Genomic DNA, 55,638 nt, shown 5'->3' on the forward strand with positions numbered 1-55,638 from the left:
CGGCGCGCGAGCTGCTCGCCCACTTCGGCGGTGGTGACCTCGACCCCGGCAGGCATCCCTTCCAGGATGGCGGCGAGGGCGGGTCCGTGCGATTCCCCTGCGGTTATCCAGCGCAACACCTGACAGATCCTGTCACAACCTCCTCTCTGTCCCGGTACAGGCCGGGCTATCCCGGACCGGGTCCGGCGAAGACGGCGAGCACCCACGCCGCGACCAGGAGACCCGGCCCGTGCGGCACCGTGGGAAGCCGGGGCCCGCCCACCGCGAGCGCCACGCTCAGCAACGCGGCGGCGACGGCGCCCAGCACGATCGACGGCCAGCCCGTCGCGGCGAGGACCGCTCCCAGGCTGCCCGCGAGCTTCACGTCCCCGGCGCCGAGGGAGCGCGGCGACCACGCGTGAACGAGCGCGTGCGCCCCGCCGAAGACCAGCGCGCCGAGCACGGCCCGCCACGCGATGGCCGCCCCTCCCCCGTGCGCGGCGATCGCGAGGGCGGCGGCCAGTGCCGGGTACGCGGGCAGGGTCAGGACGTCGGGCAGGCGGCGGTACTTCAGGTCGGCGAGCGCCAGCGGGACGGCGAAGACGGTCAGCACGGCCGGGACCGCGAGCCACCACGACGGCCAGGCTCCGGCGTCGTGCCGCAGCCAGACCGCCACGAGCGCCGCCGCGGCGATGGCGGCCGCCCATGCCGTGACCGGCGCTCCCGCCCGGCGCAGGCAGGAGCGCGTGGCGAGCGCCGATCCGGCGCCCGCCATCGCGAAGGCGATCGGCGTGAACACAAGATGAAGAGTGCGCCCGTCGCGCTCGGTGCGGCAAGAATTTCTTTTCGTGACAGGGACTTTCACGTGCTTTCGGCAGGTCGGGCGGGGGTGCGGAAGTCGTGAATGGACCGTTCACGGGCGGGCGGGCGGGCGGGTGAGGGTGGAGGGACCGGGCGCGCGGTGGTGGGAGCCGACGGGAGCCGGGCGCGCGACGGTGGGCGCCGACGGGACCCGGGCGCGCAGCGGTGGGCTGAAGGGGCCTTTCACCGCGTCTCATCCCGCGAAGGGAGCTTTCACCGCGCGTCTCACGCGGCGAAGGGAGCTTTCGTCACATGAGACGCGGGGAAAGCTCCCTGCAACCCCCGCGGGAGGCGGCGCCTTAAGGATCGAGGTCTCCCTTGAGGGGCAAGGCAAAGAGGCACGTTGCGAAAGCCACTTTCGCAACGTTGAAGGTTGCGAAAGTGGCTTTCGCAACGTCCGCGCAGGCGGGAAAGCCGCGAAGAAGGCCTTCGCTACGCCACCGATATGGCTTCGGCGAGTCCTAAGGCCCAGGCACGTCGCGCCTGAAACTCACCCCAATCCGCATGGCTTCCGGCGCCGAAGGCCTGGCATGACACCGGAATCAGGGGTTCATCCGCAGCAGCGGGAGACCCGAGGGCGTGCGGATCTCCAGCGCCTTGATGTCCCCGGTGCGCATCGCGGTACCGACCACGATGTGCGCGGTGTCCTTGGGCATCGCGCGCCAGGACGCCAGCTCGCTGGTGCCGCCGTCGGCGCCGACGGCGACCAGGATGTAGTCCCCGGTGCGGTTGCCGCCGTAGCTGCAGGTCATGTCGACCTTCGTGCCGGTCTCCGTGGCGGACATGGCGACTTCGGCGGTCACCGGGTAGTCGCCGAGCGGGGTCATCGGATCGCCCGCCGCCGCGACCGGCCCGGTCAGGACCACCACGAGCGCGATACCGGCGGCGACGGCCGCCCCGGCCGCGGTCGTGGTGACGGCCCGTTGGATCCGCCTTCCCCGGCGGACCCGTTTGAGCACGGTCGGCAGCAGGTCCGGCGAGGGCGCCGGTTCGTCCTCCAGCAGCGCCGGGGCGCCGGCCTGGGCGAGCAGGCCGGGGATCCCGGCCAGGTCGCGCACGGATTCCGCGCACCGGTCGCAGACGCGAAGGTGCTTTTCGTAGGCGGACCGGTCTTCCGGGGACAACGCCCCGAGCACGTAGGCCGCGTCGTAGGTGGCGAAGGGGTCGGTCATTGAGTCACCCCTCTTTCCTCCAATATCAGCCGCAGCGCCCGCAACGCGTAGTGCGTCCGCGACTTGATCGTCCCTTCGGCCACACCCAGCCGTTTCGCAGCGTCGGCGACGGAGTAACCCTGGAAATAACACAGGACGAGGACGTCCCGATGTCGTGGCGAGAGCTCGCCGAGGGCTTCGGCGACCAGCCAGCCCTGGACGGCGCGTTCGGTGCCGTCGGTGACCGCCGTTTCGGGCGGCCGGCCGGTCACCACCTCGGGATGGGCCTCGGAAGCGCGCCAGTCGTCGATGGCGATCCGCCTCGCCACGGTGAACAGCCAGCCTCGCGCCGACCCTTCGGACTGGTCGAGGACCTTGGCGTTGCGCCAGGCCCGCAGCAGCGTCTCCTGGACGACGTCTTCCGCGCGGACCCGGTCACCGCTGGTGAGGTGCAATGCGTAGGACCAGAGTGCCGCCGCGTGCTCGTCGTGCAAAACCCGCATCAGCCGGTCCTCCGCGAATTCCTTCACCGATCCGTGCTTTCGCGGTTGAAGAGCAGAGGAAGGGCGAAGACCACACAAGCCACTTCGGTGATCAGGCCCCACAGCTCGGCCTGGGTGGTGAAGCGCTCCGAGACGCCGAAGAACCCTGTGGTCAGCGAGAGCACGTACGCGCCCAGCGTGGCCAGGCCGAAGCCGATCGCAGCGAGCGCGGGAAGCCAGTGGTGCCAGGCCAGGACGGCGATCGCGATGACCACGCCCGCCACGACGTTCACCAGGAAGAGCGGGCCGACCACATCCGTTTCCGACGCCCAGTCCTGCCATACGACGTAATGCACCCATGCCGAGCCGAGCAGGCCCGCCGCCACGACCGCCCGCAACAACCACCGGATCATGTCCGTATCTCTTTCCGCGTGTTCGGTTCCCCTATGCCCTTGAACACGGAAAAACGGGCCTCTCGGTTCAATCCGGCACCCGATGGTCGCCGAAATTGAACCGGATGGCGGTCTGGACCGTGTGTACGGGCATGACTGCCGAACTCCACTCCCGCCGCACCGTCCTGACCACCGGGGCCGCCGTCGCCGGCGCGGCCGTCGGTGCCGTGGCCCTCACGGCCTGCGGAAGCGACAACAACCCGCCGTCCGGTTCGACCGCCGCACCGCCCGCCGCCGCGCCGGGCGAGACCCTGACCGCGCTCTCCGACATCGAGGTCGGCAAGGCGAAGGCCGCCAAGACCGCGGACGGCAAGGACGTCATCGTCACCAGGACCGCCGAAGGCACGGCGGCCGCGTTCAGCGCGATCTGCACGCATCAGGGGTGCGCGGTCGTGCCCGAGGGCGCGGAGCTCAAATGTCCCTGCCACAACTCGATCTTCGACGCCGCGACCGGCGCGGTCAAAAAGGGGCCCGCGGACCAGCCGCTGCCCTCGATCGCGGTCAAGGTCACGAACGGCCAGGTCGTCACCGCCTGAGAAACACACGAAAGGGTCCCTTCAGGACGGGAATTCCGTCCTAAAGGGACCCTTTCGGCAAGCTTTCAGCTGTCCCAGGTGAAAATCGCGTCGCCCGCCTCGACGTCGCCGCCGGTGAGCAGTCCGGAGAGGACATCCGCCTTCGCGTCGAGCGCCACCACGGGCACGATCGGCGAGTAGCCCGCGGCCTTGACCGCGTCGGGGTCCCAGCCGACCACCGGCTGCCCGGCGCGGACGGCCTCACCCTTGACGACGTGGAGGGTGAACCCCTCGCCCTTCTGCTTCACCGTGTCGATCCCCAGGTGGACCAGCACGCCGCGGCCGTCTTCGGTGGCCACCACGAACGCGTGCGGGTGCAGGGTCACGACCGTCCCGTCCACCGGGGCGACCGCGTCCTGGCGTCCGCCCGAGGGCAGGACCGCGATGCCGGGGCCGACCATCGCCTGCGCGAAGACCGGATCCGGCACTTCGGTCATGGTGGTCGTCTTACCGCTCACCGGGCTGAGGATCTCGAGACTCACAGCAGATCCTCGATGTCGCTGGCGATGTTGTCGGCCTCGGGGCCCACGATGACCTGGACACCGGCCCCCATGCGCACGACGCCCATCGCGCCGGCGGCCTTCAGCGCCGCTTCATCGAGCAGGCTCATGTCTTCGAGCTCACAGCGGAGCCGGGTGATGCACCCCTCGACCTCGATGACGTTCTCGGCACCGCCGAGCCCCGCCAGGATCTTTTCCGCCCTGTCATCCGCCATCGCGGTCTCCCTGTTCCCTGTCGGTTTCCCACATGCGAACCAGCTGTACTACGCCGTTCGCCGACTCGCACGTGATCCCTGGCCACGAACGCGTAACGGTGGTTGACACCCGCTCGTGCGACGGAGCATCCTGCCCCATCGGATCATTGGTCTAGACCGGAACGTACCAATCTTCCGGACCAGATGCGAGTACGGGTTCCCCAACCGACCGGCCCGAAAGGACGGTGACCGTCATGAGCGCTTCGGCGCAGCTGCCGCCGTCCGACCGTGTGATCAACGGACCGACGCCCAAGCACGCCCAGCTGCGGGAGATTCTGCGCCGCACGGTGGAGCGTGAGCTACCCCCCGGCTCACCCATCCCTTCGGAACGTGACCTCGCCGAGACCTACCAGGTGTCGAGGCTCACGGTCCGCTCGGCGATCGGCAAGCTGGTCGAAGAAGGACTCTTGTCGCGGGTGCGCGGCAAGGGGACCTTCACCGCCGCGAGGCGGATGGAACTGCAGCTCTACCTGATGTCCTTCACCGAGGACATGCGCCGCCGCGGGATGACCCCGACCACGGAGGTCGTCAAGACCTCCACCGAGGTCCCGCCCGCCCCCTCGGCGCACGCGCTCGGCCTGGCCGCCGGAACTCCGGCACACCGCATCGTCCGGCTTCGCCGCGCCGACGGGGTGCCGCTGGCGGTCGAACGCGGCTGGTATCACGCGGGCCGGATGCCCGGTCTGCTCGACCTCGATCTCACCCGATCGTTGTACGTCCAACTCGCCCAGTCGTACGACCTGCGCCCGGACCACGCGTGGCAGACGGTCTGGGCCGAATCCGCGGACCGCGAAACGGCACGCCTGCTCGGCATGCGCGCGGGCAGTCCGCTTCTTGTCTTCCGCCGGGTCTCCAGCGTCAACGGGGAACCGATCGAAGACATGACTTCCTGGTACCGGGGCGATCACTACCAGGTCACCATGCAGCTGGACCGGAACACCCCGGATTCCGGTCATCATCCTCACTACGGAGGTACCCGATGAGCTCCACCACCGCGGAGGGGGCGAAGGGCAAGGGCAAGGGACTGGCCGGGCTTCAGCGCTTCGGCCGCAGCCTCATGCTCCCCATCGCCGCCCTGCCCGCCGCCGCGCTCCTCAACAGGTTCGGCCAACCCGACCTGCTCGGCGAGAAAGGGCTCGGCTGGAACAAAGTGGCCGAGGTGCTCGGCGCGGCGGGCAACTCGCTGTTCAGCTGGCTGCCGCTCCTGTTCGCGGTGGGTATCGCCGTCGGATTCGCCCGGAAGAGCGATGGCGCGACCGGGCTGGCCGCCGTGGTCGGCTTCTTCGTGTTCACCAGCGTCCTCCAGGTCTTCGCACCGTTCTCCGAGCTGCCGGGCTGGAATCCCGAGAAGCCCGCGGGCCTGATGCTCAACCCGATGAAGTGGCCCTACAGTGTGCTGGCCGGCGTGATCGTCGGCCTGGTCACCGCGCTGCTGTGGCAGAAGTTCTACCGCATCAAGCTGCCGCCGTACCTGGCCTTCTTCGGCGGCCGCCGGTTCGTGCCGATCATCACCGCGCTGACGATGATGGTCCTCGCGGTGCCGCTGGGCCTGGTCTTCCACTGGGTCAACGAAGGCATCCAGGCCGCGGGCGAAGCGGTCACCGGCGCCCCGGTCGTCGGTGGCGGTATCTACGGTGTGCTCAACCGCCTGCTGATCCCGGTCGGTCTGCACCAGCTGCTGAACGTGCCGGTGTGGTTCATCTTCGACGGTGGCGACCTGACCGAGTTCTTCAACGGTGACCCGACCCGCGGCGCCTTCATGACCGGGTTCTTCCCGATCTTCATGTTCGCCATCCCCGCCGCGGCGCTGGCGATCTGGCAGAGCGCGAAGCCCAGCCAGAAGAAGATCGTCGGCGGCGTGATGATCGCCGGCGCGCTGACCTCGTTCCTGACCGGTATCACCGAGCCGATCGAGTTCTCGTTCATGTTCGTCGCATGGCCGCTGTACCTGATCCACGCGGTCCTGACCGGTACTTCGATGGCACTGGTGAACGCGCTCGACATCCACCTCGGCTTCGGCTTCTCCGCCGGCGCGATCGACTTCGCACTCAACAGCGGCCTCCCGGCGGCGAGCGGCAACGTCTGGCTGCTCATCCCGATCGGTCTCGCGTACGCGGTCATCTACTACGTGATCTTCCGTTTCGTGATCAAGAAGTGGAACCTGCGGACCCCCGGCCGCGAGGACGACGCGATCGAGGCCGATCTCGAGGCCACCGCGGCAAAGCCCGTCAAGTAGTTTCAGCTCAGTAGAACCGAAGGCACGAAAGGGAAAGAACATGCCGGAGAAACGCGTCACCGTGGCCAGCAAGGTGGGCCTGCACGCCAGGCCCGCGGCGACGGTCGCCAAGGCGGCCGCGGCGCAGCCCGTCGCGGTGCACATCGCCAAGGCGGGCGGTGACCCGGTCGCGGCCGGCAGCGTGCTGAACCTGATGACGCTCGCCGCCGGTTTCGGCGACGAGGTCATCATCAGTGCCGAGGGTGAGGGCGCCGAGGCGGCCGTCGACGCCATCGCCGAGCTGGTGGCGACCGACCTCGACGCCTGATCCCTGCCTCTGCGAAGCCCGGGCCGCCCCGACCGGCCCGGGCTTCGTAGGGTGTGGGGTATGGAAAGCCTGCGTGGGATCGAACAGTGGCCGGTGGACAACGCCGCCACGGCCGTGGTGACCGCCGCCGGTGACGTGCTGGGCACGCACGGCGAGACGACGAAGGTGTACCGGCTCGCGTCGGTGACCAAGCCGCTCACCGCCTACGCCGCGTTGATCGCCATCGAAGAGGGCGTCGTCGAACTCGACACCCCCGCCGGGCCGGAGGGCTCCACGATCCGGCATCTGCTCGCGCACACCTCGGGCCTGGCCTTCAACGAGCACAAGCCGATGGCCGCGCCGGGCAACCGGCGCCTGTACTCCAACGCCGGGTTCGAGCAGCTCGCCGACGCGCTCACCGAGCATTCCGGCATCCCCTTCGCCGACTATCAGGCGGAGGCGCTTTTCCAGCCGCTGGGCATGAAGGCGACCAAGCTGACCGGCTCCCCCGCTTCGGGTGCCGAGTCCACTGTGGACGACCTGGCCGCGTTCGCCGCCGAACTGCAGGCGCCGAAGCTCATCGCCGCCGAAACGGTGCGCGAGGCGACTTCCGTGGTCTTCCCCGGCCTTTCCGGCGTCCTGCCCGGCTTCGGCCACCAGAAGCCGAACGACTGGGGCCTCGGCTTCGAGATCCGCGGCCACAAGAGTCCACATTGGACCGGTTCGTCGAGCTCGCCGCGGACCTTCGGCCACTTCGGGCAGTCCGGCACGTTCCTCTGGGTCGATCCCGACGCCGGCGCCGCCTGTGTCGCGCTCACCGACCGCGCCTTCGGCCCGTGGGCGGCCGAGGTGTGGCCGCCCTACACCGACGCCGTACTGGCCGAGCTCACTCCATGACCCGGATCGGTGAGCCCGCCTGGAAGGCAGCGATGTCCTCGACCGCGTCGCGGTAGAAGATCTCGTAGGTCTCACGGGTGACGTAGCCGATGTGCGGGGTGAGCACGACGTTGTCCAGCGTCCGCAGCGGATGCTCCGCGGGCAGCGGCTCGACGTCGTACACGTCCAGCGCGGCGACCGCGATCTCCTTGCGGCGCAAGGCGTCCACCAGCGCGGCTTCGTCCACGATCGGGCCGCGCGAGGTGTTGACCAGCATGGCCGTCGGCTTCATCGCGGCGAGTTCGGGCTCGCCGACCAGCCCGCGGCTGCGATCGCTGAGCACCAGGTGGACCGAAAGGACGTCCGCGCGGGCGAACAATTCGTCCTTCGACACCGCCGTCACCCCATGGGGGTCGGCCTTCTCCTGGGTCAGGTTCTGGCTCCAGGCGATGGTCTCCATGCCGAACGCCTGCCCGATCTTGGCCGCGCCGGCACCCAGCCTGCCGAGCCCGAGCAGTCCGAGGGTCTTGCCGGACAGGATCGTGCCGACGGTGGTCTGCCAGCCGCCCTCGCGCATGTTCCGCGACTCGACCGGCACGTTCCGCGCGGCGGCGAGGATCAGCGCCCAGGTGTGCTCGGCCGCCGGGGCCGCGATGTACCCGGTGGAACAGACGACCACGCCGTTGCGCCGGGCGGCGGCCACGTCGATCGCGGCGTTGCGGTGGCCGGTGCTCACCAGCAGCTTGAGCGCGGGCAGCCGGTCGAGCACTTCGGCGGGGAAGCGGGTGCGCTCGCGCATCGCGACCACGACCTCGAAGTCGCGGAGGCGGGCGACCACGTCGGCGGGGTCCGCGAACGGTTTCGTGAACACCTCGATGTCGGCGCCGAGGGAACCCCAGTCCCCGAATCCGAGCGCCACTTCCTGGTAGTCGTCGAGAATCGCGATCTTCATGCTTCCCAGGCTAGAGTCGGCGCCGAAGCCATGCCTGGGGAGGCCACCGTGATCCTGGAGTTCCGCACCTACCGGTTGAAGCCGGGGACCAGCGAAGAATTCCTCCGGGTGATGACCGAAGAGTCCATCCCCCTGCTGGAGCGGGCGGGGTTGCGGGTCATCGACTTCGGACGCTCGCTGGTCGCCGAGGACGGATACGAAGAGGCTTACCTCATCCGCGCGTTCGGCTCGCTCGAAGAACACGAACGGCAGGAACGCGAGTTCTATGGCAGTGAGGCCTGGCTGACGGGCCCGCGCGAGGCGATCGTCTCGCGCATCGAGAGCTACCACACGATCGCCATCGAGACCTCCGAAGAGGCGGTCAAGGCGCTCGAACGACGGTGAGCCGAAGACGAGGAGCGGGATGGACGACGGCGAAGTCTTGGCGTGGACCGAGGCCGAACGGCTGAGCTTCGCGGATTTGCTGGAGGGCCTCGCCGAGCAGGACTGGCCGGCGAAAACGCTGTGTACGGAGTGGACGGTCCACGCGATGGCGGGCCATCTCGCGCAGACCACCAGGAACCGGCTCAAGGACACCCTGGTCGGCCTCGTGAAGGCCAAGGGGAACTGGGACCGGATGAACGTCGACCAGGCCGTCGCCTATGCCGCGCGGTTCACCCCGGCCGAACTCGTCGCCCAGATCCGCGAGGACGCCGGATCGGCGCGCCGCCCGCCCGGCGCCAAACCGGTCGACGAACTCGCCGACGTCCTTATCCACGGCCAGGACGTCGCCCGCCCGCTCGGCATTGCCCGGCCCATGCCGGAGAAGCCGGCGATCGCGGCGCTGGAGCACCTGCTGGTCAGCCCGTTCTGGGGTGCCAAGAAGCGCTGCAAGAACCTCAAACTGATCGCCACCGACGCCGACTGGTCCGGCGGAGCGGGCACCGAAGAGGTCCGGGGCCCGCTCGTCGACCTGCTTCTGTCGGTGAGCGGGCGAAGCGTCGGCCTCGCCACGCTCACCGGCCCGGGCACCGCCCGGCTCGGCGCCGGCTGAACGTCACCAGCGCGGGACGAACACGTCCACCCGCACCAGGTGGTGGTCCGAAGCGTCGTTGAGCCGGGCCAGCGGTGAATCGGGCAGCGGCCAGAAGACCTCGGCGCGCCACGGGAACAGGCCCTTCGACGGCAGGACGTAGTCGATCCGCAGGTTTCCCGGCGCGTTGTCGTTGAAGTCGCCGGTGTCGAAGTACGGGTCGCCCTTCTGGCCGATGTTGGCGCCGGCCTGGTCTTGCGCGGCCCGCACACCGCCTTCGCTGCCCGGCCGGGTCTCGATGACGCGCGGGGCGTTCAGCAGGCGCGAAATGGCACCGGGAACGCTGTCGCCGTCGAGCGGGTCGGAGTTCTGGTCACCGGCGATGACGAACTTCTCATGCGCGCCCAGCCCGCCGCGACGGCCGTCGTCGTCGCGGATGTACCGGCCCTTGCCCGGGGTCACGTAGTCCGCCCAGAAGCGGATTTCGTCGTGGTTGCGGGTGCCGTTGCGGTCTTCGGGGCCGTCGAAGGTGGGCGGCGTCGGGTGCGAGGCCAGGAAGTGCACGGTCGAGCGGCCGACCCGGATCGGCACGTCCCAATGGGACTTCGACGACAGGCGCAGCACGTCGAGCGCCTGCGGCGAGTACCAGTCGTTCGGCGTCGCGGTGGCCGGATCGTCCGGGAGCAGCGCGCCCGGCATGTCCTTCCAGAGGAACTTCTGGAACGTCCGCGCGTTCTTGGTGTCGATCGGGTACTTGGACAGCACGAGCATGCCGTACTGGCCCTCGAAGAGGCCGAAGCCGTGCGCGTCGTTGCCGCCGCCGACCTGGCCGTTGCGGTCGAGGTCGAAACCGGTCGCGACACCGGTGTTCGACGGCGCGGTGAACGCGTACGGGTAGTCGATCGGCGCCGCGCCGTTCTGGCCGCGCGCGAGGTAGTTCTCGCGGAACAGGTCGGCGGCACGGTTGCCGGGCACGTAGTCGAACTCGTTGATCAGCAGCACGTCCGGCCGGTTCCGCTGGACCACCTCGGCGACCTCGTTCGCCTGCGCGTTGCCCGGCTGCGACAGATCGGTCACGAGCTGACCGGCGGCTCCGCGGTTGAGCGAAGCGTTGAACGTCGCGAAGCGGACGTTCTGTCCGACGGCGGCTTCCGCCGGTGCGGCGGCCAGCAGCGTCCCGGCCAGCACGGCGCCCGATGTGAACACGGCGGCGATGCGTTTCACGGTTCTTACCTCCCAGAGTCGTAGCGACCTTACGCACTCCGTGCGGCCGCACGGGTGAGCTTCAGGTGAACACCAACTCTTGAACGCGTTCAAAATCTGGGCTACGGTTCTTCTTGAACACGTTCAAAAGGAGGTCCCCATGCAACCCGTAGTCGTGGCCTACGCGCTCTACCTGGCCATCACCGTCCCTCTGACCGTGCTGGTCGCCCGCACGCTGAGCAGACACGGCAAGACGTTCCTGGAAGACGTCTTCCAGGACGAACAAGCGCTGGCGCATTCGGTCAACCAACTGCTCGTCGTCGGGTTCTACCTGGTCAGCCTGGGTTTCGTGACCCTGTTCCTGACCAGCGACGACACCGTTCTCGACGCGCGCGACGTCTTCGAAATGCTGTCGGTCAAGGTCGGCACCGTGGCACTCGTGCTCGGCGTGATGCACGTCGGGAACGTGCTGGTGTTCAACGGGATCCGGCGCAAGCACCTCAACCACGCGGCCGAGCGGCCCGCGCCGGTCCCGCCGCCCTACCCCGGTTACCCGGCGCCCGCTCCACACCCCGCGCCCTGACCGGATACCGTGCAGTGGTGGCGAAGAGTGAGGAAACCAAGTCACTGATCGTGGCGACGGCGTTGCGGTTGTTCGCCGAGAACGGCTACGACCGCACGACCATGCGGGCCATCGCCGCCGAAGCGGGCGTGTCGGTCGGAAACGCCTACTACTACTTCGCCTCGAAAGACCAGCTGATCCAAGGTTTCTACGACGAGATCGCCCACGCGCACCTGACGACCGCGCGCGAGTCGATCGCGGGTGAGCGGGACTTCAGCGCCCGGCTCAGGACCGTCCTGCTCACCTGGCTCGACGTCGCCGAGCCGTACCACCGCTTCGGCACCCAGTTCTTCGTCAACGCCGCCGACCCGGACTCGCCGCTGAGCCCGTTCAGCGAGGAGTCTTCACCCGCGCGGGACGCCTCCGTCGGCCTGATGCGCGACGTCATCGCCGACTCCGACGCCAAACTCGACCCGGACCTGCGCGACGACCTGCCCGATCTGCTGTGGCTGTACCAGATGGGGGTCGTGCTGTTCTGGGTGCACGACCGCTCGCACGGCCAGAAACGCAGCCGGCTCCTGGTGGAGCGGACGGTCCCGCTGATCGCGCGGCTGGTGGGCCTCTCGCGGCTGCGGGTACTGCGGCCGGTGAGCCGGGAGATCGTTTCGCTGATCCGGGACCTCTCGAAGCGGGACGACCCCGCTCCTCCGCGCGATTAGCCACCTACTTGCGGGGGTCAGGACTCTCGGACGGTCCGGAAGTACAGGAACCGCGGTTCGGTCCGCAGCTTCGCGTACCACCGCGGGTCCGCTTCGGCGGCCGCCTCCTGCGGCATCGGCTCGACCAGCCGGTCGACCGCGAAGCCGGCGTCCCGCACCGCGTCGAACGTCCAGCTCAGCGGCCGCCGGTAGAACCGGACCTTCTGCCCCGGCGGGAACTCGTCTTCCAGCAGCTCGAGCTGGAAGTAGTTCCGCTTGTCGAACCAGCGCCAATCCTCGCCGGGATGATGCACCGAGAACACGAGGAGCCCGCCCGGTTTGAGCACCCGCCGGAACTCCGCCAGCGCCGGCGCCCAGTCCTTCAGGTAGTGCAGGACCAGCGACGCCGTGACGACGTCGATCGAGGCATCCTCCAAAAAGGACATCGGCCGCGAAACGTCCGCCGTCTCGAAACGAGCGACGCCCCCGAACTTCTCCCTGGCGACGGCCACCATGCCCTCGCTGGCGTCGACGCCGAGGACGTCCGCGCCCTTCGCGGCGAGCAAGGCGCTGAGGTGACCCGCCGCACTGCCGACGTCCAGCACCCGTTTGCCCGCCACGTCCCCGGCCAGCTCCACGATGGCGGGCCGGTCGTAGAGGGCGTTGGTGCTGCTGCTCTCGGCGTGCGCCGCGTACAGCCGCGCGAACCCGTCGTACTGGGCGGCGCGCGCCCGTTCGATGATCTCGTCGATCACCTCGGTCTTGGCGTCGGCGTACTGCTGGATGTACTTCCAGGTGCGCGAGGCCAGTTCGCGTTTCCTGTCCTCGTACAGCTTGAGCTCGTCCTCGTGCGCGATCAGGCGGTCGCGGAAGAGCCGGTAGCGCTCGGCCTGGCCGTTGTCCGGCGAGTAGACGTGGAGGTTGATGTCGGTGTCCGGGCCTTTGAAGCAGCGGTGCTTCTCCCACTCCGGCTCGCGGATGACGAGCTTGTAGCCTTCGGCCTCCAACTGCGGCACATAGGCGTCTTCGTCATCCGAATCGGCGACGATCAGCATGATGTCGATGATCGGTTTCGCGCAGAGACCCGGCACCGACGTGGAGCCGACGTGCTCCAGGACCAGCGCGCGCTCCCCCAGGATCCTCCTGATGCGCTTCGCTTCCCGGTCGAACAGCTCAGGCCACGCCGGGTCGTATTCGGCCAGCGTGACGGTGGAATTCAGCACCGGAGCCTGATCGACCCACGAGTCGTTGATGTCTTCTTCGGTGTAGTCGTCTCGATCGGGTTTGGGCATTGACCCCTTGTTCCTTCCTCAAGGCAGTCGACCAGATTATCGAACCCGGGCGATCTTGTCAGCCGATCGGCAGAGAAAGGATCCCGCCGGTCGCCTCGCGGAGCGCGTCCCGCATCTCGGCCCGCGGCGCCGGCTGTCCGGTGAAGTACTCGGACTGCCCGAAAGCCTGATGCAGCAACATGTCCAGTCCGGTCGCGAGCCGCCCGCCCCGCTCGGAGACGGCTTCGGCGAGCGCGGTCGGCCAAGGGTGGTAGATGACGTCGAGGACGCAGCCGATCCGGGCCAGCTCCGTCAGATGTGGCCGGACGGCGTCCGGGGGCACGGTGTTCACCAGCACCGCCGAATCGGCCGCGAGTTTCTTGAAGTCGGCTTCGGCCCAGCGGAGGACCTCGACATCGAGCCCGGCCCGCTGAGCCGCCTCGACCGTTTCCCTCGCCCGTGCGGGATCCCGCACGACGAGCCGCACCGTCCGCACGCCGAGCGACGCCAGCCCGACGACGGCCGCGGCGGCCGTGCCACCCGCTCCGAGGACGACGGCGGCGTCGTCGGTGTCAGGCGAGTACTCCCCCGCGATCCGCAGCGCCTCGGTGACGCCGTCGACGTCGGTGCAGTCGGCGAGCCAGCCGGTTCCCCGGCGCACCAGCGTGTTCGCCGCGCCGACGGCGGCCGCGCGCGGCGTGACTTCGCCGGCGTGCTCCAGCGCGGCCCGTTTGCCGGGCATGGTCACCGAAAGCCCGGTCCACTCCGGACCGAGACCGTCGACGAACGCGGGCAGCCCGGGACCGTCCATCTCGACCCGCTCATAGGACCAGCCGTCCAGGCCGAGCGCGCGGAAGGCGGCGCCGTGCAGGACGGGCGAGAGCGAGTGTTCGACCGGTTTCCCGAGGACCGCGGCCTTGCGCTTAGTAGACACCGCGCCTCTGTGCGTCCAGCTTGGCCTTGTTGTGCTCGTCGTTCGTCACCGAGAAGCAGGAGAGTCCGTTCTTCTCGCACTTGACGAAGAACAGCCACTCCCCCGCCATCGGCTTCAACGCGGCCTGGATCGCCTCCGCGCTCACGACCGCGATCGGCGTCGGAGTCAGGCCGACCGACTTGTAGGTGTTGTAGGCGCCCGCTTTTTCCCGTTCTTCGGGTTTGGTGAGCAGGGTCGGCCGGTCGAGGACGTAGTTGACCGTCGAGTCCATCTCGAGCCGCATCTTCTTGTCGAGCCGGTTGTAGATGACCCGCGAGATCTTCCCGAAGTCGGCCTTCACCGCCTCGCGTTCGATGATCGACGCGATGACGAGCGTCTCGTAGGGGGTCTTGCCCTCCCCCTTCGACTGATCGCTCAGCCCGGCGTTCAGGATGCGCTCCGCCGAGGTCTTGACGACGAAGGTGAGCAGCTCTTCGGCCGTCCAGCCGGGCTTGATGTTGTAGATGCCCGGGGCGATCAGCCCTTCGAGCCGCCGGTCCTTGTGCTCGGCGTTCGTGGCGGACTCGACGGCCCAGGACGGGACGCCCAGCTTCGCCAGATCCGCGGTCTCGATCGTCTTGCGCAGTTCCTCGACCGGGATACAGGTGCTCGTACCGTTCAGGTCGGCGCAGGAAGCCTTGGACAGCAACGAATACACCCCCGGCGTCACCTTGCCGTCGGGCTGGGTGATGTCGTGGAACTGGGTGTACGGCCGGATCTCGACCTGGCCGACCTTCGACGCGGGCGCGATCATCTTCTCGACCGCGCTGGCACCGGACATCTTCGTCTTCATGACGTAGTAGCCCTGCTGGAGCCGCGAGACGGCGGTGTTGTCCTCGCCCGCCTTCACGAACGCCTTGCCGCTGGCGACCACCCCGGCCGCCTGGAGCCGGTTGCCGATCGCCGACGTGGAGTCGCCCTTCTCCACCTGGACGAGGACGTCGCTCTCGCCCGCGCCTTCGTAGTCGTCGTACCCGAAGATCTCGGTGAAGCCGTAGTAGGCGCCACCGGCCAGCAGGACGAGCACGGTCAGCGCGGCGATCCAGCCCAGCGCGCGCTTCTTCGTGCGCTTCTTGGGCGGCGGTCCCTGACGTTCCGGGCGCTCGTCCTCGATGCGTTCGGGCTCGGCCCGGTCTTCGTCTTCGAAGTCCTCGTAATCTTCGTAGTCGTCGTACTCGTCATAGTCGTCGTACGGGTCGTCGCCGAAGATCTCGTTGTATTCCTCTTCGCTGCCCTCGGGCGGCGAAGCGGGGTTCGCGCCGGGACGCCGGGCGATCGGCGCTTCCTGGATCGCGGGGAGGATGTCGGTCGGCCGCTCGTCCGGGAGCGGGCCGTCGTCCTCGCGGCGCCTGCGGCGGCCGGGGCGGGGTGCCTCGTCCTGGGCGTAGGCGGGCATGCCAAGACCGCGGTCACCCGGCTGGGGGGACCGTCGCTGCGGAGCGGGGGGCGGTGGCGGGACCGCGGGTTCCGGCACCCGCCTCGGCCGAACCGGACGCGCCGGCTCGTCGGCGGCGCGCCGGGCACGCGGCGGCGGCTCCTCCGGCGACCGGCGGGCACGCGGCGGTTCTTCCGCCGGACGCCGTACGGGCGGCGGCTCGGGCGGTTCCTGCCGGACGTGCCGTCGTCCCGTCGGCTGGGGTTCCGGCCGTCGACGCGGCGGGGCCGGCGGCGGGCTGGCCTCCTCAGGCTCCCGCAACCGTCGTCTACCGCCCTGACGGCGCTCGGGCCGGCCGTGGGGCTCGGTCATGTATCGCCCTTCCGTGCGCGATGTGCCGCTACCGCGTCGATCCACGCCTGCAGGATCTCGACCGCGGCCGCCTGATCGACGACGGCACGTTGCTTACGTCCCTTCACCCCACGCTGCGACAGCATCCTGGATGCCGTCACCGTGGTCAACCGCTCGTCGGCCAGTCGCACCGGCACCGGCGCGATCCTGGCGGCGACCTTTTCGGCATAGTCCAGCGCCGCTTCGGCCGCCGGGCCATGACGGTCCTTGAGCGTCCTCGGCAAGCCGACGACGACCTCGACCACGTCGTGTTCCGTGACGAGTCCGACGAGCAGGTCGACGTCCTTGTCGCCCGCCGCGTCGCGAGTGAGGGTAACGAGAGGGCTCGCGAGGATGGGGTCGGGATCGCTCAACGCGACCCCGACCCGGACGGATCCGACATCCACGCCAAGCCGCCTGCCACGCCCCGGATCGGACTCTCCTGGTCGATCCGGGCGCCGCTGGGGGGCGTCGTCAGCCAACTTGGGCGACCGCCGCGCGCAGGGAGGCGATGGCCTGCTCGGCCCCGGCGGGGTTGGTGCCGCCGCCCTGGGCCATGTCCGGCTTGCCGCCGCCACGGCCGCCGATCGCCTCGGCGAACGACGGGACGAGCTTGCCCGCCGCGATCCCCTTCTCCTGCGCCGCCTTGGTGGTGGCGACGACGAAGGCGACCTTCTCGCCTTGCGGGGCGAACAGCGCGACGATGCCGGGACGGGCGCCGAGCCTGCCGCGGATGTCCGAAGCCAGGGCGCGCAGGCCGTTCGAGTCGACGCCCTCGCCGAGCTTCTCCGCAACGACCGCGACGCCGCCGATGTCTTCGGCCTTGTCCGCGAGCGAGCCGGCCGAACCGAGCACCTGCTGGGTGCGCAGCTGCTCGATCTCCTTCTCGGCGTTCTTGAGCCGGGTGAGCACGTCGTCGATGCGCGACGGCAGCTGCTCCGAGGGCACCTTGAAGGTGTTCGCGAGCTGCGAGACGAGCAGCTGCTCCTTGCGGACGTACTTGAGCGCGTCCGTGCCGACGAGCGCCTCGACGCGGTGCACGCCGGAACCGATGGACGAGTCGCCCACCAGCTTCACCAGGCCGAGCTGGCCGATGCGGTCGACGTGGGTGCCACCGCAGAGTTCGCGGGAGTACTCGCCCATGTCGACGACGCGGACGTCGTTGCCGTACTTCTCGCCGAACAGCGCGACCGCGCCCAGCTCGAGGGCCTTGTCCTTCGTGGTGACGAAGGTGTTCACCTCGACGTTGGTCTGGAGGTAGTCGTTGACCTCCTCCTCGACCTCGGTCAGCACGTCGGCCGACACGCCGCCGGAGGTGGTGAAGTCGAAGCGCATCCGGCCCGGCGAGTTCAGCGAACCGGCCTGAGCCGCGCGCTTGCCGTACGCGCCGCGCACGGCGGCGTGCACCAGGTGCGTCGCGGAGTGCGACCGCTCGATCGACAGGCGGCGGTGCTGGTCGACCGAACCGGTCAGCGTGCTGCCGATGCCGACCTCGCCTTCGGTCACCTCGACGCGGTGCACGAACAGGCCCGGCACGATCTTCTGCACGTCGTGGACCTTGAGCTCGACACCGTCGCCGAGCAGGACGCCGGTGTCGGCGACCTGGCCACCGCTCTCGGCGTAGAACGGCGTGCGGTCCAGGACCAGCTCCGCCTTCTTGCCCGCGCCGACGCTGGAGACCGGCACGCCGTCCTCCAGCAGCGCGACGACCTTCGCCTCGGCCTGCAGGTCGGTGTAGCCGAGGAACTCGGTCTCGCCGTTGCGCTCCAGCACCTTGCGGTACTCGGACAGGTCGCCGTGGCCGGTCTTGCGCGACGCCGCGTCGGCCTTCGCGCGCTGCCGCTGCTCGTTCATGAGCGTGCGGAAGCCCTCTTCGTCGACGGACAGGCCCTGCTCGGACGCCATCTCCAGGGTCAGGTCGATCGGGAAGCCGTAGGTGTCGTGCAGCTGGAACGCCTTGTCGCCGGCCAGCAGCGAACCGCCGGCGCGCTTGGTCTCCTCGGCCGCCATGTCGAAGATGCGCGAGCCGCTGGTGAGCGTGGAGAGGAAGGCCTCCTCCTCGACGCGCACGACGTCCTCGATGCGGTCGAAACCGGAGACCAGCTCGGGGTACGTCGGGCCCATGGTGTCGCGGACGACCGCGGCGAAGGCGGGCAGCACCGGCTCGTGCACGCCGAGCAGGCGCGCGGACCGGATGATGCGGCGAAGCAGACGGCGCAGCACGTAGCCGCGGCCGTCGTTGCCCGGGGTGACGCCGTCGCCGATGAGCAGGACACCGGTGCGGGCGTGGTCGGCGATGACGCGGAAGCGGACGTCGTCCGTGTGGTCGGAGCCGTAGCGGCGGCCGGAGAACTCCTCGGCGCGGCCGATCACCGGGCGGACGAGGTCGGTCTCGTAGACGTTCTCGACGCCCTGCAGGATCGTCGCGACGCGCTCGACACCCATGCCGGTGTCGATGTTCTTCTTCGGCAGCTCACCGATCGGCTTGTGGCCGTGCTTCGGGCTCTTGTCGCCCCGCACGTCCTGCATGAAGACGAGGTTCCAGATCTCGATGTAGCGGTCCTCGTCGGCGACCGGGCCGCCCTCGCGGCCGTAGTCCGGGCCGCGGTCGTAGTAGATCTCCGAGCAGGGACCGCCGGGACCGGGCACGCCCATGTCCCAGTAGTTGTCCTTGCCGTCACGGGACTGGATGCGCTCGCCGGGCAGGCCGGTGAGCTTCTTCCACAGGCCCGCGGCCTCGGAGTCGTCCTCGTAGACGGTCGCCCAGATCCGGTTCGGGTCGAGGCCGTAGCCGCCTTCGCTTTGGGGCTTGGTGATCAGCTCCCAGGCCGCCTCGATCGCGCCTTCCTTGAAGTAGTCGCCGAAGGAGAAGTTCCCGGCCATCTGGAAGAACGTGTTGTGCCGCGTGGTCTTGCCGACCTCGTCGATGTCCGGAGTGCGGACGCATTTCTGGACGCTGGTCGCGCGCGGGTACGGCGGCGGGGCCTCGCCGAGGAAGTAGGGCTTGAACTGGACCATGCCCGCGTTGACGAACAGCAGGTTCGGGTCGTCCAGGATCAGGGGAGCGCTGGGGACACGCGTGTGTCCCTTGTTCTCGAAATGGCTCAGAAAACGCTGGGTGATTTCGTGTGTTTCCACGGGATCGTCCTTGTATACGGGCTCGCGCGAAGGCGCTGGGAATGCGGACAGGCGGGAACGGCGAAGGGCTGGGCTTCCGGACGCGGCCGGATCAGCCCTCCGCCCGGCGAGCTCGCCGGACCGGGCGCCGCGACGACGCCGCGTGCCTGCCCTCGGTCACGGGGGCCGTGCTCAAGCCGGTCCGTTCGGACACCATGTCGTGCAACTCCTGTTCCCGCTCGCTCATCCCGGCGCGGACCTCCGCGCCGAACGAACCGACGGCGCCCGCGAGTTCCCGCACGGCGTCGCCCAGGTTCGAGGCTAACCCCGCCGGGGTGGCCTGGCGAGCGGTTTCCGTCGCTTTGCGTGACAGGGCGACTCCGGCGACCACGCCGACGCCGAGCCAGAACAGGCGCTTCATTTGCGGCCCCGCTTCTTCGCCGGACGAGAGGCTTTCGCTTCCGCCTTCTTCCGGCGGGCCTTGATCGCCTTGCTGAGGCCGTAGGACAGCGCGGCCGTCTTCACCAGCGGTCCGCCGAGCGTCGCGGTGAACACCGACGACAGCGCGGACACGTTGCCGGACACGGCCTGCGCGCTGGCGGTGATGCCGTCGACCCGCTCCAGCTGCGCGTTGACGTGCGTGATCGTCTCGTTCGCGCCGATCAGCAGCGGGTCGGTGTTCTCGTGCGCCTTGCGGATGGCGATCGTGGCCTCGTCCAGGGTCCGGCCGAGCTTGAACAGCACGATCGCCAGCAGCACGACGAGTACGACGAATGCTCCTGCGGCGATCAGCGCGGCGATCTGCCCTGCCGACACGGGCCCTCCTCAAGGGTCTGCGGTCTTTGGTGCCCGTGAGGTTACCGCGCAGGCGGCCGTTCGGCGGGGTCACCCCACCGGACGGTCACTCAGCGCAGTGACCTCACGACGAACCGGGGAGAACCGGACGTCAGTGCCCGCTCTTGGGCGGCGCGGTCTTCGCCTTGCCGGGCGGGTCGCCGGGCGCGCGGCCGTTGCGGCGGTCGCCGCCCGACGGCGGGGAGCCGGCGGGCTCTCGCGGGCCGGGCGGGGTGGGCGGATCCGCGGTCCGGACCGGAACCGGCCTGGCGCTCGTGCGCGGAGTTTCGCCGACCGGCTCGGGCGCCTCCTGCGATTCCGACGGTGAAGGCGTTCGAGACTCGTCCGTCGTGGTCGCGGGCGGTGGGATTGCGGGCGGTGGGGTCACCGGCGGCGGGGCCACCGGCGGCGGTGACGTCGCCTGTGGCGTGGGCAGCGGCCTGGGTTCCAGCGCGGCGGGCAGGTCCGGCACGCCGGAGAACGCGACGAGGAGAAGCACCCCGTAACCGGCGGTGGCACCGGCACTGATCGCGATCCGGCGGGCCAAGACGCGACGACGGCCACTGGGGTCTGCGAACACCGGTCTCACGAGGCCTCCCCGCCTTCGTTTCGTCGTGATGTCCGGGAACCACGGCCCTCCGGCTACCGACGCCGAGTCGACCTGTTCGGTTCTTGTGACGTTCATGTTACTGGGTCAAGGTTCCGGCATGCCTGAACTGTCACGCCGTACGTTGCTGGGTGCCACCGGCGCCGCGGCCGCCACCACCCTTCTCCCGCCGTCCGTGCACGCCGCCATGGCCGAACCCATGCGGCGGGGCGGACTCGACGCCATCGAGCACGTGATCGTGCTGATGCAGGAGAACCGGTCGTTCGATCACTACTACGGCAGCCTGCGCGGTGTCCGTGGCTTCTCCGACACGCATCCGCTCGAACTGCCGTCGGGCACCTCGGTGTTCGAGCAGCCGAATCCGGCCGGCGGCACGGTGTTGCCGTTCTCGGTGCGCAAAGCGGCCGAACTCGCCGGGCGGAAACCGGACGACATCCAGTACCTCGGCGACCTCGACCACAGCTGGAACGGCAGCGGCAAGGCGTGGGCGCGCGGCTGGAACAACGGCTGGATCGCGGCGAAGACGCCGGCCACCATGACCTACTACGAGCGCCGGGACATCGCGCTCCAGTACGAACTCGCGGACACCTTCACCCTCTGCGACGCCTACCACTGCTCGGTCTTCGGCTCCACCAACCCGAACCGGAACTTCCTGTGGACCGGGACCACCGGATTCGAACCGGGCAGCACGACGAACCGCGCGGTCACCAACGCCGCATACTCCTACGACCACAAGGGCTACGACTGGACGACGTACCCGGAGCGTCTCGAGGCCGCCGGGGTGCCGTGGCAGATCTACCAGGAGTGGGACAACTTCACCGACAACGCCGTCGAGTACTTCGTGCCGTTCAAGAAGGTCGGCACGAAGATCCTCGCTTCGGTCGAGGGAAAGTTCCGTACCACCGAAGAGTTCTACGACACCCTGCTCAAGAAGACCCCCGAAGAGCGCACCAAGCTGCTGGCGCAGTTCGACGCCGGGGTCGCGAAACTGACGCCCGCCGAGCGGAACCTGTTCAAGAAGGCCATGTACCGCAGCGAGCCGGAGACGCTGGTGACCCGGCTGAAGGCGGACATCCAGGCGCGGCGACTGCCCGCGGTCAGCTGGCTGGTGCCGTCCGCGAAGGACTCCGAGCACCCCGGCGCGTCCACCCCGGTCGGCAGTGCGAACCTGATCTACCGCGTGCTCGACGCGCTGGCGTCCGACCGCGAAACGTGGTCCAAGACGGTGCTGTTGATCAACTTCGACGAGAACGACGGCTACTTCGACCACGTCCCGCCGCCGATGCCGCCCGGGAACGCGGCCAACGACGCGGACCACTTCAACGGCCAGCCGCTCGGTTTCGGCCCGCGTGTGCCGATGACGGTCGTCTCGCCGTGGTCGATCGGCGGCAACGTCGACTCCACCGTGTACGACCACACCTCGGTGCTGCGGTTCCTCGAACGCTGGACCGGGATCGCCGAGCCCAACATCAGCAAGTGGCGGCGCACCGTCGCGGGCGACCTCACCGGTGCCTTCGACTTCTCGCGCGCCGGACGTCAGCCGCGGGTGAACCGGCCCGGCCCGGTGCCCGCGCCGATCAGCCGCTGGCGGCCGTCCGCCCCGGCGGAGCAGAGCCTGCCCGTGGCCGAGCCCGGAAACCGGCCGTCGCGTCCGTTGCCGTACCAGGTTTCGGTCTCCGGCGCGGTGGACAAGGCGGGGAATCTGGCGCTGTCGCTGGCCAACAGCGGCTCGTCTTCGGCGCATTTCGCGCTGTACCCGTACAAGGGCGAATTCGCCGAGCCCGCCCACCGCGACGTCCGCGGTGAGGCGCCGGAGCTCGTCCGGCCGGCCGGCGACGAATACCGCGTCGTCGTCCAGGGGCCGAACCGGTCGTGGTGGGAGTTTCGCGGAAACCGTCGCGGAGCCGCCGCGGGTGTCGATGTCCGGACGCGCTTCCTGACCTGGCGCTCCGGTGTCGAGTTCAAACTGTCCAACTCGGGCACTTCGGCGCTGACGCTGCGGCTGTCGTCTTCGCGGTTCACGCGTGTCGTGCGGGTCGGGGCCGGGCGTTCGGTCACGGTGGACTGGCCGGTTTCGGGCGGCTGGTACGACGTGAAGGTCACCGCGGACGGCGATCCGTCGTTCCTGCGGACGCTGACCGCGCGGGTGGAGAACGGGCGGACCGGCGTCTCCTGCTGATCGTTCCGTGAAGGCCTCCTTCCCTATCCCGAGAGTAGGGAAGGAGGCCTTCACGTACTACGGCCGGCGCCTCCGCCAGTACGCGAAGCAGACTGCCGCCAGCAGCGGGCCCCAAAGCAGGAGCGGGGCGTAGGTGAGTTCGAAGAAGGCGAGTTTCCAGCCGTGCAGTGACTTCGTGGGGTAATCGGCAGGGAGGGGGTCGCCTTGGAGGGTGATCCCGGACAGCTCGGTGACGACGGCGGCGGTCCACAGAACGGTCAGGACCGCGGCGCCGAGAGCGGCGGGCACGACCGCGGCGAGTGGCGGCACTCGGCGGCCGCCAAGTAGCGGAATCCAGCGCGGGAAGACCTCTCCCCACCCGGCGATCAGCCCGATGGCGGTGAAGGCGATCAGCTCGGAGACGACGGACAACGCGATGACGTACACCGGCCCCGGCAACCACGCCGGGAGCTGGCCCGCACCGTGCGGGCCGTCACCGCCGATGTCGAAGACGACGGTCATGATCCGCCACAGGCCGGACGGGAGCACGGTGAAGGGGATGGCGTAGGCCGCGACCTTGGCCCAGCGGGGGACGCCGGGCACCGGGGCGTGCGCTCTGATCCACGCGGCGCGCAGCCGCCCGGTCGCGGCGGCTTGGTGGACGGTCATACGGGCTCCTCGGGTTCCACTCGCTTGATCGATCTCAACGATCACCGCCGCCCTGGTCCCCCGCGTCCCCCGCCGGATGGAAACGGGTCCACTCCATGGGGGAACGCGCCTTATTCGGTTGCGTGGAGGTCGCCTTCGTTTCTAGCGTCGCTCATGACCGTCACCCTGCACGCGCTCAGTTTCGCCGCACACGACCCGCGTCGTCTCGCCCGTTTCTGGACGGGCCTCCTCGGCCCGGAAATGGACGCCGACACCGGTTTTCGGCTCAGCTTCGTGCCATCGGACGAACCGAAGACCCGCCAGAACCAGATGCATTTCGACCTCACGAGCGAGTCCCTTGAAGACCAGGAGCGGACGGTCGCCAGGGCGCTCGAACTCGGCGGACGGCATATCGACGTCGGCCAGCGCCCCGAGGAGAAGCACGTGGTGCTCGCCGACCCCGAGGGCAACGAGTTCTGCGTCATCGGGCCGGGCAACGACTTCCTCGCCGACTGTGGTTTCGTCGGCGCCGTCTCGTGCGACGGTTCGCAAGAGGTCGGCTACTTCTGGAGCGAGGCGCTCGGCTGGCCGCTGGTGTGGGACCAGGACCAGGAGACCGCGATCCGGTCGCCGCACGGCGGCCCGAAGATCACCTGGGGCGGCCCGCCGTTCACCCCGAAAACCGGACCGAACCGGCTGCGCTTCATTCTGAACGGCACGGCCGCGGAGGCCGAGCGACTGGTCGCGCTCGGCGCGACCCGGCTCGGCGCCCGGGACGGGCTGGTGGAGATGGCGGATCCCGATGGGAACGAGTTTTCCTTCGTGATACGGGAAACGGCGGCATAACACGCACGGGATGTGGCCGGAATTATGGCCACCGCCGACGAAGCCGGACCTGACGAACCACAGGTACGCTCCGCCGTACGGCACCGGATGGAAATTGGTCTACACCTATTGACGCGCGGCAGGTCAGCGGCTCAAGCTGCTGAGACCGAGGGCCATCTTCCACTGTCGGAGGTTCGGCGTGCCAAGGAGAACCAGGAAACTACTCCCCCTGCTGGCGTCGCTCATCACGCTGGCCGGACTCATGATCGTCGTCGTCACCCCGTCCACGTCGAGCGCGGCGGGCCATGAGGACTGCCGTCCCGACGGGCTGTACCGGACACCCGGCGTCGAGACCCCCTACTGCACCGTCTACGACACCGCGGGCCGCGAATCCCTGGGAGAAGGGCATTCCCGCCGTGTGATCGGCTACTTCACCAGCTGGCGCACCGGGAAGAACGGCGCACCGGCCTATCTGGTCAACAACATCCCGTGGTCGAAGGTCACCCACCTCAACTACGCGTTCGCACATGTGGACGCGCAGAACAAGGTGTCGGTCGGCGCGCCGAGCGCGACCAACGAGTCCATCGGCATGGAATGGCCGGGCGTGCCCGGCGCCGAGATGGATCCGTCGTTGCCCTACAAGGGACACTTCAACCTGCTGACCAAGTACAAGAAGCAGCACCCGAACGTGAAGTCGCTGATCTCGATCGGCGGCTGGGCCGAGACCGGCGGCTTCCTGAACCCCGACGGCACCCGCAACGCCTCCGGCGGGTTCTACAAGATGACGCAGACCCAAGCCGGTATCGACGTCTTCGCGGATTCCGTCGTGGAATTCCTGCGCGCCTACGGTTTCAACGGCGCGGACATCGACTACGAATACGCGACGTCGGCGAACTACGCCGGCAACCCGGACGACTACTGGATCGCGCAGGCCAATCGCGGCACCCTCTGGGCGGGCTACGAGAACCTGATGCGCACGCTGCGCGAGAAGCTCGACCGGGCGGGAGCCGCCGACGGCAAGCACTACCTGCTGACCGCCGCCGTGCCGGCGTCCGGCTGGTTGCTGCGCGGCCAGGAGGTCTACGGCGTCACGCGCTATCTCGACTACGCCAACATGATGAGCTACGACCTGCACGGCGCGTGGAACCAGTTCGTCGGGCCGAACGCCGCGCTCTACGACTCCGGCAACGACGCGGAACTCGCGCACTGGCAGGTGTACACGACACCGCAGTACGACGGGCAGGGCTATCTCAACACCGACTGGGCCTATCACTACTTCCGCGGCGCCATGCAGGCAGGCCGGATCAACATCGGCGTCGGGTTCTACACCCGCGGCTGGCAAGGCGTGTCCGGCGGGACGAACGGGTTGTGGGGCAAGGCTCCGCTACCGGACCAGAAACAGTGTCCACCGGGGACCGGATCCCATGTCGGTTCGACGGTGCCGTGCGGCAACGGCGCGATCGGCATCGACAACCTCTGGCACGATCTCGGCCTGGCGGGCGGCGAGGTCCCCGCGGGCGCGAACCCCATGTGGCACGCGAAGAACCTCGAGAACGAGGTCACGCCGGACTACCTGGAGGCGTACGGGCTGACGCCGAAGACCGACCCGACGGACCGGATCTCGGGCTCCTACAACCGGCATTACGACAACACGATGGTGACGCCGTGGCTGTGGAACAACGACAAGAAGGTGTTCCTGTCCACTGAGGACGAAGCCTCGCTCGCCACAAAGGCCAAGTACGTGGCCGACAAGGGCATCGGCGGGATCATGATCTGGGAACTGGCCGGCGACTACGCCTTCGACGAAGCCAAGGGCCAGTACTTCATGGGCGACACGCTGATCACGAAGATCAACGACGGCCTGCGCGGCGCCGCCCCGTACGGCAACGCCAAGTCGCCGCGTCCCGCCCCGTCGTCGGTGCTGAACGCGAACGTCAACCTGACCGGCTTCGCGCTGGGCGACGCGAACTACCCGATCACCCCGCGGATGCGCATCACCAACAATTCGACCACCACCATCCCCGGTGGAACGAAGATCGAGTTCGACTACGGCACCAGCGCACCCGGCAGCATGTCCGACCAGTCCGGCTTCGGCCTGACGGTCACGAGCAAGGGCCACAGCGGGCCCAACGTCGGCGGGATGAAGGGAGACTTCCAGCATGTCGCGGTGACCGTGCCGACCTGGCAGAACATCGCGCCGGGCGCCACCGTCGAGATCCGGCTGAACTACTACATGCCGATCGCGGCGCCGTCGAACTTCACGTTCACCTTCGGCGGGACGACCTACGCGATCGCGTCGGATCACCCGCGTGGCGGTGGTGCTCCGCCGACGACCACCACGACCACGGGAACGACGACGGGTACGACCACCACGACCAGTCCGACCACGACGCGGACGACCACCACCACGCCGACGACGACCACGTCGGTACCGTCCGACGCCTGGAAGCCGAACGTCGATTACGCCACCGGCGCCCGGGTGACCCACAACGGCGCGGCGTACGTGTGCCGTCAGGGCCACCGGTCCCTGCCCGGCTGGGAGCCGCCGAACGTGCCTGCCCTCTGGACTCCCGCCTGACAGACCCCGGCAGCGCGCTCGTGAGTGGTAAGGACGGTTCTAACCGTCCTTACCACTCACGAGCCCAAAGCGGTCAGTAGCGCCCGGCGGTCAACGTGTCGAAGTCCGGGAAATCCCCCGCCAGCGTCGCGCCGGTGAAGTTGCCGACCCACCCGCCGTCGTCGTGGAAGAACCGGATGGACACGTAGTCGGGCCGCGTGCCCATGTCGAACCAGTGCGTGGTGTTCGCGGGCACGCTCAGCAGGTCTCCCGCCTCGCACAGCACCGCGTACACCTTGCCCCCGACGTGCAGGTAGAACACGCCGGACCCCCGCGCGAAGAAGCGGTCTTCGTCATCGTCGTGGGTGTGCTCGGCGAGGAACTTCTGCCGCGCTTCGGCGGCGTCGGCCGCCCAGCCGGGCTCGTCCGACGGGGTCATCCGGACGGCGTCCACGAAGGTGTAGCCCTCGGCCGCCGAGACCTTGCCGATCGGTTCCTCGTAGGCGGCCAGCACCTGCTCAGGCGTCACTTCGCGCGGCAGATCCGGGACGAGGTCCCAGCGTTCGAACCGGACGCCGAGCCGCCCGAGTTCCCCGGTGATCACGGCCGGGTCCTCGGTCCTGAGCGCGATCTCGCCGGGCCGGTCGTCCGGCCACACGGTCAGCAGGGTCATCGCACTCCCCTTTCTCCACCGACAAGTCTTGTCTCTACCCGGAACCGGAGCAACCACTCCAAACATTCCAGGCGATGGCGCGCGTGGCGCAGGTCATCGCCCCAGACGTAGATCCCATGCCGCGCGACGATCACCGCCGGCGTGTCGGCCCGGAACCCCGCCTCGAACGCGTCACCGAGGACACGCATGTCCTGCCCGTTGGCGATCACCGGGACGGTCACCAGGTCGTCGTGCGCGGCGCGGCCGAAGCCCTTGAGCATCTCCAGGTCCCGCAGTTCGACGCCGTCCGGCCAATGCTCGGCGGCGACCACCGGCGCGAGCGCGTGCACGTGGATCACCGCGCCCGCACCCGACACCGCCGCGATCCGGGCGTGCAGCCCGGCCTCCGCCGACGGCACCTTCTCCGGATGCGGCTGGTCGGCGACGGCCAGCCCGTCTTCGCCGACCACCACGACGTCGTCGCTGGTCAGCTCGCCCTTGTCCCGGCCGCTGACGGTGACGGCGACCCGCAGCGGATCGCGCCCGAGCACCACCGAAAGGTTGCCCGACGTGCCCCGCATCCAGCCCATCCCGGCGAACCGGGCGGACTCCTCCGCCAGCGCGCGTCCGGCGAGTTCCAGAAGACTCATCGACGGACGACCTTCACCTCGTCGAATGTCCGGATGGTCCGATGCGTCCCGAAATCGGCGTCGCCGAACGGCTCCCCCTCGCGGGCGAGGCCGACGGTCTGCCAGCCGTCGGCGGCGGCCCCGTCGAGTTCGGCCGGGACGTCGGAGAAGAACACGATGTCACCCGGTTCGGCTTCCAGCGCGGAGGCGATCGCGCGGTACGACGGCGCCTCGCGCTTCGGCCCGGCGTTGACGGTGTCGAAATGCTTCTCGAACAGGCCGGTGACGTCACCGTCGGTGGTCCGCGAGAACGACGCGATCTGCCCGGCGACCGATCCGGAGGAGAACACCGCGAGCCGCAGCCCGGACTCGTGCCACGACCGCAGAGCCGGGGCGACGTCGCCGAAGAACTCCGTCGTCAGGTCACCCTCGGCGTACCCGCGCTGCCAGATGAGCCCCTGCAACGTCTTCAGCGGCGCGATCTTCTGGTCGGCGTCCATCCAGCCGTGCAGCACCCGCACGACGTCCACTGTGGACACGTCCGCCGCGAGCCCGCCGAGTTCCTTGATCTCGGCGACAGCGCCGGCTACTTCGAGGTCGTCGGCGTGCTCGTCGATCCACGGACCCAGCCGCGGGCGCGCGTAGTCGTAGAGGGTCACGTGCACGTAGCTGGTGGCCGTCAGCGTGCCCTCGATGTCGAGGACCACCCATCGGGCGGTCAGCGTTGCGGTCACTGGTTCGCTTCCCCTTCTGCGTAGTACTCGCGGAGCCGTCCGGGCTCGAAGGCCCCGCGGTCGGTCACCACCGCGGTCACGAACCGCGGTGGTGTCACGTCGAAGGCCGGATAGTGCCCACGGACGCGTTCGCTCGCGACGCGGTGGCCGAGCGCGCTCAGCACCTCGTCGCCGTCGCGGTATTCGATCGGCACGTCGGCGCCGGTCGGTGCCGCCTGATCGGGTGCCTGGACCATCGCGTGAAACGGCACGCCGAACGCCTTCGCCGCCACCGCGAGCCCCAGGGTGCCGATCTTGTTGACGACGTGGCCGTCCATCGTGACCCGGTCGGCCGCGGTCACCAGCGCGCCGACCTCGCCCGAGGACAGCACCGCGGCACCCATCCCGTCGGTGATCAGCCGGGTGTCGGCGCCCATCTCGGCGAGCGTCTCGGCGGTCAGCCGCGCGCCCTGCAGATACGGCCGGGTTTCCGTGCACAGGAAGGAGAACTCTTTGCCCTGCCGCCGCGCGGCGAGCACGAATTCGACCAGGTACAGGTCCGCCCAGCAATGCGTCAGCACCGTCGCCCCGCCCGGCACCAGCGCGGCCGCGTGCTCGCCGAGCGCCCGGCTGCGTGACCGATACAATTCGTCACCTGCTTGCGCACCCCTCGACGCGGCTTCGACGAGGGCATCGGCCGATGTGTCCACTTCGGACAGTACGGCGGCGACGGCCTTGCGCAGGTGGTTGTTGGTCTTGCGGGTCGCGACGATCCGCTCCCCCGCCCGCTCCAGGTACGCCCGAGGGTCGGCGAACCCGGACGCCTCGCGGGCGGCGAGCACCATCGCACCCAACGCGGCGAAGTACGGCCCGGAAGACTGCGTGACCATCTCTTCGATGGCCACCGCGACCTCTTCCGAAGTCCGGCAGAGCACCCATTCCCGCTTGAACGGGAAGACCCGGCGGTCGAGGATGTGCACGCCGTCGTCGTCGAGGCGGACGCTTTCGGCGAGGATCGGCAGCGTCATCAGCTGTACCCCGAAAGGCACGGCGGGATCCCGTTGAGGAAGTGGTCGCCGACCTCGCGGGCCTTGTAGGTCACGGGGTCGTGCAAGGTCAGCGTGCGGGCGTTGCGCCAGAAGCGGTCGAAGCCGTACTTGGTCGCCGTTGCCCGCGCGCCGGTGAACTCGAAGACCTTGCTCGTGGTTTCGACCGCGGCCCGGCTGGCGACGATCTTCGCCGACGAGATGGCGATCGCCGCTTCGGCGCGCTCGGCGGGGGTCAGGTCGAAGCCGCGTTCGTCAGCCTCCCCGAGGGCGGAAACCGCGGCGTCGACGGCGAATCCGGCCGCCCTCGCCGTCGCGACCAGCTCGCCGTATCCGGCCAGGATGTACGGATCCTGCGCCGCTTTGTCCACATCGGACAGTGTCCAGGGCCGCGCGGACTCCCGTGTGTAGACGGCCGCCGCGTCGAGCGCGCCGAACGCGAGGCCGACGTACACCTGCGCGAGCATGAGCTGGAAACCGATCGCGGCCAGGGAGATGCGGGGCACCTTCGGATCCGACTGGTCCTCCGGCTGGGCACCGAGCACGTCGTCCTCGGCGACGCGGACGGCCTCGAACCGCACCGCGCCGCTCGCGGTGAGCCGCTGGCCGATGTTGTCCCACTCACCGGGGAAGGTGATCCCGTCGGCCCGCGCGTCGACGACGAGGGTCAGCTTCTCGCCGTTGTCGGTCCTCGTCGCGCTGACCACCAGGCGGTCGGCGACGGCCGCGCCGGTGGCGAAGGTCTTGGTGCCCTCGACGGTGAAGCCACCGTCGGCCGGGGTCAGGAGCAGGGCGGCGTCGAGCGGGTTGCTCACGCCCGCCCAGAACCAGCCCGGTTCACTCGCCGCGCGCGGCCCGAACAGACCGGTACGCCACAGCTGCAGGTAGTGGTAACCGAGCAGATGGCCGACCGACGCGTCCGCGGCGGAGACGATCCGGGTGGCCTCGTTCGCGGCCGCCCAGCCGGCGGTGTCGAGCAAGGGCAGAAGCCCGGACTCGCGCAGCAAGCCGACTTCGTGCGCCGGGAGACGTCCGGCGAGGTCCCGCTCGGCCGCGTCCGCCGCCAGAGTGCTCGCCAACTCGAGCGCCGCTTTTCGCCACACTTCGGTCATTCCGCCCCTTCCACGTCGATGAGAGCGTCGAGAGCGACACGAGTAGCCCTCGCCACCCCCTCGGCCACGACGTCGCGATGCGGGTCGTAGGCCGACGGGTCGGGGTGCTCGGGCCGCGCGTCACCGTCGATCACGAGCACACCACCGGCCCGCAGGCCGCGCAATGCCGCGAACACCAGCAACGTGGAGAGTTCCATCTCAATGGCGATCACCCGCGCGGCCAGGTACTCGGTCATCGGGAGGGTGAGCACCAGCGGGCTGAACGCGGCCCGCGTCCACACCACGCCGCGGCGCGCCTCCGGGGCCACGCGGTTCAGCGCCACGACGATCTCCGGGGTGGCGAACGCCGGGTACTCCGGATGGATCAGCTGCTGGGTGACGCCGTCGTCGCGGACGGCGGCCTCGGCGATGACGAGATCGCCGTCGGTGATCCCGTCGGCCAGCGACCCGGCGGTGCCGAGCCGCAGGAACGTGCGGACGCCCGCCTCGGCCAGCTCACCGAACTGGCACAACGCGCCAGGGCCGCCCACACCGTGCGACGACACGACGACCGGGACACCCTTCCAGGTGCCGGTGTAGCTGCGGTATTCACGGTTCTGCCCGACGAGGACGGCATTCTCCAGCGATCCGGCCACCGCGGTCGCGCGGTCCGGGTCGCCCACGACCAGCGCACGCGGCGGCAGTCCGTGCCGGGGGATCTTCGTGATGGGCAGGACGTCGCTCACGCGGGCTGTCCCTTCTTGCGCTTGATGTTGGACAGGAACAGCGCCACGAGCGTGACCACGTACGGGGCGGCGTCGGTGGCCTGCTGCGGCAACCCGATGCCCTGGAGCCGGAAACCGAAGGCCTCCGCGAGGCCGAACAGGAGTGCCGCGAGCAGCACGCCGAGCGGATGCGCGCGGCCCAGCATGACCGCGACGACGGCGATCCAGCCGCGGCCCGCGGTCATGTTCTCGGCGAAGAGCGTCACCGAGCCGAGCGCCAGTTGCGCGCCGCCGAGACCGCACAACGCTCCCCCGGCGAGGATCACCCCGTAGCGGTACTTGGTCACGTTGACACCGAGACTGGACGCCGCTTCCGGACGCTCGCCGACACCGCGTAACCGCAGTCCCCACGGATGCCGGTACAGCAGCACCGCGAGTGCGGGCACGGCCAGCCAGGACAGGTAGACCAGCAACGATTGCCCGGGGATCGGCCCGAACTGGCCCAGCCCCTGCAACGCCGGATCGCTGAACGAGCCCTCGGTGCCGAAGACGGTGCGGATGAGGAAGCTCGTCAGGCCGACCGCGAGCAGGTTGCTCGCGACGCCCAGCACGATCGGATCACCGTCGAAGGTGATCGAGCCGATCGCGAGGATCAGCGAGTACGCCGTCGCCGCGAGCACCGCCACGACGACGCCGATCCACGCGCTGCCGGTGTACCAGCTCCCGGCGACCGCGCCGAAGCAGCCGACCAGGAGCGAGCCTTCGAGCGAGATGTTGAAGACCCCGGCTCGCTGGCACAGCGCGCCCGCGAGCGCGGCGAACAGGATCGGCGTCAACGCGGTGAGCGCCGAGGAGAACAGGCTCGCGTCGATCATGCCCGCCTCGCCTTCCGCTTGAAGACGCCCGACGTCGCCGCCAGGAAGATGATCAGCACCGCCTGCAGGACCGCGGTCAGTTCGCGCGGGACCTGGGTGGCGCGTTCCATCGCGAAGCCGCCGCTGGTCAGGGCCGCGAAGAAGACCGCCGCGAGGAGCGTTCCGAGCGGGCTGGCCCCGGCGAGCAGCGCCGCCAGCAGCCCGATCCAGGTGTACTGCGGCGTGATCAGCGCGCCGTCGATGAACCGGTACGGGAAGCCGAGGATGGCGATGGCGCCGACCAGCCCGGCCGTCCCGCCCGAGGCGGCCAGCAGCCGCAGGGTGAGTTTCGGCCGGTCGATCCCGGCGTAGGCGGCGAACCGCGGCGCCCAGCCGGTCACCTTCGTCTCGAAACCGGCGGGAGTGCGGGCGTCGATCACCGTGTAGACCGCGATCACCCCCACCACGAGGAAGATCCCGGTCGTCACGCCGTCGATTTCGGGCAACCGCGCGCCTTCGGTCAGCTGCGGGCTCTGCGGCAGGCTGGAACCGGCGTCCTTCATCGGAAAACGCACCAGATACCCGGCGAGCGACATCGCCGGATAGCTCAGCAACAGCGTGCTGATCAGCAACGGGACACCGAGCCGGTTCTCGCAGACCGCGGCCAGCGCGGCGTACGCGGCTCCGGCGAGGACGCCCGCGAGCAGCGCGAGGATCACCTTCACCGGCCCCGAACCGGGCACGTACAGGCCGACGGCGAGCGCGCTGACCGCGCCGAGCACCAGCTGCCCCTCACCGCCGAGGTTCACCATGCCCGCGCGCAGCGGGATGGCGAGCGCTGTCGCCATCCCGGCGACCGGGACGGCGTAGGCGAGGGTGTCGCCGATGCCGTCGGGGCCGAACGCGCCGGAGAGGATCGCCCCGTACGCGGCCAGCGGATCGGTTCCGGTGGCCAGCAACAGGATCGCGCCGAGCACCAGCGCGGCGGCGACCGGGACGGCGACGAGGCGGACGCGGGTCATCCGGCACCTCCGGCCATCGCGAGGCCGATCGTGTGCTGATCGGCCTCGTCCTTGGAGAACTCCGCGACGATCCGGCCCTCGAACAGCACCAGCACCCGATCCGACAACGCGAGGATCTCGCTGAGCTCGGCGGAGATCAGCAGGACGGCGTGCCCGGCGTCGCGATGGGCGGCGAGCCGGGTGTGGATGTTTTCGATCGCGCCGACGTCGACCCCACGCGTGGGCTGTTCGACCAGCAGGAAGGGCGCGTCGTGGGTGAGTTCGCGGCCGAAGATCGCTTTCTGCTGGTTACCGCCGGACAGCGTGCCCATCGCGGCGGCGGGGCCGGACGCGCGGACGTCGTAGTCCTCGATGATCGCCGACGCGTGGTCGTCGATCGCCTCGCGTCGCAGGAATCCCTTGCGCACCAAGGGGCGCTTGCGGTGGAAGCCGACGGCGAGGTTCTCCCGGAGGCTCGCCGTGGGCGCCGAGCCGACCTCGGCACGATCTTCCGGGACGTGGGCGAGCCCGGCATCCCTCCGCGCGCGGACCGACAGCCCGTCAAGCTTCTGTCCTTTGAGGACGATGGTGCCGCCGGTGTTCAGGAGACCGGTGATGGCGCCGGAGAGTTCGGCCTGCCCGTTGCCCGCGACCCCGGCGACACCGACGATCTCCCCGGCGCGCACGGTCAGGGACACGTTGTCCAGCAACGGTTTTCCTTCCGTACCGGGAACTGTCAGAGAACGGGCTTCGAGGACCGTGTCACCGGGCGTCCCGGCCGTATGGGCACGATCGAGGTCGACCTCGCGTCCGGTCATCGCCGCGGCGAGCCCGGCGGCCGTCTGGTCCGCGGTGCGCCCGCGGGCACTGACGCGGCCGTCCCGCAGCACCGTGACGTGGTCGCTGACGGCGAGGACCTCCTGGAGTTTGTGCGACACCAAGAGGATCGTGCGGTCCTCGGCGGCGAGGGCGCGCAGCACGCCGAACAGCCGCTCGGTCTCGGGCGGGGTCAGCACGGCGGTCGGTTCGTCGAGGATCAGCACACCGGCCTCGCGGTACAGCAGTTTGAGGATCTCGACGCGCTGCCGGAGCCCGACCGGCAGGTCACGGACCCGGTCCCCCGGCCGCAGCCGCAGTTCGTGCCGTTCGATCAGTTCGGTGACGCGGGCCGTCGCCGCCTTGCGGTCCAGCAGACCGCGGCGGGTCGGTTCGCTGCCGAACACGACGTTCTCGGTGACGGTGAGTTCGCCGAACAGCGCGAAACCCTGCTGCACCATGCCGACACCGGCGTCGATGGCCTGCGCGGGCGAGCCGAAGGAGACTTCCTCGCCATGCAGGGAGATCGTGCCCTCGTCGGGCCGGTGCAGACCGTAGAGCACGGACATGAGGGTCGACTTGCCCGCGCCGTTCTCGCCCATCAGGGCGTGGATCTCGCCGCTGCCGACGTCGAGGTCCACGTGGTCGTTCGCGAGCACTCCGGGGAACCGCTTGACGATCCCCCGGAGTGAGACGGCGTCAGGACTTGGCGGGGTCATCGACGACGATCGCGCCCGAGATGATCTGGTCCCGCAGCTCGCCGACCTTGGCCAGCACGTCGGGGTGGCTCGCGACGACACATTGCGACGTCGCGGCGTCCGGCTCCAGCCCGGTCAGGGAGATACCCTTCTCCTTGAGGCCATAGGACTTCGTCTCGCCGGTCTTGCCGCCGAGGATCGCGTCGACCCCGTCGCCGACGACGACGTTGGTGCGCTTGATGACGTTGTCCACGACCTGTCCCGGGCTGGCCGGGCACTGGTTGGCGTCGACGCCGAACGCGAAGAACCCGCCCTGTTCGGCCGCCTCGAACACACCGAGGTTGCCCGCCGCGGAGGCCGCGCCCATGACATGGTCGACGCCCTGGCCGGCCAGCGTGGCGGCCAGCGCCTTCGCGCGGGCCGGGTCGTTGAACGGGTTCGCGCCGCCGATGAACAGCGGGGCCAGCGTGGTGCCGGGTTTGGCCTTCTCGGCGCCCTGCCCGAACGGGATCGAGTACCGGCGGAACTGGGGCGCGTCGAGCACGACGACCGCGCCGACCTTGCCGCTCTTGCTCAGCAGCCCGGCCTCGGCACCGGCGAGGTAGCTGCCCTCGTGCTCGCGGAACACCGCGCAGGTGACGTTCGGGAACGGTTTCGTCGTGCAGGAGTCCACGAAGAGGAACTTCTGCTCGGGATTGCGTTCGGCCTCGGCCGCGATCGCGTCGGCGAAGTTGAAGCCGACGGCGACGATCACGGCGGGCTTCTCGCGCACCGCGGCCGCGAGGTTCTGCTGGATCGACGCCGGATCGGTGCTCTGGTACACCTTCTGCGTCCCGTTGTGCTTCTTGGCCGAGTCCTCGATGCCCTGGACGGCGAGTTTGAGGAAGTCGTTGACCCCGACCGGGCTCGGCGTGATCAAGACCAGCTCGGGACCCGCGGCGTTCTGAGCGGCCGGATCCTTGGCCGAGGCGTTGCACGCGGCGAGGAGCGTGACGGCGGAAGCGGCCATGACGGCCCGCAGGAGGGTTCTCGGCGACATGTCCCGGACTTTATGTCTCCGGTCCACGATATGACACCGAGTCCCACCATGCGGACCCGTGTAGGTCGTTATACGTCTCCAGGGTCGGCACCGAGGACCGACGCGTGCCGCGAACGGTGGAGACCGGCGGTGCGGCGCAAGATGAACCGGTCGATCTCGGCGCCGTCGTTGCGCAGGGTCCGCACGGTCAGCGTCGTCCGGCGTCCGGGCCAGGTGGGCTCGACGTCGATCGCGAGGAACGAGTATCCGGTGTAGCGCACCCGCGACCAGGACACGGTCTCGGTCGCCTTCTCGCCGCCCTCGACCCAGTGGTACGACTGGAACTCCCCCGCGAACGTGTCGGGCACCGGGAAGCTGTAGAGACTCTTCCCGCCGCCACCGCAGGTCGCGTACACGGTTCCGTCGCGATCCGGCTCGACGGTGTCGCCGATCTTGACCTCCCTGGTCACCTTGCCGCCGCGCAGCGCGTCGGTGCGCTCGTAGATGTGGTTGTGCCCGTTGATCACGAGGTCGACCCGGTACTCGTCGAACAGCGGGACCCACTGCTCGCGGACACCACCCTCGGACGCGTGCTGATTGGTCGTCGAATAGGCACAGTGATGGAAGAACACCACGACGAAGTCGACGTCCGGCTGCGAGCGCAGATACCGCAGGCGGCGCTTGAGCCATGCCGTCTGGGAGCCGCGTGAATAGCCGAGGTTCGCCGGGATCTCGTAGGAGACGTCGTTGGCATCGAGCGAGATCACCCCGACATTGCCGTAGATGAACGAGTACACACTGGGGCAGTCGTGCGGGCCACCGCCGGGAAAGTCCCAACGCTTGACCTGGCCGCCGTAGCCGTCGGGCGAGTAGAGGGCCTCCATGTCGTGATTGCCGGTGGTGACCATCCACGGCACCGACGCGGCGACGCCCTCGATCTGCCGGTAGTAGGCGTCCCAGACCTTGGGGTCGAAGAGGTCATGGTCAGCGTCGGGCTTATTACCGGGCGGCTTGCCCGCGCCACTCGGGTCGGCGTACGCGATGTCACCCGCCAGCAGGTGGAAGCGCGGGTTCTGCCGAGCGACCGCACCGTCTTGCGCGAGCGCCGTCGTCGAAACGCCCTGGTCACCGAACGCGGTGAAGGTGAACCTGCCCGCCGGAATCCCCCGGGCGGGCGCGGTGGTGAACGTCGAGATCGCGGCGGACCCGCCGTCCCCCGACGCCGGGTCGAAACCCTCGTGCCCGACGGCGTAACGATAGGTGTGGCCGGGCCAGAGGTGGTCGGCCTCGGCGTGCAGGTAGAACTGGTCGTACGGCGCGATGACCCCGGCGACCTCGGAATGCAGCGCGCGAACCTCGGCCGGGATCCGGTGACTCCAGCCGCCGTGGCCGTCGGCGATCCGCAGGAACGGCTTCCGCACCGGCGCCGGCACCTGCCACGCGACCCGCATCGACGTCCGCGGATTCCGCCCGAACGCGAGATGCCGTCCCGCGGGGACGACCTTGTCGCCATCAGCGTACGCGGTGCCCTGCAAGAGAAGCGGCCCGGCGGCGAGGACGGCACCCTTGAGTATCGTGCGGCGGCTCAGGTACTCGTGTTGTTCGGCCATCGTGAGGTGTGAGGCCAGCGCGTCGGGGACACCGACCCTCGGGATTTCCATACGGGGGATATTCGCCGACGGATGTGTTCGGCTCGCGACGGCAAGGCGAACGGGAGCGGTCGAACTGTCCAGGGTGGACTCAAGGAATTCTCAAGCAGGCTTTACTGTTCTGACTCTCACCGCATTTAGTCGACTAAATGCGAGGGTTGGCTGTATGTGGTCGCTGCGTGAGGCCGAATCACCCTTCAGTGTTGTCCGCGCGTTTCGCTTGTCGCTTAAAATTACGAACACATGTTCGAGTTGTTCGGGTATTATTGAGGGGTGCCCGAGACCTTCCTCCCCGAACTGCCGCAAGAACTGTGGCGCGCTGGCAAGCTGGAGCTTGCCCATGGCGTGCAACAGTCCTTGCAGGTGATTCGCATGGCCACCGCCGGTTTGGGGCGGTATTTGGCGGAGGTCGAGTCTCGGGGCGTCAAGGACTTGTACGGCTATGGCCGCACGGCTGCATGGTTCGCCGATATCGCGGGGTTGTCGGTCGGTGAAGCGGGCGCGGTGGTGAAGCGGGCCATCGCCCTGAACCCGACCCGCGCGTTGGACGGCACCGAGGTTCCCGCCGCGCTGCCCGCCACTGCCGCCGTCGCCGCCGAAGGCTTGGTCGGGGACGAGCGGATCGATCAGATCCTGGAGATCTTGAAGAGACTCCCGGCCGACACCTCGGTGGAGGACCGGGCGAACGCGGAGAAGATCCTCGCCACCCTCGCCCGGGACGCAGGTCCCCGCCAGTTGGCGGACGCTGAAGCGAACCTCCTCGCCTTGCTCGACCCCGACGGGAACGAGCCCAAAGACCCGGAACCTGCTGAGCCGCGCCGGGAAATCACCCTGGAGCGCCGCAAGGACGGGTTCTGGAAGCTGACTGGGTTGCTCGATGACGAGACCGGTGCCCGCACCGCCGCCGCACTCGAGGCCTACGCCCAGCCCCGGCCCGTCGACGAGTTCGGCCAGGCGGATCTGCGGATGAAATGCGAACGGATGGGTGATGCGTGGGTCGACCTTCTCGATCTGGCGATCGCCTGCCCGGACCAGCCCGGCACCAGCGGGTATCGGACGTTGGTGAACGTCACCATCGGGCTGGAGGAGTTGAAGTCCGGTCTCGGGACCGCGTGCTTGGATTTCGTCGGCACGATGACCGCGAGGGAAGCCCGGCTCACCGCCTGCGACTGTCTGATGCTGCCGGTCGTGCTGAACGCCGCCGGAGAACCCCTCGACGTGGGGCGACTCAGACGGTTCGTCACCCCGGGCCAGCGCCGGGCGTTGAACATCCGCGACGGGGGCTGCGCGTTCCCCGGCTGTCATCGGAAGCCGAAGAATTGCCACGCTCACCACATTCATCACTGGGCAGACGGCGGACCCACCGATCTTCGGAATCTCGTGCTCCTCTGCGGGTTCCATCACCGCCTGATCCACCACGGCGACTGAGAAGTACGAATGGCCGCCGACGGGTTACCGGAATTCATCCCACCCCAATACCGAGACCCGCTCCGACAACCCAGACGTAGCACCCTCCACCGCTGAACCCCGAGGAGCCCGCCAGCCACACCGGCGACGGGCCCCTCGCCATGCCCAATGCTCCGTGAAGGCCTCCCGCCCTACCCTGAGAGTAGGGAAGGAGGCCTTCACTACCTGCCGATCCCTCCCGGCGAACTGAAGTACATGAAGGTCCCTTTCCTTGCGGCAGGCGCAAGGAAAGGGACCTTCATGTGCCCCGATTGTGACTGGCGATGCCGCCGAGACCCGTGCGAATGGCTCGGTCCCTTCAAACCCGCGAATCAGCACCCGAGACTTGCGTGACAGGACCGATGACGCCCGACCGAGTCATCCAACGCCCCGAATCCACCTGGTGCTCCCCCAGCCACAGGGCAGAATGCCCCCATGATCCCTCGCGCGTAACCCGATCACTCGGCATCGCGCCGAAGGCGAACCTAGCGCTCTCCCCTGATGGTCCGCCGCAGCTTCGGCACCCGCTCGTGCAACGTCCGCTCCGCCCCGCGCTGCGTCGGCTCGTAGTAGTCCCGCCCGACCAGTTCGTCCGGCGGATACTGTTGCGCCAGAACACCTTCCGGCACGTTGTGCGGGTACCGGTAGCCCTTCGCGTTGCCGAGCTTCTCCGCTCCCGCGTAGTGCCCGTCGCGCAGATGCGGCGGCACCGTCCCGATCCGCCCGGACCGGACGTCACTGAGCGCGGCGTCGATCCCGGTGATGACGGCGTTCGACTTCGGCGCCGTCGCCAGGTGCACGGTCGCCTGCGCCAGCGCGAGACGGCCTTCCGGCATCCCGATGAACTGCACCGCGTGCGCCGCCGCGACGGCCGACTGCAACGCCGTCGGGTCGGCCATGCCGATGTCCTCGCTCGCGTGCACCACCAGTCGCCGGGCCAGGAACCGCGGGTCCTCCCCCGCCTCGATCATCCGCGCCAGGTAATGCAGCGCGGCGTCCACATCGGACCCCCGGATCGATTTGATGAACGCGCTGATGACGTCGTAATGCTGGTCGCCGTCGCGGTCGTAGCGCACCGCCGCTTTGTCCACTGTGGACTCGACGATGGGGAGGTCGATCGTCTTGGCCTCGGTCGCGCTCGCCGCGTCCGCGGCCGCTTCCAGCGCGGTGAGCGCGCGCCGCGCGTCACCGGAGGCCAGCCGCACCAGATGTTCCCGCGCGTCTTCGGTCAGGGTGAGTTCGCCGCCGAGGCCGCGTTCGTCGGTCAGGGCGCGTTCGATCAGCGCGACGATGTCGGCGTCGGTCAGCGGCCGCAGCTGCAGCACCAGCGACCGCGAAAGCAGCGGCGAGACGACGGAGAACGACGGGTTCTCCGTGGTGGCGGCCACGAGCAGCACCGTCCGGTCCTCGACGGCGCCGAGCAGGGCGTCCTGCTGCGTTTTGGAGAACCGGTGGACCTCGTCGATGAAAAGTACCGTGTTTTCGGCGTTGTAGGCCCGGCGGCGGCGGGCTTCCTCGATGACCCCGCGCACCTCCTTCACCCCCGCCGACAGCGCCGACATCGCCACGAACCGGCGGCCGGTCGCGGCCGAGACGAGGTTCGCCAGCGTGGTCTTGCCCGTCCCCGGCGGACCGTAGAGCAGCACGGAAGCAGGGGCCGCGCCTTCGACGAGCCGCCGCAGCGGCGCGCCCTCACGCAGCAGGTGCTGCTGCCCGACGACCTCGTCGAGCGAACGCGGCCTCATCCGCACCGCCAGCGGCGAGCCCGCGGGTACGGCGACATCCCTCGGCTCGGCCGGCTCCGGCGGCGGCCCGAGGTCGGGGTTCACGGTGAAGAGTTCGTCCTGTGCCACGGTGTCGACGGTAGCCGTACCCACCGACGGTTCCGGCCACAGGTCAGCGCAGCCGCTCCCGGAACGCGTGCCACATGATCACGGCCGCGTACGGCACGAACTCGCGGCCGCGCCGCCACACCCACGGGACGCCCTTGAGCACGAGCCAGCCGACGTGCCCGGCGGTACTCGGCTCCACACCTCCCGAGCAGGTCAGGCTGACCGGCCGCGGTACCGCGAACCCGGCCTCGGCGAGCCGTTCGGTGAACCCGGTCGCCAGCATCCGGTGCCCGAGTTCCGACGGGTGCAGCCGGTCGACGCTCCACGCGGTGAGGTCGTAGGCACCCGGCAGCAGTTCGAGGTCGAGACACGGCACGCCCTCGCGTTCGACGACCCCGTCGATGGCGGCGTTCAGTTCCGCCACCCGCTGGCTCAACGCCCGCCGCAAGGACTGCGGGAGGCGGAACACCTTGCCGTGGTCGTGGTAGCGCACCGGGACCACGGTGGTGCCGGCGGCGGCCAGCGCCCGGATCACCTCGGTGAGGTCCGCGGCGATCTTCTCGGCGCTGAAATCGGGGCGCAGCGTGTCGTTCATCCCCGCCACCACCAGCGCGACGTCCGGCCGGTGCGCCACGGCCGCGGGAAGCTGCTTCGTCAGCACACAGCCCATGCGCGCACCGGTGAACGACGGGTTCAGGTAGCCGTCCGGCTCGACACCCAGCGCCTCGGCTACGAGCGGGCCGACCCCGCGCCAGCCGCCTCGGTCCGGCAGTGGGTCGCCCAGGCCCACGGCCGTGGAATCGCCGAGCACGACCAGTCTGCGCGCGGACCTCGGGACGGCGGGCGCGGGAGGAAGGAGAGGTTCGGGACTCGGAGTGACTTCGACACTGATCACGGTCACGGTAGCCACCATCGGCCACGCAGACTCACCCGTGGTGATGCCTGGGTAACGCGACGAGGACGGTCGAGCGAAAAGTCCGTGCGGCGGTTACCGGAACGCCGGATAGAAGGCGAGATCCGCGTGCGGCCCCAGCCTCGCGCCGAGTGCGGCGGCGACCCTGGTGGCGTGCTCGGAGATATGGGTCAGGCGAGCGCGCAGCGAATGTTTGGCCAGTTCCCGCCACCAGGTCACCAGCGCGGCCTCCCGGCTGATCGGTGTCGCGTGCCGGTTCAGGTCCAGCTCCGGCAGGATCTCCCAGGTGATGACCCACAGCAGGAGCAGCTGACCGTCCATCAGGTGGTCGGCCAGCGCGTCTTCGTCCGCGAGCGCGGGCCAGACCGAGACGACCTCGGCCCGCCAGGCCGCGATCATCGCCTCGCTCATTCCCGGCGGCAGCGCCAGCGCGTCCTCGCTCGACGCGAACGGGAGCCGCAGGTACGCCGCGTCCATCAGGGTGCTGCGCACCCGGCCGCGTTCGAAGTCGAGGAACCGCACTCCCCCGCTGGTCACGAGGTTGTTGTCCGGGCTGAGATCGACAGGGCTGAACGCACGGTACGACGGCGAACCCGCCCGTTCGGCGACCTCCATGACCCGCTGTTGCACCGGCTCCGGCGTCTCGACGTCGAGCAGTTCTTCCAGCAGGCCGGGCAGCTGCGCGCAGACCGCGGGCAGCGGCGCGTCCTCGTTCTTGACGGGGCCGCCCAAACGGCGCAGCAGCGCGTTGAAGTCGGGTTCGCGGCTCGCCGTGCTCGCGTGCAGCCTGCCCAGCGATCGGGCCCAGGACAGCAGCGCGCGTTCGGCTCCGCGCGCGTCGCGCGCGTGGAGCTTGTCGTGCAGCGTCGGGACGCCACCGAGGTCCTCGATCACCAGGACGCGATCCCGCCCGTCGTGGGCCAGCAGCTCCGGGCACATGCGGTCCTCCGGCGCGAGCGCGGTGAACAGCTGATAGCTGACCGCCTCCTGCGCGAACGGATCGGGCCGTCCCGGTTCGGGTTGGTCGGGGTAGTGCTTGATGACCAGGGTCCGCGGCAGCGCGAACGGCGACGACGCCACCCGCGCCCGCACGACCGTGGCCGGGCCACTGCCGGCGAGGTCTTCGGGGGCGACGAGGGTGATCGCGCTGCCGAATCGGCGCGAAAGGACCGACTCGCCGGCGGCGACCGCGGCCGCGATGGCGAGGGTTTCGGCTCCAGCTCCGACGGTGGAATCGTCGGCAGAGGAGGTATCGACTGTCATTGCCACCGACCCTACTCGTGACTGAGCAACCATGACCACTGAGATCCGGGCAATCGCGCGCACTGGCGCGATCTGGGACTCATCCGCGTGAAAGCGGACGTTCCATCACCCTCGATCGTTGCCCACGACGGCGCAATGTCAGCACAATGGCCGCAGCTGCAACGATTCCGATGAGATTGACCAGCAGCTGACCGGCCGAATAAAGGCACCGTTCCCACTGACCGGCAACCGCCGCGACCACCGCGTAACCCGCCGCGGGCACCGTCGTCACCGAAATGAACACGCCGACGAGCGCGGCGGACTTGGCCGAAGTCATGGAAAGCATCCCGGCCGCGCCGGCGAGCAGCGCGACGATCAGCGAAGCGATTCCCACCTGGTAAACGAAATCGACCTCGTGGTTGTCGGCGAGCTTGCTGACCTCCAGCACGCCGGTGGCGTTGCCCACCAGCACCACACCGAGGGTGATCACCATCGCGATCGGAAAACCGCCGAGCAGCGCGACGGCGCCCTGCTTCACGAGATCTTTCCGGCGCAGCACCAACCCGACGGCGATGGCCGCCAGCGGGCCGAATTCCGGCCCGACGACCATGGCACCGACGATGGTGACCGCCGAGTTCGTGACGACACCGACCGCCGCCAGCAGGCAAGCGATGGTCAGGAACGCCTGAAATGTCCAAGTGAGGCGCGACTCTTCACCGGTGCGGCCGACGAGTTCCTGCCACACCACAGCGTCCGCGGCCTCGCCCGGCGCGGCCTCCTCGGCCTTGTCGGCGGCGTCGGACACCGCGGTGTCCAGCGCTTCCAGCGTGATCCCGCCGGTGTGATCGAGGTCGAGCCCGCACAGCGACTCGACGATGTCGTCGGTCGCCTCTCGGGCGATGTCCGCCTCGATCAGGTCGCCTTCGGGCGCGACAGCCACCCCGCGATGCACCACGAGGTGGGCCGTCCCGGCGTGTGCCCGCAGGATCCGGATCGCTTCTTCGGTCCGGTCCGGCGGGCACACGGCCCTGAGGTGGAGCATCAGTTCTTCACGGGCGGCGCGGGCTTGGCGTCGATGCCCGCCTCCTTGCGCTGCTCCGCGGTGATCGGCGCGGGAGCCGCGGTCAGCGGGTCGAACCCGCCGCCGGTCTTCGGGAACGCGATGACGTCACGCAGCGACTCGGCCTTGGCCAGCAGCATGACGATCCGGTCCCAGCCGAACGCGATCCCGCCGTGCGGCGGCGGACCGAAGGCGAAGGCGTCGAGCAGGAAGCCGAACTTCTCCTGCGCCTCGTCCTCGGACAGGCCCATCAGCTCGAAGACCTGCTTCTGCAGCTCCTGCTGGTGGATACGGATCGAGCCGCCGCCGATCTCGTTGCCGTTGCAGACGATGTCGTAGGCGTAGGCCAGCGCGTTGCCGGGGTCGTCGGCGAGTTTGCCGATCCACTCCGGGGTCGGCGAGGTGAAGGCGTGGTGCAGGGCCTTCCACTTTCCGCCGCCGACCGCGACGTCGTCGGACTCCTCGGCCGAGATGAACATCGGGAAGTCGACGACCCAGACGAACGACCAGGCGTTCTCGTCGATCAGGCCGAGACGGCTGCCGATCTCCAGCCGGGTGGCGCCCAGGAGCGCACGCGCGTCGGCGGCCTTGCCCGCTGCGAAGAAGATGCAGTCACCGGGCTTGGCGCCGGCGGCTTCGGCGACCGTCTCGCGCTCCTTCTCCGAGAGGTTCTTCGCGACCGGCCCGCCGAGCGTGCCGTCCTCGTTGACGAGGATGTACGCGAGGCCGCGGTGGCCGCGCTGCTTGGCGAAGTCCTGCCAGGCGTCGAGGGTGCGGCGCGGCTGGTCGGCCCCGCCCGCCATCACGACGGCGCCGACGTACGGCGCCTGGAACACGCGGAAGGGGGTGTCGGCGAAGAACGCCGTCATGTCGGTCAGTTCGAGGTCGAAGCGCAGGTCCGGCTTGTCCGAACCGTACTTCTCCATCGCCTCGGCGTAGGTGATGCGCCGGAACGGCCGGGGGATCTCGGCGCCGATGAGCTTCCACAGCGCCGTCACGATGTCCTCGCCGAGTGCGATGACGTCGTCCTGCTCGACGAAGCTCATCTCGATGTCGAGCTGGGTGAACTCCGGCTGCCGGTCGGCGCGGAAGTCCTCGTCCCGGTAGCAGCGCGCGATCTGGTAGTACCGCTCGAGGCCGCCGACCATGAGCAGCTGCTTGAACAGCTGCGGCGACTGCGGGAGCGCGTACCAGGAGCCGGGCTTGAGCCGGGCGGGGACCACGAAGTCGCGGGCGCCTTCGGGGGTGGAGCGGGTCATGGTCGGGGTCTCGACCTCGACGAACTCCTGCGCGTGCAGCACCTCACGGGCCGCGCGGTTCACCTCGCTGCGCAGGCGCATCGCGGCCGCGGGGCCGCTGCGGCGCAGGTCGAGGTAGCGGTGCTTGAGCCGCACCTCCTCGCCGACGTCGACCCGGTCGTCGATCGGGAACGGCAGCACGGCGGCCTCGGACAGCACCTCGAGCTCGGTGGCCAGCACCTCGATCTCACCGGTGGGGATCTCGGTGTTGGCGTTGCCCTCCGGCCGCTTCGAGACCTCGCCGACGATGCGGACGCAGTACTCGGAGCGCAGCTGGTGGGCGCGCTCGGCCATCTCGCCCTCGCGGAAGACGACCTGGCTCACGCCGCCGGCGTCGCGCAGATCGATGAAGATGACGCCGCCGTGATCGCGCCGCCGGGCCACCCATCCGGTGAGGGTGACCGTCTGACCGGCGTGCTCGGCACGCAAGGCGCCGGCTTTGTGGGTGCGAAGCACTGCGGGTGCTCTCCTTCGGCATCACGATTCTGCGATTCGACGGTTTTTCGCCGACGTCAAAGGCTAACGAATCGCCCCGGATGCCTCGCGACCAGGTGTTCTCAGGGCCGGTTGGCGGAGCCGAGGTCTTGTCGGGAACGGGACCACAGGCGTGAACCCACCCCGGCCGCAGGCCCCGCTATCGCGGTGGCAGGGCGCCTACACCGCCTTCGCGACCTGGAAGACCAGATCGCGCCTTGCCGACGTCGATCGCGGACGCGGGTTCACCCGAGAGACTCAGATCGTCGGCCAGGCCTCCAGCGCCGCGACCATCCGCCGGGTGTGCGCCAGGTAGTCCGGCACGGACAGGACCCGGCCGTCGATGTTCTCCAGCAGCCAGCCCGAGGCCGCCTCCCGCGACGCGAAGAACTGCGTGCAGACGAGCGCCTCGACGTAGTCCTGGCCGAGGGCGAGGTCGATACCGGGCAACCGCGACGCGGCGACCACGGCCTTCGGCGGATCGACGCTCAACACCCTCTCGCGAGTGAAGTGGACGCGGACGTGTGCCCCGGTCGCCGGGCAGACGGCGTCCGCGTGCACGGGTTCACCGGTGGCGACGGCCAGGAGGAACAGGTCGACGCGGTACCGGTCGGAACCCGCCCGTTCGGCCGGGCGCGAACCGCGGTCCATCACGACCAGGCCGTCGCGGATGGCGAAACCCATCAGGTCCATCAGGCGGTGGGCTTCGGCGGGGTCCATGCCGACGGTGGCGGCGAGTCTTCCGATGGCGATGGGGTGTCTGCCCGCCCTGGTCAGCTTGGTCGCGGCCCAGGCGATGCGGACAGCGGCGGTGCGATCCGTACGGGTGGTCAACAGGCACCTCCTCGCCTTCGTCCTGTTGAGATTAAGCACGAAAAGGTTTTCCGCCAAGTCACTGCGCCGAACGGCCGAATGCGTTGTGCGGTAAGAAAATTCACAGTGCACATCGAGCATGCACATCGAGCAACGGGACGGCGTTCTCCCCGATTGCGCGGAACGGAGCGCACTTTCGGCCGCGTGCGGCGAAAGTCGCCCATATCGCCGCAGGCCGACCATGAGCTTCCGGGGAGGTCGCGAAAGCCACTTCCGCAACATTGAAGGTTGCGAAAGCCACTTTCGCAACGCGCCATCGGCGCAGGTGAGGCCACCTAGGTGGACGCGAGAGCCGCAGGGCGCTTCACAGCAGTTTCAGTTGTTCCGCCGCCGGAACCACCACCTCCTCCGAGCGCTGCACGGGCATCGTCACCTGCATTCGTTCCCCGTCGTCCGCACGGGAACCGAAGCCGTGGCGGCGCAGCAACGGGCCGACGCGGGCACCCAGCCGCTGCCGATAGGACTTCGGAAGATAGGCGCCGCGCGCGTACAGCTCGCGGTATTTCGGCACGAGCTCCGGATGTTCCCGGCCGAGCCAGCGCGCGAACCATTCCCGCGCGCCGGGCCGCAGATGCAACGGGAGGACGGTGACCCGCGTGGCGCCCGCCTCGGCCAGCTTCGAGAACAAGGCGTCGAGTGCCTCCACCGAATCGGTCAGGTACGGCAGCACCGGCGCGACCAGCACCGAACACGGCAGCCCGGCGTCGCGTGCCTTGCGGATCAGGTCGAGCCTCGCCCGCGGGCTCGGCGTCCCCGGCTCGAGGCGATGCTGCAGATCTTCGTCGAGCAGCGCGAGCGAGATCGCCAGCCCGGCGGGCACGTCCTTCGACACCGACTCCAGGAGTGGCAGATCCCTGGCCAGCACGGTCCCCTTGGTGAGGATCGACAGTGGCGTGCCCGAATCGGCCAGCGCGGTGATGATGCGCGGCATCAGCTTGTACCGGCCTTCGGCGCGCTGGTAGGGATCGGTGTTCGTGCCCATCGCGACGTGCTCGCGGGTCCAGCTCGGCCGCCGCAGCTGCGCGGCCAGCACTTCGGGTGCGTTGACCTTCACGATCACCTGCGTGTCGAAGTCCCGGCCGGCATCGAAATCCAGATACGTGTGGGTGTTCCGGGCGAAACAGTTGTGCGTGACCATGCCGTCGGCGATGAAGTCACCGGTGCCGGTGGTGATGTCGAACAACGGCAGCTCGATGCCCAGCGGTTCGATGGACGTGACCTTCCGCCTGGTCCGGCCGATCGCGAGGCCGTCGAGCGAGCGTTTCCACCCGACGGCGGGATCGGCGAGGTGGAAGAACCGCACCTCCTCCGACGGCCCGCCGAGGAGCTGGACCGTCCACAGCGGACGGAACTTGACGTTTTCCGTTCTCACGTAACGGAAGCCGAAATTGTCCAGCGCGGCACAGAAGGTCGAGACGATGTCCTGCTCGTCATGCGTGACGCGCAGCGCGCCATGCCGGTAACTACCGGCGAGATCGAACAATCCGGCGAGGAATCCGCGCTGCCAATGGGAATCCGGCGAGGGCGGAACCTGCACGAAGCCGACCGACGCGCCGAAATCGGGCAGGTACCGGAGCGCGCGATCCGCGGCGTCCTTCTCGGTCGAGAAGCCGCCGGAGCGCAGCATCCCGCACAGGTATCCGGCGCGATAGCCGAGCGTGTCGTCCGGGGTGCGGGCGAGTTTCCCGACGCCGACGAGTTCGGTGCCGCCGACCAGATGCGGCCGCTGCGCGGCGCCGAACCGGGTGCCGGTGACGTGTTTCCACCCGCGCCCGGTCAGGAACCGGTGGTCGCCACTGGCCACGATGGACGTTCCGTCGTCGAGGGTCAGGCGGTACGCCGGCTTCAGCGTCGACCAGTGCGCGAGCACCTTCGTCGGCACCAGGCGGCGACCCGCGCCGCGCCCGCGCGTCCCGTAGATCGCGTCGCCGGGCGCGAGCTCCGCCAGCGCCTTCGTCCGGCCATCGGCCATCAGGACCGGCGTCGCGCCTTCGAGGCAGTACGTGCACGCGTGAGAACAACCGCGATACGGATTCACCGTCCATCCGAACGGGACACCCGACCCGTCGGGCACCTTGTTCAGCACCGATTTGGCGTGCACCTCGTGAAAGGTGACGCCGTCGAACTCGGGTGTGCGCACCGAACGCAGCAACCCGTCCAATCCGGGCAGGACCGGCTCGCCGCCGTCCGCCCGCTGTCGATCCCATCGCACCCGGCCAGTCGAACACATGTTCTAGACGAGTGTCAAACAGATGTTCGAACAAGGGTGATCTTCGCAGCTAGAGCTTCGTGATCTCCTCGGTCACGTACCCGGCGGGCTGGATCAGCCCCGCGCACCGGCTCTCCCCGCGCGGCGTCGCCGACCGGCGGCGCACCGTCACCGAGTAGAAGTCCTGGCCGCCGCGCACGGTGACGACCCGCGCGTCGGATTCGAGCAGCGGCTCCTCCTGGACGGCGAGCACGTCGTCGAGACCGGGCAGGTCCAGCTGCCGCCGGAGCGCGATCTCCGCGAACTGCGCCCACGCCGTCCGGGCGGACGTCCGGCCGCGGAGCTGCTCCGGCTCGACCTGGCCGCGCAAGGCGGCTTTGGCGACCAGCGCCGCTTCGGCCGGGTTGAGCTGGCCGTGCAGGAAGCCGTCGGGGACCACCAGGAGGTTGCCCGCCCAGCGGTCACCGCCGACGTGGCTGACCTCCCAGGCCCGGCCGGGGTGGTTCGTGTGGAGCGTCGAAGCCAGCGGCCTGCCGAGCACCGCGCAGCACATGTCCTTGGTGCCGTGCGTGCAGACCAGGAACAGCGGCCCGTCCACTCGCGTACCGAGCCCGCCGGCGCCGTCCGCGACCGCTTCGAGGTCCAGCTCGGCCAGTTCGCTCAGGTCGCGGATCTCCAGGCGCTCCAGCCAGCGGTTGCCCGGCTCGCCTCCGCCGACGTAAACGGAGCGAGGGCGATCCGGGTCACGACGATGCTTGCCGGGGCGCCGGATCAGCAGCGGGCGAAGCCCGTGGGAACGTCTCAAATTCTCGAGCAGCTCACGACGCTCGGCGGGAAAGGCCTCGTCGAGGACATTCTCCAGCGCGTCCGAGGGCCAGGGCCCCGGCTGCTCGATGAGGAGCCAGCAGCGCATGTCCGCGGCGGTGCCGGCGGGGTTCGCGCCCAGCATGCGCGCGACGGTGGCGCAGCCCGGCAACGCGGCGGGCGGCGCTGAAGTGTCCGAGAGCTGAGCGGTCATCGGCCGACCGCTCCGGACTTCACCTTAGGCATGCCTTAGCTTACCCCGGCCGACCCTCCTTCACACTTCTCGTCCCCTGTGACTTTCAGCCGATAGAGAGCAGCCCCTGCGTGGTGAGCTCGCCGAGGAAGGCCCGCACCGTCCCCCGATCGAGTTCGGACAGCTCGGCGAGTCGTTTGACCGCCTGCGGCGTGCCGTCGAGCAGCGCCTTCAGCAGCGGGGCCGCGGCGGCCGCGAAGACGAACCGCTTACCGGCCGCCAGCAAGGTCACCCGGCCATCTCCCTCTTCGAGCACCGCCCTCGGGACGAGGAATCGAACCTCGGTTTCGTCACCATCCGGCAGCAGGCCGGGGGTCGCTGCCCAAGGCAGCCCGACCCGCGGATGCGCCGGGGCCACCGAGTCGCGTTCGGCGAGGAACCGGTCGACGACGTCGCCGGTCAGCGTCGCTTCCAGTTCCGCGCGCAGCGCGGCGGCACGGGCCGCCCGCTCCTCGTCCGTCCCGAACCTCGGGAGGTCCTGGCGGAACACGGTGCTCGACCGGAGCTTGTCGGCGAGCCAGGACACCAGGTCGATCCCGGTGGCCGGGCTGAACCCGAGCGTGAGGTGCAGCGACATCTCCCCCACCGCGGTGACGTCGTGCCAATGCCCACGCGGGACATAGAGGACGTCGCCGTCTTCGAGGATGAAGTCGTCGATCGGCTCACCGGGCCGTTCGGGCTGCTCGACGTCGCGGTGCAGCGGAGCGGGCCTGGTCGGACCGTGCATCCGCCAGCGTTTGCGACCGGCGACCTGGATGATGAACGCGTCGTGGTCGTCCCAGTGCACGTCGAAACCGTGGGTCACCCCCCAGCCCGCGTACAGGTTGACCTGGACGCTCTCGCGGAGGTCGTGTTCGAGCCCCCTGGCGAGATCGCCGATCGGGTCGCTGAGTTCCTGGATGGCGTCGAGCACCATCGTCGCGCCGCCGCGGAGGTGCTCGGTGAACGGAGCGGCCAGCAGGCGGGGGACGGTGCCACTGCGGCGGGTGGGGACGAGATCGGTGTAGCTCTCCATGGGCACCGGGGTGCCGTCGAGCGCGAGGCGCAGTCGCGGGAACTCCAGGCGGTGCTGCCGGAGGATCGCGTTCAGCGCCGGCCATGGCAGCAGGTCGGCGAACCGGCCCGCGCGGCCTTCGAAACGGCGGTAGGTCTCGCCCTGGACTTCTTGGAAGAACTGGCTGACCCCGAGCGGAGCCACGAGGTCAGCCAGCGTCGGCGTTTCGGGCACTCAGCCGTCGTTGCCGTCGTTGTCGGCGGCCGCGCCGTTGGCCTTCCCGCGGTCGACCGCGGTCGGGATCATCTCGACCTCCAGCAGCAAACCGCTGTCGGGAGCCTGCGTACCTGACTGTTCCTGTGCCATCCTGCCACCTTTTTCTCAGACGAGCGGACGGACCGAAAATCGGCCTGGAGCGCCGCCCAGCCTACGACACGTTTCGAGAAAATTCACCGTCCAGCAGGGAAAAACGGCCTAGTGAGCGATCTTCGACACCGTGGTGCCGGTTCACCCGGACAGCGGTTCTAAGCTGCCATTCATGGCTGATCCGGCATCCGTTTCCCGCCCGCGCTGGGACGTGCTCTCGGCCGTCGGCGCCGGTGGCGCGCTGGGCAGCCTCGCCCGCTACGGACTGTCGGTCGCGCTCCCCCACCCCCGGGGCCAGTTCGCGTTTTCCACCTTTGCCACCAACGTTTCCGGCTGCCTGCTGATCGGCGTCCTGATGGCGTCGCTGGCCGCCGCGGCCGATCCGCACAGGTTGCTCCGGCCGTTCCTCGGGGTCGGGATCCTGGGCGGTTACACGACGTTTTCGACGTACGCGACGGACACACTCGATCTTGTGACGGCCGGGCGCCCGTTCACCGGGTTGGCCTACGCGTTCGGAACGGTGGCAGCGGCGCTGGTAGCCGTCTACGCCGGGCACGAGATCACCCGCGCGGTGAAGCAATGACCTTCGTCTTCGTCGCACTCGGTGGCGGTTTCGGTGCGATCGCCCGTTTCCTGACCGATCTTCGGCTGCGCGCGTGGCGGGGCGCCGCCTTCCCGTGGGGCACGCTGGCGGTCAACATCACGGGCTCGGTGATCCTCGGCGTGCTGACCGGCTGGGCGCTGCACGGCGGCCAGCCGGACGGCGTCCGCTCGCTGCTGGCCGTCGGTTTCTGCGGCGGACTCACGACGTTCTCGACGTTCGGGTACGAAACCCTGCGCCTGTTCACGGAGAAAACGCGCCCTCGGGCCGCGCTGAACGTCGGCGTCACGATGGCCGCCGGGATCGGCGCCGCGGCGGCCGGACTCCTGCTCGCCGCCGCCATCTGGCACTGAATCAGTCTTCGGGCGCCATCCGCCACGCCGCGGCCGCGATCGCCTCACGCTGTTCGGCCGGGAGATCCGCCGCCATCTCCTCCAGCTTCTCGACGACGCCTTCGTGTGCGGCGTTCGCGAGCCGGAGTCCCTCCTCCGTCAGCGTGATCTTCAACGCGCGGCGATCGCACGAATCCGCGACCCGCTCGACGAGCGCGCGCCGCTGCACGCGATCCACCAGGCCGGTGACGCTGGACTTCTCCAGGTTGAGCATCTTGCCGAGGTCGGTCATCCCGACACCCGTCTCCCCCTGCGCCAGCACGCAGAGCAGCTGAGCCTGCTGGGGCGTGAGGTCGTGGGACCGGCCGACGTCGATGAAAGCCCGCTGCACCAGATGCGAAAGCCGCACCAGCGCCGTCGCGAATCCGAGGTCTTCGGCCGTGGTCATGAGCCCAGTCTACTTGACGATCGTTCGGAGTACGAACTACCGTAGTTCGTAGTACAAACATTCCGTACTACGAACTAGGGGAAATTCATGACCACGACCGTGGCCGTCATCGGCGGGGGATACGGCGGCACGACCGTCGCCAAGGAGCTGGACTCGTTCGCCGACGTCGTGCTCGTCGAGCCGCGCGAGGACTTCGTCCACCACGTCGCCGCGTTGCGGGGGCTCGTCGATCCCGAATGGACGGATCGGCTCTTCTATCCGTACGCCCGGCTTCTCGAGCGGGGACGGGTGGTCCGCGACCGCGCGGTGAGCGTGGACCAGGACGGCGTCACGCTCGCATCGGGTGAACGGCTCACGCCGGACTACGTCGTGCTGGCGACCGGTTCGGCGTACCCGTTCCCGGCGAAGATCGATTTCCACGACAGCGCTTCGGCGAAGGCGAAGATCCGTGCCACGCGGGAGGAACTCGCGGGCGCGGAGAAGGTGCTGCTGCTCGGCGCGGGCCCGGTGGGCCTCGAACTGGCGGGCGAGATCAAGGCGGTGTGGCCCGAGAAGGCCGTGACGATCGTCGACCCGGCGAAGGAGATCCTGCCCGGCTTCCCGGAGGAATTCCGCGCGGAGATCCGCCGCCAGCTCGACGGGCTGGGCGTCGAGCTCCTGCTCGGCACCTCGCTGACCGAGCCGCCGGTCTCGGAACCGGGGCAGGCCAAGACGTTCACCTCGGGGCTCACCGGCGGCGGCGAGGTGACCGCCGACCTGTGGTTCCAGTGCTACGGAGGTGCGCCGCACACCGCGTACCTCGACGGCGAACTGGCCGCCGCGCGGCAGGCGAACGGGCAGGTGGAGGTGACTCCCGAACTGCGGCTGCCGGGACAGCCCGGTGTGTTCGCGCTCGGCGACATCACCGCGTTGCAGGAGGGGAAGCTGGCGAAGGTGGCCGGTGACCACGCCGAGGTCGTCGTGGCCAACATCCGGGCGCTGATCGAAGGCGGCGAGCTGCGGGCGCACACGCCGGGCGGGCCGATGATCTCGTTACCGCTCGGGCCTTCCGGGGGCGCGACCTACGCCGAGGAGGTCGGGATCCTGGACGCGGCGACCACGTCGGAGATCAAGGGGTCGCACATGATGGTGTCCCGCTACGAGGAGCTGTTCGGGCAGGCGTAGCGCTCGTGAGTGGTAAGGACGGTTAGAACCGTCCTTACCACTCACGAGTCTTTAACGCGGAGCGAGACCTCGCACGTGCGCGAACGGGTCCTCCCCCGTCGGCAGCAGCGCGATGATCGGCGTCGTCAGCCCGTTGTCCACATAGGACTGCACCTGCTCGCGGCAGGAATCGAGGCTGCCGTGGACGATCAGGTCGTCGACGACCTCGTCCGGGATGACCTGGTTCGCCTTCTGCCGGTCGCCCGCGGCCCACGCCTCGTGCATCGGTGCGAGCGCGTCGCCCCGGCCGAGCCATTCGTGGAACGCCGCGTACACCGGCACGGTCAGGTAGCTCGAGATGAGCATCCGGCCGAGCCCGCGCGCGGCGGCCTTGTCCTCGGTGGGGCAGACGAAGATCCGCGCGGCCAGTTCGGTGTCCGGACCGATCTCGGCGCGCACCTTCGGCACGTCGGAGGCGGCGAGCCAGTTGGTGATGGCGCCGTCGGCCTCCTTCGCGGCCAGCCGCAGCATCCCCGGCCGCAGCGCGGCGAGCATGATCGACGGCGGCGGGTCGGCGGGCCGCTCCAGCCGGAACTTGCTGACGGAGAACGACTCGTACTCCTCGGTGACCTTCTCCCCCGCCAGCGCCGACCGCAGGAACCGCAGGGTGTCCCGCGAACGCGCGAACGGCGCTTCGAACTCGGCGGCGTTCCAGTTCTTCACGATCACCGGCGACGACGCGCCGATCCCGAGCACGAACCGGCCGGGCGCCAGTTCCGCGACGGTCGCCGCGCTCATCGCCAGCAGCCCGGGTCCGCGCGTGTACACGGGCACGATCGCGGTGCCCAGCCGCAGCTGCGGCGCCCACTGCGAGGCCAGCACCAGCGGAGTGAAGGCGTCGTGGCCCGCGGTCTCGGCCGACCACGCGTCGGTGTAGCCGAGATCCGGCAGCTCCCGCACCATCTCCTCGTGCGCCGCGAGCGGCACCCCGGTCAGCGGAATGGTGATGCCCCACCGTTTCATGCGTTCTCCTCGCTCTTGACCGCGGCACCGGACAGCTCGCGCACGATCCAGTCCACCTGCGTGCGCATCAGGTTCTCCGCGACCTCTTCGGCTTGCGGCGTCATATGCGTCGCGCCGGCCAGCGGCAGGAACACGTGCGCACGTCCCTTGGCCAGCAAGGCCGACGACAGGCGCAACGAGTGGGCGACGAAAACGTTGTCGTCGGCCAGCCCGTGCACGATCAGCAGTGCCCGCGAGAGGTCGCCGGCGCCGGCGATCAGCGAGTTGTGCTCGTACGAAGCCGTTTCCTCCTGCGGAAGCCCGAGGTAACGCTCGGTGTAGTGCGTGTCGTACAGCGACCAGTCGGTCACCGGCGCGCCCGCGACCCCGGCGTGGAAGACGTCCGGGCGGCGCAGCACGGCCAGCGCGGAGAGATAGCCGCCGTAGGACCAGCCTCGGATCGCGACCCGTTCCAGATCGAGTTCCGGATGGAGCGCGGCCGCCGCGTGCAGGGCGTCGACCTGGTCGGCGAGGGTGACGTCGGCGAGTTTGCCCGCGATCTCCTTCTCCCAGGCCGAACCCCGGCCGGGTGTGCCGCGCCCGTCGGCGACCAGCACCGCGA

Annotated in this window: 56 protein-coding genes and 2 pseudogenes (2 of these 58 running past the window's edge); 16 read left to right on the forward strand and 42 right to left on the reverse strand. The window is 69.4% G+C overall.

Annotation, left to right across the window (positions count from 1 at the left end):
* The 5 genes from aroC to BLW75_RS10160 form a co-directional block, all read right to left on the reverse strand.
* Positions 1–119: the 5' portion of a chorismate synthase gene (aroC, locus tag BLW75_RS10140; RefSeq protein WP_034311639.1), read on the reverse strand. The gene continues 1,069 nt to the left of window position 1, outside the view; the window shows 119 of its 1,188 coding nt (coding positions 1–119); its start codon is at positions 117–119; its stop codon lies off the left edge, out of view.
* A 47-nt stretch (positions 120–166) separates the two neighbouring features.
* Positions 167–778, reverse strand: coding sequence for a prepilin peptidase (locus BLW75_RS10145; protein WP_034311636.1), 612 nt, complete (start codon positions 776–778; stop codon positions 167–169).
* A gap of 604 nt (positions 779–1,382) precedes the next feature.
* Entirely contained in the window at positions 1,383–2,012 is a 630-nt protein-coding gene (locus tag BLW75_RS10150) for an anti-sigma factor family protein (protein WP_034318314.1), read from the reverse strand.
* Positions 2,009–2,521 (reverse strand): sigma-70 family RNA polymerase sigma factor, encoded by a 513-nt coding sequence (locus BLW75_RS10155; protein WP_091597275.1) that lies wholly within the window; start codon positions 2,519–2,521, stop codon positions 2,009–2,011. Before BLW75_RS10155 ends, BLW75_RS10150 begins: the two co-directional genes overlap by 4 nt.
* On the reverse strand, positions 2,518–2,886 hold the full coding sequence (locus BLW75_RS10160; protein ID WP_034318311.1) for a hypothetical protein: 369 nt from the start codon (positions 2,884–2,886) through the stop codon (positions 2,518–2,520). The genes BLW75_RS10155 and BLW75_RS10160 overlap by 4 nt, the downstream gene beginning before the upstream one ends.
* A 131-nt stretch (positions 2,887–3,017) precedes the next feature.
* Here BLW75_RS10160 and BLW75_RS10165 point away from each other — a divergent pair, with 131 nt between their 5' ends.
* Entirely contained in the window at positions 3,018–3,461 is a 444-nt protein-coding gene (locus BLW75_RS10165; RefSeq protein ID WP_034318375.1) for a Rieske (2Fe-2S) protein, read from the forward strand.
* A 65-nt stretch (positions 3,462–3,526) separates the two neighbouring features.
* Here the strand turns inward: BLW75_RS10165 and BLW75_RS10170 are convergent, their stop codons facing one another.
* Positions 3,527–3,982 carry a PTS sugar transporter subunit IIA gene (locus tag BLW75_RS10170; RefSeq protein ID WP_034318308.1) on the reverse strand — a complete coding sequence of 152 codons (456 nt, stop codon included), beginning with the start codon at positions 3,980–3,982 and terminating at the stop codon, positions 3,527–3,529.
* A pseudogene (locus tag BLW75_RS10175) lies at positions 3,979–4,224 on the reverse strand (PTS sugar transporter subunit IIB); the annotation flags it as partial. The pseudogene BLW75_RS10175 and the gene BLW75_RS10170, both read right to left, overlap by 4 nt.
* Positions 4,225–4,448: 224 nt before the next feature.
* On the opposite strand from BLW75_RS10175, the gene BLW75_RS10180 reads away from it, so the two are divergent.
* Genes BLW75_RS10180 through BLW75_RS10195 form a run of 4 tightly spaced genes read left to right on the forward strand, consistent with a single transcriptional unit; the run spans position 4,449 to position 7,673 of the window.
* Positions 4,449–5,237, forward strand: coding sequence for a GntR family transcriptional regulator (locus BLW75_RS10180; RefSeq protein WP_034318372.1), 789 nt, complete (start codon positions 4,449–4,451; stop codon positions 5,235–5,237).
* On the forward strand, positions 5,234–6,490 hold the full coding sequence (locus BLW75_RS10185) for a PTS transporter subunit EIIC (protein WP_034318303.1): 1,257 nt from the start codon (positions 5,234–5,236) through the stop codon (positions 6,488–6,490). Before BLW75_RS10180 ends, BLW75_RS10185 begins: the two co-directional genes overlap by 4 nt.
* Before the next feature lie 40 nt (positions 6,491–6,530).
* Positions 6,531–6,797: an HPr family phosphocarrier protein gene (locus tag BLW75_RS10190; RefSeq protein ID WP_034318300.1), complete on the forward strand. Its 267-nt coding sequence runs from the start codon at positions 6,531–6,533 to the stop codon at positions 6,795–6,797.
* Between the two features lie 60 nt (positions 6,798–6,857).
* Entirely contained in the window at positions 6,858–7,673 is an 816-nt protein-coding gene (locus BLW75_RS10195) for a serine hydrolase domain-containing protein (RefSeq protein WP_034318299.1), read from the forward strand.
* On the opposite strand, the gene BLW75_RS10200 is transcribed toward BLW75_RS10195, so the two are convergent.
* A complete protein-coding gene (locus BLW75_RS10200; RefSeq protein WP_034318297.1) occupies positions 7,663–8,604 on the reverse strand; it encodes a D-2-hydroxyacid dehydrogenase family protein in 942 nt (313 codons plus the stop codon). The genes BLW75_RS10195 and BLW75_RS10200 overlap by 11 nt on opposite strands.
* A gap of 30 nt (positions 8,605–8,634) precedes the next feature.
* Here BLW75_RS10200 and BLW75_RS10205 point away from each other — a divergent pair, with 30 nt between their 5' ends.
* The gene (locus BLW75_RS10205) at positions 8,635–8,988 is read left to right on the forward strand and encodes an NIPSNAP family protein (RefSeq protein ID WP_034318294.1); all 354 of its coding nucleotides are present in this window, start codon (positions 8,635–8,637) and stop codon (positions 8,986–8,988) included.
* A gap of 19 nt (positions 8,989–9,007) precedes the next feature.
* Positions 9,008–9,637 (forward strand): maleylpyruvate isomerase family mycothiol-dependent enzyme, encoded by a 630-nt coding sequence (locus BLW75_RS10210; RefSeq protein ID WP_034318291.1) that lies wholly within the window; start codon positions 9,008–9,010, stop codon positions 9,635–9,637.
* Between the two features lie 3 nt (positions 9,638–9,640).
* On the opposite strand, the gene BLW75_RS10215 is transcribed toward BLW75_RS10210, so the two are convergent.
* Positions 9,641–10,840, reverse strand: coding sequence for an endonuclease/exonuclease/phosphatase family protein (locus BLW75_RS10215; RefSeq protein ID WP_034318286.1), 1,200 nt, complete (start codon positions 10,838–10,840; stop codon positions 9,641–9,643).
* A gap of 139 nt (positions 10,841–10,979) precedes the next feature.
* Here BLW75_RS10215 and BLW75_RS10220 point away from each other — a divergent pair, with 139 nt between their 5' ends.
* Complete coding sequence (locus BLW75_RS10220) at positions 10,980–11,402, forward strand: hypothetical protein (protein WP_034318283.1); 423 nt, start codon at positions 10,980–10,982, stop codon at positions 11,400–11,402.
* Between the two features lie 17 nt (positions 11,403–11,419).
* Positions 11,420–12,100 carry a TetR/AcrR family transcriptional regulator gene (locus BLW75_RS10225; protein WP_034318368.1) on the forward strand — a complete coding sequence of 227 codons (681 nt, stop codon included), beginning with the start codon at positions 11,420–11,422 and terminating at the stop codon, positions 12,098–12,100.
* Between the two features lie 17 nt (positions 12,101–12,117).
* On the opposite strand, the gene BLW75_RS10230 is transcribed toward BLW75_RS10225, so the two are convergent.
* From BLW75_RS10230 to BLW75_RS42215, 8 genes are all read right to left on the reverse strand, one after another.
* Positions 12,118–13,371 (reverse strand): GrpB family protein, encoded by a 1,254-nt coding sequence (locus BLW75_RS10230; RefSeq protein WP_034318279.1) that lies wholly within the window; start codon positions 13,369–13,371, stop codon positions 12,118–12,120.
* Positions 13,372–13,429: 58 nt separating this feature from the next.
* The gene (locus tag BLW75_RS10235; protein WP_034318277.1) at positions 13,430–14,284 is read right to left on the reverse strand and encodes a shikimate dehydrogenase; all 855 of its coding nucleotides are present in this window, start codon (positions 14,282–14,284) and stop codon (positions 13,430–13,432) included.
* Positions 14,274–15,719 (reverse strand): endolytic transglycosylase MltG, encoded by a 1,446-nt coding sequence (gene mltG / locus BLW75_RS10240; RefSeq protein WP_034318274.1) that lies wholly within the window; start codon positions 15,717–15,719, stop codon positions 14,274–14,276. The genes BLW75_RS10235 and mltG overlap by 11 nt, the downstream gene beginning before the upstream one ends.
* 347 nt (positions 15,720–16,066) lie before the next feature.
* A complete protein-coding gene (gene ruvX / locus BLW75_RS10245; RefSeq protein ID WP_034318271.1) occupies positions 16,067–16,570 on the reverse strand; it encodes a Holliday junction resolvase RuvX in 504 nt (167 codons plus the stop codon).
* Positions 16,563–19,226 carry an alanine--tRNA ligase gene (gene alaS, locus BLW75_RS10250; RefSeq protein ID WP_034318267.1) on the reverse strand — a complete coding sequence of 888 codons (2,664 nt, stop codon included), beginning with the start codon at positions 19,224–19,226 and terminating at the stop codon, positions 16,563–16,565. Before alaS ends, ruvX begins: the two co-directional genes overlap by 8 nt.
* A gap of 91 nt (positions 19,227–19,317) precedes the next feature.
* A complete protein-coding gene (locus BLW75_RS10255) occupies positions 19,318–19,626 on the reverse strand; it encodes a hypothetical protein (RefSeq protein WP_016333063.1) in 309 nt (102 codons plus the stop codon).
* Complete coding sequence (locus tag BLW75_RS10260; protein ID WP_034318264.1) at positions 19,623–20,021, reverse strand: DUF948 domain-containing protein; 399 nt, start codon at positions 20,019–20,021, stop codon at positions 19,623–19,625. The genes BLW75_RS10255 and BLW75_RS10260 overlap by 4 nt, the downstream gene beginning before the upstream one ends.
* A 130-nt stretch (positions 20,022–20,151) precedes the next feature.
* A complete protein-coding gene (locus BLW75_RS42215; RefSeq protein WP_143055312.1) occupies positions 20,152–20,628 on the reverse strand; it encodes a hypothetical protein in 477 nt (158 codons plus the stop codon).
* A 118-nt stretch (positions 20,629–20,746) separates the two neighbouring features.
* Here BLW75_RS42215 and BLW75_RS10270 point away from each other — a divergent pair, with 118 nt between their 5' ends.
* Positions 20,747–22,825: a phosphocholine-specific phospholipase C gene (locus BLW75_RS10270; RefSeq protein WP_034318257.1), complete on the forward strand. Its 2,079-nt coding sequence runs from the start codon at positions 20,747–20,749 to the stop codon at positions 22,823–22,825.
* 57 nt (positions 22,826–22,882) lie between these two features.
* Here BLW75_RS10270 and BLW75_RS10275 read toward each other — a convergent pair whose 3' ends face one another.
* A complete protein-coding gene (locus BLW75_RS10275; protein ID WP_034318253.1) occupies positions 22,883–23,473 on the reverse strand; it encodes a hypothetical protein in 591 nt (196 codons plus the stop codon).
* Positions 23,474–23,626: 153 nt separating this feature from the next.
* Here BLW75_RS10275 and BLW75_RS10280 point away from each other — a divergent pair, with 153 nt between their 5' ends.
* Both BLW75_RS10280 and BLW75_RS10285 read left to right on the forward strand, forming a co-directional pair.
* A complete protein-coding gene (locus BLW75_RS10280; protein ID WP_034318250.1) occupies positions 23,627–24,298 on the forward strand; it encodes a VOC family protein in 672 nt (223 codons plus the stop codon).
* A gap of 178 nt (positions 24,299–24,476) precedes the next feature.
* Positions 24,477–26,855 (forward strand): chitinase C-terminal domain-containing protein, encoded by a 2,379-nt coding sequence (locus BLW75_RS10285; RefSeq protein ID WP_034318248.1) that lies wholly within the window; start codon positions 24,477–24,479, stop codon positions 26,853–26,855.
* 73 nt (positions 26,856–26,928) lie between these two features.
* On the opposite strand, the gene BLW75_RS10290 is transcribed toward BLW75_RS10285, so the two are convergent.
* The 11 genes from BLW75_RS10290 to BLW75_RS10340 form a co-directional block, all read right to left on the reverse strand.
* A complete protein-coding gene (locus BLW75_RS10290) occupies positions 26,929–27,507 on the reverse strand; it encodes a 1,2-dihydroxy-3-keto-5-methylthiopentene dioxygenase (protein WP_034318246.1) in 579 nt (192 codons plus the stop codon).
* Positions 27,504–28,136, reverse strand: coding sequence for a methylthioribulose 1-phosphate dehydratase (gene mtnB / locus BLW75_RS10295; RefSeq protein WP_034318244.1), 633 nt, complete (start codon positions 28,134–28,136; stop codon positions 27,504–27,506). The genes BLW75_RS10290 and mtnB overlap by 4 nt, the downstream gene beginning before the upstream one ends.
* Entirely contained in the window at positions 28,133–28,849 is a 717-nt protein-coding gene (gene mtnC / locus BLW75_RS10300) for an acireductone synthase (protein ID WP_034318241.1), read from the reverse strand. The genes mtnB and mtnC overlap by 4 nt, the downstream gene beginning before the upstream one ends.
* On the reverse strand, positions 28,846–29,856 hold the full coding sequence (locus BLW75_RS10305; RefSeq protein ID WP_034318238.1) for a s-methyl-5-thioribose-1-phosphate isomerase: 1,011 nt from the start codon (positions 29,854–29,856) through the stop codon (positions 28,846–28,848). Before BLW75_RS10305 ends, mtnC begins: the two co-directional genes overlap by 4 nt.
* A complete protein-coding gene (locus tag BLW75_RS10310; RefSeq protein ID WP_034318234.1) occupies positions 29,856–30,986 on the reverse strand; it encodes an acyl-CoA dehydrogenase family protein in 1,131 nt (376 codons plus the stop codon). Before BLW75_RS10310 ends, BLW75_RS10305 begins: the two co-directional genes overlap by 1 nt.
* On the reverse strand, positions 30,983–31,711 hold the full coding sequence (locus tag BLW75_RS10315) for a nucleoside phosphorylase (protein WP_034318231.1): 729 nt from the start codon (positions 31,709–31,711) through the stop codon (positions 30,983–30,985). Before BLW75_RS10315 ends, BLW75_RS10310 begins: the two co-directional genes overlap by 4 nt.
* The gene (locus tag BLW75_RS10320; RefSeq protein ID WP_034318227.1) at positions 31,708–32,565 is read right to left on the reverse strand and encodes an ABC transporter permease; all 858 of its coding nucleotides are present in this window, start codon (positions 32,563–32,565) and stop codon (positions 31,708–31,710) included. The genes BLW75_RS10315 and BLW75_RS10320 overlap by 4 nt, the downstream gene beginning before the upstream one ends.
* Positions 32,562–33,566: an ABC transporter permease gene (locus tag BLW75_RS10325; RefSeq protein ID WP_034318224.1), complete on the reverse strand. Its 1,005-nt coding sequence runs from the start codon at positions 33,564–33,566 to the stop codon at positions 32,562–32,564. The genes BLW75_RS10320 and BLW75_RS10325 overlap by 4 nt, the downstream gene beginning before the upstream one ends.
* Positions 33,563–35,080 carry an ABC transporter ATP-binding protein gene (locus BLW75_RS10330; RefSeq protein ID WP_241783891.1) on the reverse strand — a complete coding sequence of 506 codons (1,518 nt, stop codon included), beginning with the start codon at positions 35,078–35,080 and terminating at the stop codon, positions 33,563–33,565. The genes BLW75_RS10325 and BLW75_RS10330 overlap by 4 nt, the downstream gene beginning before the upstream one ends.
* Positions 35,061–36,098 (reverse strand): BMP family ABC transporter substrate-binding protein, encoded by a 1,038-nt coding sequence (locus BLW75_RS10335; protein ID WP_241783889.1) that lies wholly within the window; start codon positions 36,096–36,098, stop codon positions 35,061–35,063. Before BLW75_RS10335 ends, BLW75_RS10330 begins: the two co-directional genes overlap by 20 nt.
* Positions 36,099–36,166: 68 nt before the next feature.
* On the reverse strand, positions 36,167–37,738 hold the full coding sequence (locus tag BLW75_RS10340) for a purple acid phosphatase family protein (RefSeq protein ID WP_034318217.1): 1,572 nt from the start codon (positions 37,736–37,738) through the stop codon (positions 36,167–36,169).
* Positions 37,739–37,999: 261 nt separating this feature from the next.
* On the opposite strand from BLW75_RS10340, the pseudogene BLW75_RS10345 reads away from it, so the two are divergent.
* A pseudogene (locus BLW75_RS10345) lies at positions 38,000–39,250 on the forward strand (HNH endonuclease signature motif containing protein).
* Positions 39,251–39,657: 407 nt separating this feature from the next.
* On the opposite strand, the gene BLW75_RS10350 reads toward BLW75_RS10345, so the two are convergent.
* The 10 genes from BLW75_RS10350 to BLW75_RS43915 form a co-directional block, all read right to left on the reverse strand.
* On the reverse strand, positions 39,658–41,025 hold the full coding sequence (locus tag BLW75_RS10350; RefSeq protein WP_034318360.1) for a replication-associated recombination protein A: 1,368 nt from the start codon (positions 41,023–41,025) through the stop codon (positions 39,658–39,660).
* Positions 41,026–41,068: 43 nt separating this feature from the next.
* The gene (locus tag BLW75_RS10355; protein WP_034318214.1) at positions 41,069–41,917 is read right to left on the reverse strand and encodes an SGNH/GDSL hydrolase family protein; all 849 of its coding nucleotides are present in this window, start codon (positions 41,915–41,917) and stop codon (positions 41,069–41,071) included.
* 75 nt (positions 41,918–41,992) lie between these two features.
* Entirely contained in the window at positions 41,993–43,180 is a 1,188-nt protein-coding gene (locus BLW75_RS10360) for a phosphotransferase (RefSeq protein ID WP_034318211.1), read from the reverse strand.
* Between the two features lie 79 nt (positions 43,181–43,259).
* Positions 43,260–44,201, reverse strand: a complete 942-nt coding sequence (locus BLW75_RS10365) for a DUF389 domain-containing protein (RefSeq protein WP_034318209.1) — start codon at positions 44,199–44,201, stop codon at positions 43,260–43,262.
* Positions 44,201–45,973 carry an aspartate--tRNA ligase gene (aspS, locus tag BLW75_RS10370; RefSeq protein WP_034318206.1) on the reverse strand — a complete coding sequence of 591 codons (1,773 nt, stop codon included), beginning with the start codon at positions 45,971–45,973 and terminating at the stop codon, positions 44,201–44,203. Before aspS ends, BLW75_RS10365 begins: the two co-directional genes overlap by 1 nt.
* Positions 45,974–46,249: 276 nt before the next feature.
* Positions 46,250–46,825 carry an organomercurial lyase gene (gene merB, locus BLW75_RS10375; protein ID WP_034318203.1) on the reverse strand — a complete coding sequence of 192 codons (576 nt, stop codon included), beginning with the start codon at positions 46,823–46,825 and terminating at the stop codon, positions 46,250–46,252.
* Positions 46,826–47,168: 343 nt separating this feature from the next.
* Positions 47,169–49,076 (reverse strand): intein-containing Rv2578c family radical SAM protein, encoded by a 1,908-nt coding sequence (locus BLW75_RS10380; RefSeq protein ID WP_198935802.1) that lies wholly within the window; start codon positions 49,074–49,076, stop codon positions 47,169–47,171.
* Positions 49,077–49,143: 67 nt separating this feature from the next.
* Complete coding sequence (locus BLW75_RS10385; protein ID WP_034318199.1) at positions 49,144–50,091, reverse strand: sucrase ferredoxin; 948 nt, start codon at positions 50,089–50,091, stop codon at positions 49,144–49,146.
* Positions 50,092–50,176: 85 nt separating this feature from the next.
* Complete coding sequence (locus tag BLW75_RS10390; protein WP_034318196.1) at positions 50,177–51,358, reverse strand: cupin domain-containing protein; 1,182 nt, start codon at positions 51,356–51,358, stop codon at positions 50,177–50,179.
* Entirely contained in the window at positions 51,359–51,490 is a 132-nt protein-coding gene (locus BLW75_RS43915; protein ID WP_255431246.1) for a hypothetical protein, read from the reverse strand.
* Between the two features lie 172 nt (positions 51,491–51,662).
* Here BLW75_RS43915 and crcB (BLW75_RS10395) point away from each other — a divergent pair, with 172 nt between their 5' ends.
* Together crcB (BLW75_RS10395) and crcB (BLW75_RS10400) are read left to right on the forward strand one after the other, a co-directional pair.
* Positions 51,663–52,073 carry a fluoride efflux transporter CrcB gene (gene crcB, locus BLW75_RS10395; protein ID WP_034318192.1) on the forward strand — a complete coding sequence of 137 codons (411 nt, stop codon included), beginning with the start codon at positions 51,663–51,665 and terminating at the stop codon, positions 52,071–52,073.
* Entirely contained in the window at positions 52,070–52,444 is a 375-nt protein-coding gene (gene crcB / locus BLW75_RS10400) for a fluoride efflux transporter CrcB (RefSeq protein ID WP_034318188.1), read from the forward strand. The genes crcB (BLW75_RS10395) and crcB (BLW75_RS10400) overlap by 4 nt, the downstream gene beginning before the upstream one ends.
* Position 52,445: 1 nt before the next feature.
* Here the strand turns inward: crcB (BLW75_RS10400) and BLW75_RS10405 are convergent, their stop codons facing one another.
* Entirely contained in the window at positions 52,446–52,871 is a 426-nt protein-coding gene (locus BLW75_RS10405) for a MarR family winged helix-turn-helix transcriptional regulator (protein ID WP_016333033.1), read from the reverse strand.
* A gap of 87 nt (positions 52,872–52,958) precedes the next feature.
* On the opposite strand from BLW75_RS10405, the gene BLW75_RS10410 reads away from it, so the two are divergent.
* The gene (locus tag BLW75_RS10410) at positions 52,959–54,035 is read left to right on the forward strand and encodes an NAD(P)/FAD-dependent oxidoreductase (protein ID WP_034318184.1); all 1,077 of its coding nucleotides are present in this window, start codon (positions 52,959–52,961) and stop codon (positions 54,033–54,035) included.
* Positions 54,036–54,086: 51 nt separating this feature from the next.
* Here the strand turns inward: BLW75_RS10410 and BLW75_RS10415 are convergent, their stop codons facing one another.
* Both BLW75_RS10415 and BLW75_RS10420 read right to left on the reverse strand, forming a co-directional pair.
* On the reverse strand, positions 54,087–55,037 hold the full coding sequence (locus BLW75_RS10415) for an LLM class F420-dependent oxidoreductase (RefSeq protein ID WP_034318180.1): 951 nt from the start codon (positions 55,035–55,037) through the stop codon (positions 54,087–54,089).
* On the reverse strand, positions 55,034–55,638 hold the final stretch of the coding sequence (locus tag BLW75_RS10420; protein WP_034318177.1) for a S9 family peptidase. 1,510 nt of this gene lie beyond the right edge of the window; 605 of the gene's 2,115 nt are visible here — the last part of the coding sequence; its start codon lies beyond the right edge, outside the window — the gene reads right to left on this strand; its stop codon occupies positions 55,034–55,036. The genes BLW75_RS10415 and BLW75_RS10420 overlap by 4 nt, the downstream gene beginning before the upstream one ends.

It is taken from the genome of Amycolatopsis lurida, from assembly GCF_900105055.1.
In the GTDB taxonomy this organism is placed as follows: domain Bacteria; phylum Actinomycetota; class Actinomycetes; order Mycobacteriales; family Pseudonocardiaceae; genus Amycolatopsis; species Amycolatopsis lurida.

Bases quoted from the DNA above. Each gene is read 5' to 3' on its own strand.
- BLW75_RS10305 (WP_034318238.1), bottom strand. From the start codon at position 29,856: ATGACGCTGCCGATCCTCGCCGAAAGCGTCCGCCTCGACGACGACGGC.
- BLW75_RS10160 (WP_034318311.1), bottom strand. From the start codon at position 2,886: ATGATCCGGTGGTTGTTGCGGGCGGTCGTGGCGGCGGGCCTGCTCGGC.
- BLW75_RS10330 (WP_241783891.1), bottom strand. From the start codon at position 35,080: ATGACCCCGCCAAGTCCTGACGCCGTCTCACTCCGGGGGATCGTCAAG.
- BLW75_RS10410 (WP_034318184.1), top strand. From the start codon at position 52,959: ATGACCACGACCGTGGCCGTCATCGGCGGGGGATACGGCGGCACGACC.
- BLW75_RS10415 (WP_034318180.1), bottom strand. From the start codon at position 55,037: ATGAAACGGTGGGGCATCACCATTCCGCTGACCGGGGTGCCGCTCGCG.
- BLW75_RS10280 (WP_034318250.1), top strand. From the start codon at position 23,627: ATGACCGTCACCCTGCACGCGCTCAGTTTCGCCGCACACGACCCGCGT.
- BLW75_RS10270 (WP_034318257.1), top strand. From the start codon at position 20,747: ATGCCTGAACTGTCACGCCGTACGTTGCTGGGTGCCACCGGCGCCGCG.
- BLW75_RS10365 (WP_034318209.1), bottom strand. From the start codon at position 44,201: ATGCTCCACCTCAGGGCCGTGTGCCCGCCGGACCGGACCGAAGAAGCG.
- BLW75_RS10355 (WP_034318214.1), bottom strand. From the start codon at position 41,917: ATGGTGGCTACCGTGACCGTGATCAGTGTCGAAGTCACTCCGAGTCCC.
- BLW75_RS10360 (WP_034318211.1), bottom strand. From the start codon at position 43,180: ATGACAGTCGATACCTCCTCTGCCGACGATTCCACCGTCGGAGCTGGA.
- mtnB (WP_034318244.1), bottom strand. From the start codon at position 28,136: ATGAGTCTTCTGGAACTCGCCGGACGCGCGCTGGCGGAGGAGTCCGCC.
- BLW75_RS10275 (WP_034318253.1), bottom strand. From the start codon at position 23,473: ATGACCGTCCACCAAGCCGCCGCGACCGGGCGGCTGCGCGCCGCGTGG.
- BLW75_RS10230 (WP_034318279.1), bottom strand. From the start codon at position 13,371: ATGCCCAAACCCGATCGAGACGACTACACCGAAGAAGACATCAACGAC.
- BLW75_RS10205 (WP_034318294.1), top strand. From the start codon at position 8,635: ATGCCTGGGGAGGCCACCGTGATCCTGGAGTTCCGCACCTACCGGTTG.
- BLW75_RS10150 (WP_034318314.1), bottom strand. From the start codon at position 2,012: ATGACCGACCCCTTCGCCACCTACGACGCGGCCTACGTGCTCGGGGCG.
- BLW75_RS43915 (WP_255431246.1), bottom strand. From the start codon at position 51,490: ATGGCACAGGAACAGTCAGGTACGCAGGCTCCCGACAGCGGTTTGCTG.
- BLW75_RS10210 (WP_034318291.1), top strand. From the start codon at position 9,008: ATGGACGACGGCGAAGTCTTGGCGTGGACCGAGGCCGAACGGCTGAGC.
- BLW75_RS10340 (WP_034318217.1), bottom strand. From the start codon at position 37,738: ATGGAAATCCCGAGGGTCGGTGTCCCCGACGCGCTGGCCTCACACCTC.
- BLW75_RS10185 (WP_034318303.1), top strand. From the start codon at position 5,234: ATGAGCTCCACCACCGCGGAGGGGGCGAAGGGCAAGGGCAAGGGACTG.
- BLW75_RS10320 (WP_034318227.1), bottom strand. From the start codon at position 32,565: ATGATCGACGCGAGCCTGTTCTCCTCGGCGCTCACCGCGTTGACGCCG.
- crcB (WP_034318192.1), top strand. From the start codon at position 51,663: ATGGCTGATCCGGCATCCGTTTCCCGCCCGCGCTGGGACGTGCTCTCG.
- BLW75_RS10195 (WP_034318299.1), top strand. From the start codon at position 6,858: ATGGAAAGCCTGCGTGGGATCGAACAGTGGCCGGTGGACAACGCCGCC.
- BLW75_RS10190 (WP_034318300.1), top strand. From the start codon at position 6,531: ATGCCGGAGAAACGCGTCACCGTGGCCAGCAAGGTGGGCCTGCACGCC.
- BLW75_RS10310 (WP_034318234.1), bottom strand. From the start codon at position 30,986: ATGACCGAAGTGTGGCGAAAAGCGGCGCTCGAGTTGGCGAGCACTCTG.
- crcB (WP_034318188.1), top strand. From the start codon at position 52,070: ATGACCTTCGTCTTCGTCGCACTCGGTGGCGGTTTCGGTGCGATCGCC.
- BLW75_RS10180 (WP_034318372.1), top strand. From the start codon at position 4,449: ATGAGCGCTTCGGCGCAGCTGCCGCCGTCCGACCGTGTGATCAACGGA.
- BLW75_RS10325 (WP_034318224.1), bottom strand. From the start codon at position 33,566: ATGACCCGCGTCCGCCTCGTCGCCGTCCCGGTCGCCGCCGCGCTGGTG.
- BLW75_RS10220 (WP_034318283.1), top strand. From the start codon at position 10,980: ATGCAACCCGTAGTCGTGGCCTACGCGCTCTACCTGGCCATCACCGTC.
- BLW75_RS10200 (WP_034318297.1), bottom strand. From the start codon at position 8,604: ATGAAGATCGCGATTCTCGACGACTACCAGGAAGTGGCGCTCGGATTC.
- BLW75_RS10385 (WP_034318199.1), bottom strand. From the start codon at position 50,091: ATGACCGCTCAGCTCTCGGACACTTCAGCGCCGCCCGCCGCGTTGCCG.
- mltG (WP_034318274.1), bottom strand. From the start codon at position 15,719: ATGCCCGCCTACGCCCAGGACGAGGCACCCCGCCCCGGCCGCCGCAGG.
- BLW75_RS10165 (WP_034318375.1), top strand. From the start codon at position 3,018: ATGACTGCCGAACTCCACTCCCGCCGCACCGTCCTGACCACCGGGGCC.
- BLW75_RS10255 (WP_016333063.1), bottom strand. From the start codon at position 19,626: ATGAAGCGCCTGTTCTGGCTCGGCGTCGGCGTGGTCGCCGGAGTCGCC.
- BLW75_RS10405 (WP_016333033.1), bottom strand. From the start codon at position 52,871: ATGACCACGGCCGAAGACCTCGGATTCGCGACGGCGCTGGTGCGGCTT.
- BLW75_RS10335 (WP_241783889.1), bottom strand. From the start codon at position 36,098: ATGTCGCCGAGAACCCTCCTGCGGGCCGTCATGGCCGCTTCCGCCGTC.
- BLW75_RS10290 (WP_034318246.1), bottom strand. From the start codon at position 27,507: ATGACCCTGCTGACCGTGTGGCCGGACGACCGGCCCGGCGAGATCGCG.